The sequence below is a fragment of the Citrobacter sp. LUTT5 genome, assembly GCF_009905315.1.
GTDB classification, from domain to species: domain Bacteria; phylum Pseudomonadota; class Gammaproteobacteria; order Enterobacterales; family Enterobacteriaceae; genus Citrobacter; species Citrobacter freundii.
In genome coordinates this window covers 1553209-1610879 of record NZ_CP047606.1, presented here as the reverse complement: position 1 = coordinate 1610879, position 57671 = coordinate 1553209, and the positions used below count along the sequence as shown (strand labels likewise).

54 protein-coding genes, 1 tRNA gene and 1 pseudogene (2 of these 56 only partly in view) are annotated in these 57671 nt (G+C 52.0%); 17 read left to right on the top strand and 39 right to left on the bottom strand.

What is annotated here, in order from left to right:
• The 4 genes from nuoC to lrhA all read right to left on the bottom strand — a co-directional run.
• On the bottom strand, positions 1-1636 hold the 5' portion of the coding sequence (gene nuoC, locus GUC46_RS07590; protein WP_003028072.1) for an NADH-quinone oxidoreductase subunit C/D. The gene continues 167 nt to the left of window position 1, outside the view; 1636 of the gene's 1803 nt are visible here — the first part of the coding sequence; the start codon lies at positions 1634-1636; the stop codon falls past the left edge of the window.
• An 85-nt stretch (positions 1637-1721) separates the two neighbouring features.
• On the bottom strand, positions 1722-2384 hold the full coding sequence (gene nuoB, locus GUC46_RS07585; protein WP_003028075.1) for an NADH-quinone oxidoreductase subunit NuoB: 663 nt from the start codon (positions 2382-2384) through the stop codon (positions 1722-1724).
• 15 nt (positions 2385-2399) lie between these two features.
• Complete coding sequence (gene nuoA / locus GUC46_RS07580; RefSeq protein WP_003028077.1) at positions 2400-2843, bottom strand: NADH-quinone oxidoreductase subunit NuoA; 444 nt, start codon at positions 2841-2843, stop codon at positions 2400-2402.
• Between the two features lie 627 nt (positions 2844-3470).
• Positions 3471-4409, bottom strand: coding sequence for a transcriptional regulator LrhA (lrhA, locus tag GUC46_RS07575; protein ID WP_044701192.1), 939 nt, complete (start codon positions 4407-4409; stop codon positions 3471-3473).
• Positions 4410-5336: 927 nt separating this feature from the next.
• Here lrhA and alaA point away from each other — a divergent pair.
• Positions 5337-6554 (top strand): alanine transaminase AlaA, encoded by a 1218-nt coding sequence (alaA, locus tag GUC46_RS07570; RefSeq protein ID WP_003028082.1) that lies wholly within the window; start codon positions 5337-5339, stop codon positions 6552-6554.
• Positions 6555-6637: 83 nt separating this feature from the next.
• Complete coding sequence (gene yfbR, locus GUC46_RS07565; RefSeq protein ID WP_003028083.1) at positions 6638-7237, top strand: 5'-deoxynucleotidase; 600 nt, start codon at positions 6638-6640, stop codon at positions 7235-7237.
• A gap of 101 nt (positions 7238-7338) precedes the next feature.
• Here yfbR and GUC46_RS07560 read toward each other — a convergent pair whose 3' ends face one another.
• The 4 genes from GUC46_RS07560 to yfbV form a co-directional block, all read right to left on the bottom strand.
• Entirely contained in the window at positions 7339-9171 is a 1833-nt protein-coding gene (locus tag GUC46_RS07560; RefSeq protein ID WP_003845084.1) for an SLC13 family permease, read from the bottom strand.
• Between the two features lie 77 nt (positions 9172-9248).
• Entirely contained in the window at positions 9249-9926 is a 678-nt protein-coding gene (locus GUC46_RS07555; RefSeq protein ID WP_160180783.1) for a sugar phosphatase, read from the bottom strand.
• Positions 9919-10413 (bottom strand): YfbU family protein, encoded by a 495-nt coding sequence (locus tag GUC46_RS07550; RefSeq protein WP_003028086.1) that lies wholly within the window; start codon positions 10411-10413, stop codon positions 9919-9921. Before GUC46_RS07550 ends, GUC46_RS07555 begins: the two co-directional genes overlap by 8 nt.
• An 83-nt stretch (positions 10414-10496) precedes the next feature.
• Positions 10497-10952, bottom strand: a complete 456-nt coding sequence (gene yfbV, locus GUC46_RS07545; RefSeq protein ID WP_003028087.1) for a terminus macrodomain insulation protein YfbV — start codon at positions 10950-10952, stop codon at positions 10497-10499.
• A 339-nt stretch (positions 10953-11291) separates the two neighbouring features.
• Here yfbV and ackA point away from each other — a divergent pair, with 339 nt between their 5' ends.
• The 4 genes from ackA to GUC46_RS07525 all read left to right on the top strand — a co-directional run bounded on the left by ackA (position 11292) and on the right by GUC46_RS07525 (position 17757).
• Positions 11292-12494, top strand: coding sequence for an acetate kinase (gene ackA / locus GUC46_RS07540; protein ID WP_003839347.1), 1203 nt, complete (start codon positions 11292-11294; stop codon positions 12492-12494).
• A gap of 76 nt (positions 12495-12570) precedes the next feature.
• Positions 12571-14715 (top strand): phosphate acetyltransferase, encoded by a 2145-nt coding sequence (pta, locus tag GUC46_RS07535; protein ID WP_003028094.1) that lies wholly within the window; start codon positions 12571-12573, stop codon positions 14713-14715.
• Positions 14716-14914: 199 nt separating this feature from the next.
• The gene (yfcC, locus tag GUC46_RS07530; RefSeq protein ID WP_160179997.1) at positions 14915-16435 is read left to right on the top strand and encodes a putative basic amino acid antiporter YfcC; all 1521 of its coding nucleotides are present in this window, start codon (positions 14915-14917) and stop codon (positions 16433-16435) included.
• Positions 16436-16644: 209 nt separating this feature from the next.
• A complete protein-coding gene (locus tag GUC46_RS07525; RefSeq protein ID WP_080953308.1) occupies positions 16645-17757 on the top strand; it encodes a fimbrial protein in 1113 nt (370 codons plus the stop codon).
• Between the two features lie 55 nt (positions 17758-17812).
• On the opposite strand, the gene yfcD is transcribed toward GUC46_RS07525, so the two are convergent.
• Genes yfcD through yfcF form a run of 3 tightly spaced genes read right to left on the bottom strand, consistent with a single transcriptional unit; the run spans position 17813 to position 19666 of the window.
• Positions 17813-18358 carry an NUDIX hydrolase YfcD gene (yfcD, locus tag GUC46_RS07520; RefSeq protein ID WP_044714048.1) on the bottom strand — a complete coding sequence of 182 codons (546 nt, stop codon included), beginning with the start codon at positions 18356-18358 and terminating at the stop codon, positions 17813-17815.
• 56 nt (positions 18359-18414) lie between these two features.
• Entirely contained in the window at positions 18415-18966 is a 552-nt protein-coding gene (gene yfcE / locus GUC46_RS07515; protein WP_044714050.1) for a phosphodiesterase, read from the bottom strand.
• A 55-nt stretch (positions 18967-19021) separates the two neighbouring features.
• A complete protein-coding gene (yfcF, locus tag GUC46_RS07510; RefSeq protein WP_003839339.1) occupies positions 19022-19666 on the bottom strand; it encodes a glutathione transferase in 645 nt (214 codons plus the stop codon).
• A 134-nt stretch (positions 19667-19800) separates the two neighbouring features.
• Here yfcF and yfcG point away from each other — a divergent pair, with 134 nt between their 5' ends.
• From yfcG to GUC46_RS07490, 4 genes are all read left to right on the top strand, one after another.
• Complete coding sequence (gene yfcG / locus GUC46_RS07505; RefSeq protein WP_048218908.1) at positions 19801-20436, top strand: GSH-dependent disulfide bond oxidoreductase; 636 nt, start codon at positions 19801-19803, stop codon at positions 20434-20436.
• A 54-nt stretch (positions 20437-20490) separates the two neighbouring features.
• The gene (gene folX / locus GUC46_RS07500; protein WP_003028107.1) at positions 20491-20853 is read left to right on the top strand and encodes a dihydroneopterin triphosphate 2'-epimerase; all 363 of its coding nucleotides are present in this window, start codon (positions 20491-20493) and stop codon (positions 20851-20853) included.
• Positions 20854-20873: 20 nt separating this feature from the next.
• Positions 20874-21767 (top strand): TIGR01777 family oxidoreductase, encoded by an 894-nt coding sequence (locus GUC46_RS07495; protein WP_003845074.1) that lies wholly within the window; start codon positions 20874-20876, stop codon positions 21765-21767.
• A gap of 71 nt (positions 21768-21838) precedes the next feature.
• Entirely contained in the window at positions 21839-22354 is a 516-nt protein-coding gene (locus GUC46_RS07490; RefSeq protein ID WP_016150708.1) for a GNAT family N-acetyltransferase, read from the top strand.
• Between the two features lie 33 nt (positions 22355-22387).
• Here GUC46_RS07490 and hisP read toward each other — a convergent pair whose 3' ends face one another.
• The 15 genes from hisP to pdxB form a co-directional block, all read right to left on the bottom strand.
• On the bottom strand, positions 22388-23161 hold the full coding sequence (hisP, locus tag GUC46_RS07485) for a histidine ABC transporter ATP-binding protein HisP (protein WP_003839331.1): 774 nt from the start codon (positions 23159-23161) through the stop codon (positions 22388-22390).
• A gap of 13 nt (positions 23162-23174) precedes the next feature.
• Positions 23175-23882 (bottom strand): histidine ABC transporter permease HisM, encoded by a 708-nt coding sequence (hisM, locus tag GUC46_RS07480; protein WP_003028116.1) that lies wholly within the window; start codon positions 23880-23882, stop codon positions 23175-23177.
• Positions 23879-24565, bottom strand: coding sequence for a histidine ABC transporter permease HisQ (locus GUC46_RS07475; protein WP_003028118.1), 687 nt, complete (start codon positions 24563-24565; stop codon positions 23879-23881). Before GUC46_RS07475 ends, hisM begins: the two co-directional genes overlap by 4 nt.
• A gap of 185 nt (positions 24566-24750) precedes the next feature.
• Positions 24751-25533 carry a histidine ABC transporter substrate-binding protein HisJ gene (hisJ, locus tag GUC46_RS07470; RefSeq protein WP_003028120.1) on the bottom strand — a complete coding sequence of 261 codons (783 nt, stop codon included), beginning with the start codon at positions 25531-25533 and terminating at the stop codon, positions 24751-24753.
• Between the two features lie 247 nt (positions 25534-25780).
• A complete protein-coding gene (gene argT, locus GUC46_RS07465; protein WP_003839327.1) occupies positions 25781-26563 on the bottom strand; it encodes a lysine/arginine/ornithine ABC transporter substrate-binding protein ArgT in 783 nt (260 codons plus the stop codon).
• Positions 26564-26850: 287 nt separating this feature from the next.
• Complete coding sequence (locus tag GUC46_RS07460) at positions 26851-27420, bottom strand: UbiX family flavin prenyltransferase (protein ID WP_003028125.1); 570 nt, start codon at positions 27418-27420, stop codon at positions 26851-26853.
• A 96-nt stretch (positions 27421-27516) separates the two neighbouring features.
• Complete coding sequence (gene purF / locus GUC46_RS07455) at positions 27517-29034, bottom strand: amidophosphoribosyltransferase (RefSeq protein ID WP_003028127.1); 1518 nt, start codon at positions 29032-29034, stop codon at positions 27517-27519.
• 33 nt (positions 29035-29067) lie between these two features.
• Positions 29068-29556, bottom strand: a complete 489-nt coding sequence (cvpA, locus tag GUC46_RS07450) for a colicin V production protein (RefSeq protein ID WP_003028129.1) — start codon at positions 29554-29556, stop codon at positions 29068-29070.
• A gap of 220 nt (positions 29557-29776) precedes the next feature.
• Entirely contained in the window at positions 29777-30439 is a 663-nt protein-coding gene (dedD, locus tag GUC46_RS07445) for a cell division protein DedD (protein WP_048218334.1), read from the bottom strand.
• The gene (folC, locus tag GUC46_RS07440) at positions 30429-31697 is read right to left on the bottom strand and encodes a bifunctional tetrahydrofolate synthase/dihydrofolate synthase (protein WP_160179995.1); all 1269 of its coding nucleotides are present in this window, start codon (positions 31695-31697) and stop codon (positions 30429-30431) included. The genes dedD and folC overlap by 11 nt, the downstream gene beginning before the upstream one ends.
• A gap of 192 nt (positions 31698-31889) precedes the next feature.
• Positions 31890-32804, bottom strand: coding sequence for an acetyl-CoA carboxylase, carboxyltransferase subunit beta (accD, locus tag GUC46_RS07435; RefSeq protein WP_003839317.1), 915 nt, complete (start codon positions 32802-32804; stop codon positions 31890-31892).
• A 149-nt stretch (positions 32805-32953) separates the two neighbouring features.
• Entirely contained in the window at positions 32954-33613 is a 660-nt protein-coding gene (locus GUC46_RS07430) for a DedA family protein (RefSeq protein ID WP_003028140.1), read from the bottom strand.
• Positions 33614-33637: 24 nt separating this feature from the next.
• On the bottom strand, positions 33638-34450 hold the full coding sequence (gene truA, locus GUC46_RS07425) for a tRNA pseudouridine(38-40) synthase TruA (RefSeq protein ID WP_003028142.1): 813 nt from the start codon (positions 34448-34450) through the stop codon (positions 33638-33640).
• The gene (locus GUC46_RS07420; protein ID WP_003839313.1) at positions 34450-35463 is read right to left on the bottom strand and encodes an aspartate-semialdehyde dehydrogenase; all 1014 of its coding nucleotides are present in this window, start codon (positions 35461-35463) and stop codon (positions 34450-34452) included. Before GUC46_RS07420 ends, truA begins: the two co-directional genes overlap by 1 nt.
• A 68-nt stretch (positions 35464-35531) precedes the next feature.
• Positions 35532-36668, bottom strand: coding sequence for a 4-phosphoerythronate dehydrogenase PdxB (gene pdxB, locus GUC46_RS07415; protein ID WP_048217302.1), 1137 nt, complete (start codon positions 36666-36668; stop codon positions 35532-35534).
• Positions 36669-36776: 108 nt separating this feature from the next.
• Between pdxB and flk the strand changes: the two genes are divergently transcribed.
• Positions 36777-37778, top strand: coding sequence for a flagella biosynthesis regulator Flk (flk, locus tag GUC46_RS07410; protein ID WP_003845068.1), 1002 nt, complete (start codon positions 36777-36779; stop codon positions 37776-37778).
• Here the strand turns inward: flk and GUC46_RS07405 are convergent.
• Complete coding sequence (locus GUC46_RS07405; protein ID WP_003028149.1) at positions 37775-38953, bottom strand: MFS transporter; 1179 nt, start codon at positions 38951-38953, stop codon at positions 37775-37777. The two genes, flk and GUC46_RS07405, sit on opposite strands and share 4 nt — an antisense overlap.
• A gap of 213 nt (positions 38954-39166) precedes the next feature.
• Complete coding sequence (gene fabB, locus GUC46_RS07400; protein ID WP_003834815.1) at positions 39167-40381, bottom strand: beta-ketoacyl-ACP synthase I; 1215 nt, start codon at positions 40379-40381, stop codon at positions 39167-39169.
• 159 nt (positions 40382-40540) lie between these two features.
• Between fabB and mnmC the strand changes: the two genes are divergently transcribed.
• Positions 40541-42541, top strand: a complete 2001-nt coding sequence (mnmC, locus tag GUC46_RS07395; RefSeq protein WP_176691732.1) for a bifunctional tRNA (5-methylaminomethyl-2-thiouridine)(34)-methyltransferase MnmD/FAD-dependent 5-carboxymethylaminomethyl-2-thiouridine(34) oxidoreductase MnmC — start codon at positions 40541-40543, stop codon at positions 42539-42541.
• 114 nt (positions 42542-42655) lie between these two features.
• Here mnmC and GUC46_RS07390 read toward each other — a convergent pair whose 3' ends face one another.
• Genes GUC46_RS07390 through prmB form a run of 6 tightly spaced genes read right to left on the bottom strand, consistent with a single transcriptional unit; the run spans position 42656 to position 47206 of the window.
• The gene (locus tag GUC46_RS07390) at positions 42656-42931 is read right to left on the bottom strand and encodes a YfcL family protein (RefSeq protein ID WP_003028163.1); all 276 of its coding nucleotides are present in this window, start codon (positions 42929-42931) and stop codon (positions 42656-42658) included.
• 32 nt (positions 42932-42963) lie between these two features.
• The gene (locus tag GUC46_RS07385; RefSeq protein ID WP_003834819.1) at positions 42964-43512 is read right to left on the bottom strand and encodes an elongation factor P hydroxylase; all 549 of its coding nucleotides are present in this window, start codon (positions 43510-43512) and stop codon (positions 42964-42966) included.
• A complete protein-coding gene (locus GUC46_RS07380; RefSeq protein ID WP_003028167.1) occupies positions 43512-44321 on the bottom strand; it encodes a sulfite exporter TauE/SafE family protein in 810 nt (269 codons plus the stop codon). The genes GUC46_RS07385 and GUC46_RS07380 overlap by 1 nt, the downstream gene beginning before the upstream one ends.
• Positions 44321-45145 carry a penicillin-insensitive murein endopeptidase gene (gene mepA, locus GUC46_RS07375; RefSeq protein WP_003028168.1) on the bottom strand — a complete coding sequence of 275 codons (825 nt, stop codon included), beginning with the start codon at positions 45143-45145 and terminating at the stop codon, positions 44321-44323. Before mepA ends, GUC46_RS07380 begins: the two co-directional genes overlap by 1 nt.
• Before the next feature lie 3 nt (positions 45146-45148).
• Positions 45149-46234: a chorismate synthase gene (gene aroC / locus GUC46_RS07370; RefSeq protein ID WP_003028170.1), complete on the bottom strand. Its 1086-nt coding sequence runs from the start codon at positions 46232-46234 to the stop codon at positions 45149-45151.
• A 39-nt stretch (positions 46235-46273) separates the two neighbouring features.
• Positions 46274-47206 carry a 50S ribosomal protein L3 N(5)-glutamine methyltransferase gene (gene prmB, locus GUC46_RS07365; RefSeq protein ID WP_003028173.1) on the bottom strand — a complete coding sequence of 311 codons (933 nt, stop codon included), beginning with the start codon at positions 47204-47206 and terminating at the stop codon, positions 46274-46276.
• A gap of 166 nt (positions 47207-47372) precedes the next feature.
• On the opposite strand from prmB, the gene smrB reads away from it, so the two are divergent.
• Positions 47373-47924, top strand: coding sequence for an endonuclease SmrB (gene smrB, locus GUC46_RS07360; RefSeq protein WP_003839296.1), 552 nt, complete (start codon positions 47373-47375; stop codon positions 47922-47924).
• 80 nt (positions 47925-48004) lie between these two features.
• Here the strand turns inward: smrB and sixA are convergent, their stop codons facing one another.
• From sixA to GUC46_RS07340, 4 genes are all read right to left on the bottom strand, one after another.
• A complete protein-coding gene (gene sixA / locus GUC46_RS07355) occupies positions 48005-48490 on the bottom strand; it encodes a phosphohistidine phosphatase SixA (protein WP_003028179.1) in 486 nt (161 codons plus the stop codon).
• A gap of 208 nt (positions 48491-48698) precedes the next feature.
• Positions 48699-50846: a fatty acid oxidation complex subunit alpha FadJ gene (gene fadJ / locus GUC46_RS07350; RefSeq protein WP_061550069.1), complete on the bottom strand. Its 2148-nt coding sequence runs from the start codon at positions 50844-50846 to the stop codon at positions 48699-48701.
• Positions 50846-52156 (bottom strand): acetyl-CoA C-acyltransferase FadI, encoded by a 1311-nt coding sequence (fadI, locus tag GUC46_RS07345; RefSeq protein WP_016150715.1) that lies wholly within the window; start codon positions 52154-52156, stop codon positions 50846-50848. Before fadI ends, fadJ begins: the two co-directional genes overlap by 1 nt.
• A 177-nt stretch (positions 52157-52333) precedes the next feature.
• Positions 52334-52618, bottom strand: coding sequence for a YfcZ/YiiS family protein (locus GUC46_RS07340; RefSeq protein WP_003834838.1), 285 nt, complete (start codon positions 52616-52618; stop codon positions 52334-52336).
• 371 nt (positions 52619-52989) lie between these two features.
• Between GUC46_RS07340 and fadL the strand changes: the two genes are divergently transcribed.
• Positions 52990-54270: a long-chain fatty acid transporter FadL gene (gene fadL / locus GUC46_RS07335; RefSeq protein ID WP_003845058.1), complete on the top strand. Its 1281-nt coding sequence runs from the start codon at positions 52990-52992 to the stop codon at positions 54268-54270.
• Positions 54271-54329: 59 nt separating this feature from the next.
• Here fadL and mlaA read toward each other — a convergent pair whose 3' ends face one another.
• Positions 54330-55085, bottom strand: coding sequence for a phospholipid-binding lipoprotein MlaA (gene mlaA / locus GUC46_RS07330; RefSeq protein ID WP_003028190.1), 756 nt, complete (start codon positions 55083-55085; stop codon positions 54330-54332).
• Between the two features lie 288 nt (positions 55086-55373).
• On the opposite strand from mlaA, the gene GUC46_RS07325 reads away from it, so the two are divergent.
• The 3 genes and pseudogenes from GUC46_RS07325 to GUC46_RS07315 form a co-directional block, all read left to right on the top strand.
• Positions 55374-56315, top strand: coding sequence for a formate/nitrite transporter family protein (locus tag GUC46_RS07325; protein WP_003839292.1), 942 nt, complete (start codon positions 55374-55376; stop codon positions 56313-56315).
• A gap of 75 nt (positions 56316-56390) precedes the next feature.
• A tRNA-Arg gene (locus tag GUC46_RS07320) sits at positions 56391-56465 on the top strand.
• 163 nt (positions 56466-56628) lie between these two features.
• Positions 56629-57671, top strand: a pseudogene (locus GUC46_RS07315) (tyrosine-type recombinase/integrase); it runs 126 nt beyond the window's last position.

The window sequence follows — 57671 nt, the reverse complement described above, 5'->3', positions numbered from 1 at the left end:
AACTGTTGATACCCTTGGTCGCTTCCACCATCTGGAAGGACTCGTTTGCCGGCATAACCGGACCCCACGAAACCTGCAGGAAGTGGGTGATAAGGGTTTCGATATGTTGCAGCGTGCGCTCTTTCGGTGGCGGCGTCGTCAGCGGGTGATCCGCTTTGAACGGGCCTTCCGGCATGTTATTGAGGCACTGCTCAAGGATGCGCAGACTCTGGCGCAGCTCTTCAACTTTCAGCATCACGCGGGTATAGCAGTCGGACACACCGCCGCCAACCGGGACCTCAAAGTCAAAGTTTTCATAACCAGAGTACGGACGCGCTTTACGCACGTCGAAATCAATACCGGTCGCACGCAGCGCAGCACCGGTACAACCCCAGTCCAGCGCTTCTTTCTTACCGTAAGCGGCAACACCCTGCGAACGGCCTTTCAGGATGGTGTTACGCAGCGCGGCTTTCTCGTAAGAATCCAGACGTTTTGGCATCCAGTCGAGGAAATCACGCAGCAGTTTGTCCCAACCGCGCGGCAGATCGTGTGCCACACCGCCGATACGGAACCAGGCCGGGTGCATACGGAAACCGGTGATCGCTTCCACGACGTCGTAGATTTTCTGACGGTCAGTAAAGGCGAAGAATACCGGGGTCATCGCGCCGACGTCCTGAATGAACGTGGAGATGTACAGCAGATGACTGTTGATACGGAACAATTCAGACAGCATGACGCGAATCACGTTGACGCGATCCGGCGTGGTGATGCCTGCCAGTTTCTCAACCGCCAGTACGTAAGGCATTTCGTTAACGCAGCCGCCGAGGTACTCGATACGGTCGGTGTACGGAATGTAACTGTGCCAGGACTGACGTTCGCCCATCTTTTCAGCGCCACGGTGGTGGTAGCCGATGTCAGGTACGCAGTCGACGATTTCTTCGCCATCAAGCTGCAGCACAATACGGAATGCACCGTGGGAAGACGGGTGGTTAGGACCGAGGTTGAGGAACATGAAGTCCTCATTTTCGGTGCTACGCTTCATGCCCCAATCTTCAGGTTTGAAGGTCAGCGCTTCCATTTCCAGATCCTGTTTGGCTTTAGTCAGCTCAAACGGGTCGAATTCGGTTGCACGCGCCGGGTAGTCTTTACGCAGCGGATGGCCTTCCCAGGTATGCGGCATCAGCAGACGCGTCAGGTGCGGGTGACCTTCGATATCGATGCCAAACATTTCCCAGGTTTCACGCTCATACCAGTTGGCGTTCGGGAACAGTTTGGTGAAAGTCGGTACGCGCAGATCGTTTTCAGACAAAGCCACCTTGAGCATGATATCGCGATTGCGTTCAATGGAGATCAGGTGATAGAAAACGGAAAAATCCGCGGCGGGTAACCCTTCGCGGTGCGTACGCAGACGTTCGTCCATGCCGTGTAAGTCAAACAGCATGACGTAAGGTTTCGGCAGTCTCTTTAAGAAATCGCCAACTTCCAGTAATTGTTCACGCTTGACCCAAACAACGGGTACCCCGGTGCGAGTCGCCTGAACGGTAAAGGCATCCGGCCCAAAACGGTTGCGCAGTTCGCCAATGACCGGGTCATCAAGGTGATCCCGTGTTTGCCATGCGGCGTCTTGCGCGGTTAAGTCGGTCATATTGTTCACCATTGCAAATGGTCCGTGGTGGTCGGCAGTGCTTCGCGCTATTTATGTAGTGATAAGCGAAGGAAGTGCTGCTGCCGACAGGCGCAAATTAAATCTCGTCTGGTGTACGAAGATTCGTTACAGCAATACGTTCGCCGCGTTTACGCTCGCGTTCTGACTGCATATTGGCGCGATAAACGCCCTGATCGCCAACCACCCAGGAGAGCGGACGGCGTTCTTTGCCAATGGAATCTTGCAGCAGCATCAGAGCCTGCATATACGCTTCTGGGCGCGGCGGACATCCCGGGATGTACACATCGACCGGAATAAATTTATCAACGCCCTGCACTACAGAATAGATGTCGTACATCCCGCCGGAGTTGGCGCATGCGCCCATGGAAATAACCCATTTCGGTTCCAGCATCTGATCGTAGAGGCGCTGAATAACTGGCGCCATTTTGGTAAAGCAGGTTCCGGCTACGACCATCAGGTCAGCCTGACGCGGCGATGCACGCAGTACTTCCGCACCAAAACGGGCCACATCGTGCACGGCGGTAAACGAGGTCACCATCTCAACGTAGCAGCAGGAAAGGCCAAAGTTATATGGCCAAATTGAGTTTTTACGGCCCCAGTTAACCATGTCATGCAGTTTGCCCATGAACACGTTTTTGTTAACTTCTTGTTCCAGGGGGTCGGTTACGATCTCCTGTTTTTGCAGGGGGTAACGGTCGTTCTCACCGTTAGGATCTATGCGGGTGAGCGTATAATCCATCTTAATGCCTCGCGGTTAGCGTTGACGATTAGCGATACTGTTCGTTTCCGGGTTCATACGCTCGCGGCGTGAACGCGCGGGCGTCCAGTCCAGCGCGCCAATACGCACCAGATAAACCAGACCTGCCAGTAACACAAAAATAAAAATTGCAGCTTCCACAAAGCCAATCCAACCGCTTTCACGGATAGAAGTTGACCATGCGAACAGATACAGCGCTTCAACGTCGAAGATAACGAAGAACATGGCTACCAGATAAAACTTGGCAGACAGGCGCAGGCGGGCGGTGCCGACCGAGTCGATACCTGATTCAAACGGCACGTTTTTAGATCTCGCGCGTGCGCGACCCCCTAAAAACCAGCCGCCGACGAGCATCAGGCAGCACAGGCCAATGGCAACGATAAGAAAGATAGCGAATGCCCAGTGATGAGCGATGATTTCAGTGGATGTTGACATACTCATTGCTTACTCATCAAAAGTAGCGCCAAATTCTCTGCTCTTTTCGGCAGATGAACGCCACATCGATTCATGGGGAGGAATAAAAAAAACCTTACAATCACTGTGAAAAATCATTTTATACAGCTAATTGATGGGGTTTTTTACTCCTTTCTATAACCTTTTGTCAACTTTAACAAAAGTTTCCTCACATTATTTTACACTACTCCAACTCCATTAACATAAAGTGCTCTTTAGACCCATTTCGATTGCATCATCGGTCATTTTTAATGTTGTTGAATCGTGTCCGTAGTGAAGTAAAAAAGATAATACACGTCTATTTTGACAGGAATTCACCCAGATGCCTCCCCCTAAATGGGAGTATTTTCTTGATCTGTGACACGCTTTTGTTAATTCACCATAAAAAACAGCAACAATTTCTCTAGTTTTTTAACATGGAAACATTTAGCAACGCGGCTGATTATTTTTCACCCTATTGTCAGTCTGTTTTTTTACCTGCTGATTTTGTTAAGTTTTAGTATATGAATGAACAGAAAGCAGTAATATTTGCATAAAAAAAGAGCCGCTGGATGTTTTTTCATCATCAGTGGCCCTTTTTTACACTTACATTTTTAAACGTTTTTTTGTGACGCTTTACTCAAAGTCGCCTTCAACAATCAGCGAATCATCTCCCCCTTCAGGGGTAAACTGATTGTATTGCCAAGGATTTTGATATGTCTGCATCGACTTAAAGATAGCCTGAGCTAATTCATTTTGCGTGCCCGGATCGCTGCACAACAGATACTCGGTATCAGGCAGAGGTGGCAATCCGTCCGCCGCACCCAGTACGCGTAAATCCGGGCTCATCATTTCTACAGGACGCGCAGTGACGCCAAGCCCTGCTTTTACCGCCGCGCGGACCGCAGGCAATGTTGAAGCGACATAAGCCAGACGCCACGGGATCTGTGCGGCATTCAACGTCGCCAGCACGATATCGCGAAACGGGCTGGGATCGTCCAGCAGAACTAACGGCACCGGTTCGCCTTTTTGCAGGATATATTCGGCTGCGCAATACCAGTGCGTCGGTGAAGTCCGCAAATTCAGGCATTCAAAATCGTCAGGGCGATTCGTGGTGACCACTAAATCCACTTCTTGCGACTTAAGCATCTCCACCATGTAAGCATTGCGTTTCACTCTTACATCAAGCGCAAGTTTCGGATAAACCGAACTAATGCGGTTAAGCAGAAATGGGAGTATGGTGTCGGCGGATTCATCAGAAGCACCGATAGTTAACACCCCCTGAAGATTGTTAAACATCAATGATGAGCATGCCTCATCATTAAATCGCAGTATTTTCCTGGCGTAACCCAACAGCTGGATACCATGTTCGGTCAGCAGTTTGTTGCGTCCATGACGCGCGAACAACTCTTTCCCCACAAGTTGCTCAAGGCGCTGCATTTGCTGACTTACCGCAGACTGAGTTCGACATACCGCAGCTGCCGCAGCCGCGAAGGTATTTAGGTCGGCAACAGCAACAAAGGTTCTCAGCAGATCGAGGTCGAGGTTAATTATCGGACGATTTGCATTTATCATAGTTTTTCACTTACTCGCGGGTCATACCGGGTTAATGCTGTGCATTCAGAATCAAACAACTCCATTTGTAATGTGCCTCCCTTCAGTTTCGCTTAGTGTAACCAAGTGAAAATAAGGATGTATTTGGTTTAACAAACGAAACAATTCTCTTTCTGAGCTATTTTAAAACCCGTGATATTCATCGGAATATAGCAACGAGAAAGAGCCGTATTTTTAGCTGCCGTATGATTCTGACTAATGGAAAACATGTAAATTTTGTAAATTTAAAAAATAGTTAACGAACAATAATTTACACATTAAAAACTAACTTTTCAGTATGTTATGAACAACCAACAAACATTTGAATTATCGTAAAACTCGTACTACAAACCATTTCATAGGAGTTATCTTAACCTAAAACCACTATATTTATAAGTGTTATTGCGAATAATTCCGGGCGAATTGGTGTTATGTCAGTGCAACGGTTTTCGTATTATTAGCCCACTCAATTTGATGTCGTTTAAATAATAAATAATAATTAATTAAGAATCTCTCAATTCATTAATTATGCTTAACAATGGATTCACACCGTATCACGTAGGGATCAGACCGATAACAGAATTCGTGGATGAAACCTCAGTATTTTCGAATCGCGCCGTATCACACAGATATCGGCTGCATTTTGTTTTATAGGGCTAACTTTTTTCGACCAGACAAACCACCATACCAAAGCCAACAAAGCAAAACATAAACCATAAAAAATACAACAATCCAGATTATTACACTGTAATAATTGCATAATTTAGTTATTAAAAGTTAATTATCGTCCTCCTGCTTTCCAAAATCTTCTACTAAAGACCCTTCAAAACTCACCGTCGTGGGAGTACATTGTGCTGGGCTGACTTCCACGGCAGGGAGTGGCATTCACAGCTAAAAAGGTCAACGTTCATGTCCCCCATTGAAAAATCCAGCAAATTAGAAAACGTCTGTTATGACATTCGCGGCCCGGTTCTGAAGGAAGCAAAGCGCCTGGAAGAAGAAGGCAACAAAGTTCTGAAACTGAACATCGGCAACCCTGCGCCTTTCGGGTTTGAAGCACCAGATGAAATTTTAGTGGATGTGATCCGCAATTTGCCAACAGCGCAAGGATATTGCGATTCCAAAGGCCTTTATTCAGCCCGCAAAGCAATCATGCAGCATTACCAGGCCCGCGGGATGCGCGATGTAACCGTAGAAGATATCTATATCGGTAACGGCGTATCCGAATTGATTGTGCAGGCCATGCAGGCATTGCTGAACAGTGGGGACGAAATGCTGGTTCCTGCACCTGATTATCCACTGTGGACGGCGGCGGTTTCGCTCTCTGGTGGTAATGCCGTGCACTACCTGTGTGATGAATCGTCAGACTGGTTCCCGGACCTGGATGATATCCGCGCCAAAATTACGCCGCGTACGCGTGGGATCGTCATCATCAACCCCAACAACCCAACCGGCGCTGTTTATTCTAAAGAGCTGCTGATGGAGATTGTTGAGATTGCTCGCCAGAACAACCTCATCATCTTTGCAGATGAGATTTACGACAAAATTCTCTACGATGACGCCGAGCACCACTCGATTGCGGCAATGGCCCCGGATCTGCTGACTATTACCTTTAACGGCCTGTCAAAAACCTATCGTGTTGCCGGTTTCCGTCAGGGCTGGATGGTACTGAACGGACCGAAGAAACATGCCAAAGGGTATATCGAAGGCCTTGAGATGCTGGCTTCTATGCGCCTGTGTGCGAACGTCCCTGCACAACATGCCATTCAGACCGCGCTGGGTGGATATCAGAGCATCAGCGAATTCATTATGCCTGGCGGACGTCTGTATGAGCAACGTAACCGCGCCTGGGAACTGCTCAATGATATTCCTGGCGTCTCTTGCGTAAAACCGCGCGGTGCACTGTATATGTTCCCGAAAATTGACGCCAAGCGCTTCAATATTCATGACGACCAGAAGATGGTGCTCGACTTCCTGTTGCAGGAAAAAGTACTGCTGGTCCAGGGGACAGCATTCAACTGGCCGTGGCCGGATCATTTCCGCATCGTTACGCTGCCGCGAATTGATGATATCGAAATGTCGTTGAGTAAATTTGAGCGTTTCCTGTCAGGGTATCGCCAGCTGTAACCACGCAAAGTGCTACCGGGTTTGCATCCGGTAGCACTCTCTGCGCAAAATACCGTTACTGAAGTCACTGAGTAAGGGTCGTTATGAAGCAGAGCCACTTTTTTGCCCACCTCTCCCGTCTGAAACTCATTAACCGCTGGCCGCTGATGCGCAACGTGCGCACTGAAAACGTGTCCGAACACAGTCTGCAGGTTGCCATGGTTGCTCATGCGCTGGCCGCGATCAAAAACCGTAAATTTGGTGGTCAGGTAAATGCTGAGCGTATTGCCCTGCTGGCGATGTACCACGATGCGTCAGAGGTGTTAACCGGCGATCTCCCTACCCCAGTGAAATATTTCAACTCGCAGATTGCTCAGGAATATAAAGCGATAGAGAAAATTGCCCAGCAAAAACTGGTCGATATGGTTCCCGATGAGTTGCGCGATATTTTTGCACCGCTCATTGATGAACATGCCTTAAGTGAAGAAGAAAGATCGATTGTTAAACAGGCCGATGCCCTGTGCGCGTATCTGAAGTGCCTGGAAGAACTCTCCGCCGGTAACAACGAATTTCTGCTGGCGAAAACACGTCTGGAAAAAACGCTGGAGTCACGACGCAGCGAAGAGATGGACTACTTTATGGACGTGTTTGTCCCAAGCTTTCACCTTTCATTAGATGAAATCAGCCAGGATTCACCGCTTTAAATGATTTTGCCAGATGGCGGCTAACGCCTTATCCGGCCTACAGGTAACGTGATATCCGTAGGCCTGATAAGCGCAGCGCCATCAGGCGTTTACTGCGGCGGTCAAAACGGGAACAGCATCGGGATCATCACCACGCACACTGCCATGACAATCACCGTAAACGGTACGCCAATCTTCACGAAGTCGCTAAAGGTGTAGTTACCCGGCCCGAGCACCAGTGTGTTTACCGGCGAAGACACTGGCGTCATAAAGGCTGCGGAAGCCGCCATCGCAATCACCATCGCAAACGGATACGGCGAAACGCCCATCGACTTTGCCGCCGCCAGCGCAATCGGCGCCATCAGTACCGCCGTCGCGGTGTTAGAGATAAATAACCCAATGGTCGCGCACAGCACGAACAGGCAGCCCAGCATCATATACGGGCCGTACCCACCACCAACGTCCATTAGCCCTTTCACCACCAGATCGACGCCGCCCGTTTTCTGTAACGCCAGCGCAAAAGGCATCATCCCGACAATCAAAATAATGCTTGGCCAGTGAATGGCTTTGTAGGCGCTTTCGGCATCGATGCAGCGGAATTTTCCCATCAGCAAACAAGCGATAATCGCGGCAACCGTATTAGGGATTTCATCGGTGAGCATTAACGCGACCATCAGTACCAGACAGAAAATCGCATGCGGCGCCTGGCTGTGCGCCGGAGAAGCTTCACTGACTTCCACAGGCATATTTAGCACCACAAAATCGCGCCCTTTTTGTCCAAGCAGCGTGATCAGCTTCCAGTTGCCCACCACTAAAATGATATCGCCCATCAACAGCGGCTCATCAACCACCGCCCCGGCCAGCGCCGTACCATCGCGCTTCAGCCCAACGACATTCAGCCCGTAACGCGTACGAAAAGCGATTTCCCGTACCGTTTTGCCGATCAATTCCGACTCAGGGATCAGAGAGATTTCGGCCATGCCCACATCAAGCGCCTGCTCGGAGAAGTATTCTCCACGCAGCACCATCGGTTCCAACAGTTGCTCAGCGCAAAATTCACGCAGGTCGACATCGGCCGCAGACATATCAATCAGCAATACGTCACGAGCACGAAACTCAGAAACCCCGTTTACGTCAACGATCACGCGACGAAAGCGACGCCAGCGCTCCACGCCAATCACGTTTGCCCCGTAGCGCTCACGCAGTTTCAGGTCGTCCAGACGCTGGCCTATCATAGGAGAACCCGGGCGAATCGCCAGGCGACGCGCGCGCCCAGTCAGGCGATATTCTTTAATCAGATCGCGAAAGGTCCGGCGCTTCCAGCCGTCGCCCGGCTGCCCGGAGTCTTCACCCTTCAGCATAAAACGCATCACCAGCATATAAATTATGCCAAGTACTAACACCACCAGTCCCAGTGGGGTTACGCTAAAAAAGCTAAAACCATTAAGTCCTTCACGTAACAGTTCACTGTTGACGACCAGGTTTGGCGGCGTTGCCACCAGCGTCATCATGCCGCTTATCAAGCCGGCAAAACTTAGCGGCATCATCAGGCGTGAAGGAGAAATTTCCATGCGCATGGAAACACTTAAGACAACCGGAATAAAGATGGCGACCACACCGGTCGAACTCATGAATGCACCGAGTCCAGCTACGGTTATCATCAGCAACACCAGCATTTTGACTTCACTGCTACCGGCGACCTTCACCAGCCAGGCGCCCATTACTGTCGCCACACCGGTACGCACGAGACCGTCACCGATAATGAATAAAGCCGCTATCAAAATAACGTTAGGATCGCTGAACCCGGAAAAAGCCTCTGTGATGCTCAATGTTCCACTCAGAACAAAGGCAATAATGACCAGCAAAGCGATCGCGTCCATACGCACTCTGCCAGTTGCAAACAAGACGACGGCAATCGCCAGCAATGAGAGAACCCATATCAATTCACCGTTCACAACATATCCTTGTTAAATGAGAGGGATGGACTGATTCTGCCATAAAAAAGCCCCAACAATCTGGGGCTAAATCATGATCAGGTATTTCTTATAACGACCACATTTCCGTTGGGTTGTTTGGTCACAGAAATATGTTCCAGACTGGTCAGCGAAAAATCAACCTCGTTCAGACGCGGCGTATCCGCTGGCGCGTTGACCGCGATGACATGACACCCAGCTGCCAGTCCTGAAAGCACCCCGGCGGGGGCATCTTCCACCACGGCACATTCCTGCGGTGCCAGGCCCAGAAGCTGAGCGCCTAACAGATACGCGTCTGGCTCTGGTTTCCCTCTTTTTACCCGCTCGGCGGTGACAAACACTTCAGGAGCAGGAAGCCCAGCAACACGATGGCGCGCCCGTGCGACCGGCATAGAGCCGGAGGTCACAATCGCCCATGGAATACCCGCTTTATTGAGATGGTTGAGTAAATCAACAGCCCCAGGCAGCGCAGTGATTCCGGCGGTTTCCGTCGCTTCGATCTGCTCCAGACGGGTAAACTCCGCGGCGATCTCTGCCTCAGATTTGCCCACCATAAAGTGTCGCAGGGAGGTAATGGCCTGCTTGCCATGAATAAAGACGAGCACCTCGGCGTGATCGAGGCCAAAACGATCGGCCCAGTTGCACCACGCACGCTCTACTGCGGGTAAGGAATCGACCAGCGTTCCATCCAGATCAAACAGAAAACCTTTGCACTGCACGCTCGCCCCCTCAGGCATTAATGATTTGGTTAATTTCATTCGCGCTCAGGTGATACTGGCGCGGGCAAGAGTGCCAGACGTTCAACATACGCTGATATTTTTCCCACATTGGGGTCTGGGCGTTGAAGCCATGCGTACCCGCATCAAAGTGGGTATAGCGACCTTCCACATTCACCATAAAGCGAACGTATCCGAGGAAACGGGCTTCCGTTGCGGCGTCAAAACCGAGGAAAGTCACGCGGCGCTCATCAATAGCCTGTGCATCCTTAAGATTAGTCCAGGACACATGTAATGCGTGATACATCTCCATAATATCGATAATCGTACGACAGGTTTCTTCCGTCAGTTCACCAAACTCACGATCCAGCTCACGCATCTGCAAGCCGTAACCGCGTTCAATAATCGTCTGCAAACGACGATAACGCTCGGCGTTAGTTGGGTCGAGCATAGTCATCATTTTGTACTGATTCGACAAAATCAGACGTTGAGCGTTGGTCATTTCCATTTGGGACTCCTGTATCACTACTACTGCGATGAAAAAAAAGAAGGCATCTTGTGCCTTCTTTTATATGCGTAATCAGGGGTCAATTACAAATCATCAAGGAAAGTTTTATCCAGTTGTTTGAAGGCGCGCTTAAGCGTGTCAGCCAGCGCCTGGTAATCCGGCTTTCCTTCTACCGGAGAGAGCGCCTGCCCGGCTTCTTGCAATTTACCCCGAACTTCGTAGAACCAGTTGAGTATTGAAGGCGGCAGCGGCGTCACGGAACGTTTACCCAGCCACCACATGCCCTGCATCGGCAGGCTGAGCGCAAACAGCGCGGTCGCCACGGCCGGTCCCAACTGTCCCCCTAGCGCAATTTGCCAGCATAAGGTGAAGACGGCGATAGGCGGCATAAAACGGATTGCGTAACGTGTCATACGGATCACACGGTTCTCTACAAACACGGGCGCGAGGCGCTTTTCCATTGGCCACGTCTTCGCGTAGTGCTGCCCCCGGCGAAACAAGCTAAAAAAATTGACGGAACGATTATCCGGTGTCGACATGGCGGTTACCTCAACTTCACATATAAAAATTAAAAAATTTGTGCAAAACAACAACTACAAGGGACATCGTTCAAAACATTTTGTCTTTGATACCCACATTCAGGTATCCTGTGCCGGCCTGTAAGGCCTTTAGTCCAAAATCATTGAGTCGTCAAATTGACACATAGTATGCCATTGGCTGAAAAATACGCAAAATGACATAGACTCAAAGGTATTTATTCCATCGTGCCCAAAAAGACCATGGCGCATGATGTTAATCATAAACGTCGGTGTCATCATGCGCTACGCTCTATGACTCCCTGACGTTTTTTTAGCCACGTATCATAAATAGGTACTTCCATGTCGAGTAAGTTAGTACTGGTTCTGAACTGCGGTAGCTCCTCACTGAAATTTGCCATCATCGATGCAGTAAACGGTGAAGAATACCTTTCTGGTTTAGCCGAATGTTTCCATCTCCCAGAAGCACGTATCAAATGGAAAATGGATGGCGGTAAACAAGAAGCGGCTTTAGGTGCAGGCGCCGCTCACAGTGAAGCGCTGAATTTTATCGTTAATACTATTCTGGCACAAAAACCAGAACTGTCTGCTCAGCTGACTGCGATTGGTCACCGTGTTGTTCACGGCGGCGAAAAATACACCGGCTCTGTAGTTATCGACGATTCCGTTATTCAGGGTATCAAAGATGCAGCCTCTTTTGCACCGCTGCACAACCCTGCACACCTGATCGGTATCGCTGAAGCGCTGAAATCCTTCCCGAATCTGAAAGACAAAAACGTGGCCGTATTCGACACCGCGTTCCATCAGACTATGCCGGAAGAATCTTACCTCTACGCCCTGCCGTACAGCCTGTACAAAGAACATGGCGTTCGTCGTTACGGCGCGCACGGTACCAGCCACTTCTTCGTTACTCAGGAAGCGGCTAAAGTGCTGAACAAACCGGTTGATGAGCTGAACATCATCACTTGCCACCTGGGCAACGGCGGTTCTGTATCTGCTATCCGTAACGGTAAATGTGTTGATACCTCCATGGGTCTGACCCCACTGGAAGGTCTGGTGATGGGTACGCGTTCCGGTGACATCGACCCGGCGATCATCTTCCACCTGCACGACACCCTGGGCATGAGCGTTGACCAGATCAACAAAATGCTGACCAAAGAGTCCGGCCTGCTGGGTCTGACCGAAGTCACCAGCGACTGCCGCTATGTTGAAGATAACTACGCGACTAAAGAAGACGCTAAACGTGCAATGGACGTTTACTGCCACCGTCTGGCGAAATACATCGGTTCTTACACTGCGCTGATGGATGGTCGTCTGGATGCCGTTGTCTTCACCGGTGGTATCGGTGAAAACGCCGCGATGGTTCGTGAACTGTCTCTGGGCAAACTGGGCGTTCTGGGCTTTGAAGTAGACCACGAACGTAACCTGGCCGCACGTTTCGGCAAATCTGGTTTCATCAACAAAGAAGGTACCCGTCCTGCGTTGGTTATCCCAACCAACGAAGAACTGGTTATCGCGCAAGACGCGAGCCGTCTGACCGCCTGATTTCACACCGCCAGCCTAGCTGGCGGTGCTGTTTTGTAACCCGCCTGAAACGGGCGGTAACGAAAGAGGATAAACCGTGTCCCGTATTATTATGCTGATCCCTACCGGAACCAGCGTCGGTCTGACCAGCGTCAGCCTTGGCGTGATCCGCGCAATGGAACGCAAAGGCGTTCGTCTGAGCGTCTTCAAGCCGATCGCTCAACCGCGTGCCGGTGGCGATGCGCCAGACCAGACTACCAGCATCGTCCGTGCTAACTCTTCTCTGCCAGCCGCTGAGCCGCTGAAGATGAGCCACGTTGAATCTCTGCTGTCCAGCAATCAGAAAGATGTGCTGATGGAAGAGATCATCGCGAACTACCACGCGAACACTAAAGACGCTGAAGTTGTCCTGGTTGAAGGCCTGGTCCCAACCCGTAAACATCAGTTCGCGCAGTCTCTGAACTACGAAATCGCGAAAACGCTGAATGCAGAAATCGTCTTCGTTATGTCTCAGGGCACCGATACCCCGGAACAACTGAACGAGCGTATTGAACTGACTCGCAGCAGCTTCGGTGGCGCGAAAAACACCAACATCACCGGCGTAATCGTTAACAAACTGAACGCACCGGTTGATGAGCAGGGCCGTACTCGCCCGGATCTGTCCGAGATTTTCGACGACTCTTCCAAAGCGAAAGTGATCAAAGTTGATCCGGCTAAACTGCAAGAATCCAGCCCGCTGCCGGTTCTGGGCGCGGTGCCATGGAGCTTCGATCTGATCGCTACCCGTGCAATCGATATGGCGCGTCACCTGAACGCCACCATCGTAAACGAAGGCGATATCAATACCCGTCGCGTGAAGTCTGTGACTTTCTGCGCACGCAGCATTCCGCACATGCTGGAGCACTTCCGTGCAGGTTCTCTGCTGGTGACCTCTGCCGACCGTCCTGACGTGTTGGTTGCAGCATGTCTGGCAGCGATGAACGGCGTAGAAATTGGCGCCCTGCTGCTGACCGGTGGCTACGAAATGGACGCGCGCATTACCAAACTGTGCGAACGCGCATTCGAAACCGGCCTGCCGGTATTCATGGTAAACACCAACACCTGGCAGACCTCTCTGAGCCTGCAGAGCTTCAACCTGGAAGTTCCGGTTGACGATCACGAGCGTATCGAAAAAGTTCAGGAATACGTTGCTAACTTCATCAACGCTGACTGGATTGAATCTCTGACCGCAACATCTGAGCGCAGCCGTCGTCTGTCTCCACCAGCGTTCCGTTATCAGTTGACCGAGCTGGCACGTAAAGCGGGCAAACGCGTTGTTCTGCCGGAAGGCGACGAACCGCGTACCGTTAAAGCGGCAGCCATCTGTGCTGAACGTGGTATCGCAACCTGCGTACTGCTGGGTAACCCGGATGAGATCACCCGCGTTGCGGCCTCTCAGGGCGTTGAACTTGGCGCTGGCGTAGAAATCGTTGATCCAGATGTGGTTCGCGAAAGCTACGTTGCTCGTCTGGTCGAACTGCGTAAGAACAAAGGCATGACCGAAACCGTTGCCCGCGAACAGCTGGAAGACAACGTCGTTCTCGGTACCCTGATGCTGGAACAGGACGACGTTGACGGTCTGGTTTCCGGTGCCGTTCACACTACTGCGAACACCATTCGTCCACCGCTGCAGCTGATCAAAACTGCACCGGGTAGTTCCCTGGTGTCTTCTGTGTTCTTCATGCTGCTGCCGGATCAGGTTTACGTTTACGGCGACTGCGCGATCAACCCGGATCCAACCGCAGAACAGCTGGCAGAAATCGCTATTCAGTCCGCTGAATCCGCGATTGCCTTCGGTATCGAACCGCGCGTTGCGATGCTCTCCTACTCCACCGGTACCTCTGGTGCAGGTAGCGACGTAGAGAAAGTTCGTGAAGCGACTCGTCTGGCGCAGGAAAAACGTCCTGACCTGATGATCGACGGACCGCTGCAGTACGACGCCGCCGTTATGGCTGACGTTGCGAAATCCAAAGCGCCGAACTCTCCGGTTGCAGGTCGCGCTACCGTGTTCATCTTCCCGGATCTGAACACCGGTAACACCACCTACAAAGCGGTACAGCGTTCTGCCGACCTGATCTCCATTGGGCCGATGCTGCAGGGTATGCGCAAGCCGGTGAACGACCTGTCTCGTGGCGCGCTGGTAGACGATATCGTCTATACCATCGCACTGACCGCGATCCAGTCTTCCCAGCAGCAGCAGTAATCTGCCGAGTGTGCCGGATCTCTTATCCGGCAACATATCTACTTATCAAACCGGAAATAGCTGATATTTCCGGTTTTTTTATGTCTGTTTCCCCTTTGGCATAATCTGAAATATTTGCCTGAATGCGCTGCATCAATGAATAACTATTCTTCTGTTCGCATACTTACCCTCTTTTGCATTGCAACAGGGATAGTCTTTCATGTCAGCAGTAACAGAATCACAGCCAGCCAAAAAATGGGCGATGCCCGACACGCTGGTGATTATTTTTTTCGTCGCCATTTTAACCAGTCTGGCGACATGGGTTGTTCCCGTCGGGATGTTCGACAGCCAGGAAGTGCAATATCAGGTTGATGGACAAACCAAAACCCGTAAGGTGGTTGACCCCCATTCCTTTCGTATTCTGACCAATGAAGCTGGTGAAGAGCAGTATCACCCGGTTAAGTTCTTTACCACCGGAGATGAGCGCCCAGGCCTGATGAATTTTCCGTTCGAAGGCTTAACCTCCGGCTCGAAATTCGGCACTGCGGTCGGCATCATTATGTTTATGCTGGTCATTGGCGGCGCATTTGGCATCGTTATGCGTACCGGCACCATTGATAACGGCATCCTGGCGCTCATCCGCCATACGCGGGGCAACGAGGTCCTCTTTATCCCAGTGCTGTTTATTCTCTTCTCCTTAGGCGGCGCGGTGTTTGGCATGGGGGAAGAGGCGGTTGCCTTTGCCATTATCATCGCGCCGCTGATGGTCCGGCTAGGTTACGACAGTATCACCACCGTTCTGGTTACCTATATCGCGACTCAGATTGGTTTCGCCAGCTCATGGATGAACCCATTTTGCGTGGTGGTCGCGCAAGGTATTGCGGGGGTGCCAGTGCTCTCTGGTTCCGGTCTGCGCATCGTGGTCTGGGTGGTCGCTACGCTAATAGGACTAACCTTCACGCTGGCCTATGCGGCACGCATCAAAAAGAATCCGCTTTTGTCCCGGGTACATGAATCCGATCGCTTCTTTCGCGAGCAGCAGGACGAGGTCGTGGAACGGCGCTTCACGCTCGGTGACTGGCTGGTACTGATGGTGTTGACGGGCGTGATCGTGTGGGTCATTTGGGGCGTTATCGTCCACGCATGGTTTATTCCTGAGATCGCCAGTCAGTTCTTCACGATGGGCCTGGTGATTGGCATTATCGGCGTCGTGTTTCGGCTCAACGGCATGACGATCAACATCATGGCCTCCTCATTCACTGAGGGAGCACGAATGATGATTGCCCCTGCCCTGCTGGTTGGTTTTGCCAAGGGCATTTTACTGCTGGTCGGTAATGGAGAGGCGGGTGAAGCCAGCGTGTTAAACACTCTGCTGCACAGTATTGCCAGTGGCATCAGCGGGCTGGATAACGCCATAGCAGCGTGGTTTATGCTGTTGTTCCAGGCGGTGTTTAATTTCTTCGTCACCTCCGGCTCCGGTCAGGCAGCATTGACCATGCCGCTGTTAGCGCCGCTGGGCGATCTGGTTGGCGTCAACCGTCAGGTTACCGTGCTGGCCTTCCAGTTTGGCGACGGATTCAGCCATATTATCTATCCGACATCGGCATCTCTGATGGCTACGTTAGGTGTTTGTCGGGTGGATTTTCGTAACTGGCTGAAGGTAGGTGCTACGCTGTTGGGGCTGCTGTTTATTATGTCCAGCGTGGTGGTGATTGGTGCGCAGATAATGGGTTACCATTGAGAGTAACGTGCTGAAATAAAAGCCGCAGGCTAATCATCTGCGGTTTTTTATTTTCGGCAGAAAACACATTCATTAAATGAATTAAAATTTAAAATAAATTATATATATAAATATATTTATATATTCTTAAAGCGCGTCCCGCCATTATATCCAGACAATTAACCTGTGTTATTCTTTGCAATTATTTACTCATATTCGAAATAAATTTTATGATACAACAAAATTTGTTACTACTGTCATTACTGTTAGCAACAACCCAATCTGTATGGGCTGCTTGCTATGTTGAATTAGGTAATAGTAGCAGTTCCAGCGGAGTCACAGCCGCCGATCTCAATTTAACAACAACCCCTCAAAAGCCTCTCCCAAATGAATCCGACCTTATGGCAACTGTGAGAAACAGCACAATTACTTACTGGGTAGATGCGGACGGTAAAGGCAATGCAGGTGATTCCGGATCGCTTACGTTTACCCCGGCAGGAACGACGTTCACCGCCGACAGTGGCAATAAAAAAGGTTGGCTGGCTGATGCCTCAATCCCTGGGCTCTATTTTACGCTAGAGGCAGCCCTACCCAAGCCGCCACAAGGCCCTTTTACCGCATGGAACACAACAACAATTTATTTGTCTAACGATGCCGACGTTAACAAAGCTACCGCCTCCGGCTGGGGATGCTCAAGCTTTGATGAGAAGAAGATGGAGAACGCCACGGTAACATTCAATCTCAGCTTCTACACAACCTCAGCATTTGATCCAGCAAAAGCGTCCGGCAAAAAACTTTTTACAAGCCGGCAGCAAGTCGGGGTTCTTCAAAATAAAACCGGCATGGGGGGGGAAATTGACGTATATATTAATGGTCCACTGACAATAGCGACCGCAGGCTGTGCCGCATTTGTCGTTGATACTCAAACAGTAAACCTGGGTGACATCAATTACAGTATCCTGAAAAGAGTGCCCTATCCGCCTTATAACGATACGCCATTTAATATCAAACTGGAAAATTGCTATGCCACATCCGATCTGGTGCTCAATTTTTCCAATAATCAGACAAAAGCAATTAACAGCTATACCTCCACCCTCGTTAATACCCAGGGTACCTCCAGAGGCGTGGGTGTTGCCTTACAATATCTTACGGACCAGGGTGGCTCGGACGTAGCATTTAACATTGATGTGACACAGCCCAGTACTGTACCTGCTAAATATTTAAATTACTATAATGGCAACGGCCTGCTAAGACTTAAAGCTCAACTGTATGTGAACGATGTGGATGCCTTAGCTCCCGGGACACTTTACATCCCTACGATAATAACAATATCCCTTCCATAACTCTGTCGATGCCCGCTATCGTAACGTTCAGAGTGCTGCGATAGCGGTTCAGGTTTTATTCCGTCTCTTCTTCCTTCAGTGATTCATTTTTGGCGTTGCGGGTCATCCACAGCGACAGGGCTTTCAGCGAATCCGGAGTGAACTCGTCGCAACGCGCGGTAATTTCTTCCGGCGTCAGCCAGCAAACTTCGCTAATTTCTTCTTCCTGTAGCGCGAACGGTCCGTGGGAAACACAGCTAAACAGCCCGCCCCATACGCGACAGTTTTGGTCTTCAAAGTAAAACTGACCATGCTCGGCAAACGGCACGCCCGCAATCCCCAGTTCCTCTTCTGCTTCACGGCGCGCTGATTCCAGCATCTGCTCGTCAGCCTGAACAACACCGCCTGCGGTGGCATCCAGCATACCGGGCAAAAAATCTTTTGTCTCAGTGCGACGTTGAACCAGAATTTTGCCCATACCATCATGCACAACGATATACGTTGCACGATGGCGTAAGCGTTGCGCTCGCATTTGTTCCCGGCTGGACTGTGCAATGACTTCGTTGTCTTCATTCACAATATCCACCCATTCAGTACTTGCCAAACGACGCTGTTCCACCATCAGGAAACCTTCTTTTTTCTGGCGCTCTTACGGCGCGTTTATGTTTGTGGGGTAAATTACGGATTAATCTCGACCTGTGCAATAACACTTTGATCATTGAGTGCCATTACGCTGAGAACATTATCATCCAGAATCCCGTAACTTGCCGCAAAACCCCCTTTAGGGATGCTTACCGAGCCGGGATTGAAATAATAGATATCCTCGCGCAGCTCAGCAACCGGCAGATGAGTATGCCCATAAACCAGAACATCGCCCGCATTGAGCGCCGGCATATTTTGCGGGCCAAAAAGATGTCCGTGCGTCAAAAAGAGTCGCAGGTTTTCTGTCAGAATTTGCTGCCACGGCGCAGTCATCGGAAAATGCAGGAGCATCTGATCCACTTCGCTGTCGCAATTACCACGCACCGCAATAATTCGCGATGCCTGTTCATTCAGCCGTTCTGCAACCTGCGCAGGCGCATAGCCTTCTGGAAGCGCATTACGCGGCCCGTGGTTTAAAACATCACCCAATATCACCAGCCATTGCGCACCGCTTGCAGCAAACCGTTCGAGTACGCGTTCCGTGGCTGGCAACGAACCATGAATGTCCGATGCGAACATCAGTTTCATCACTCACTCCTCGCTGAAAAGTACCTTGTAATGATACTGGATTACGGCCCGTTTTTCAGCAGGAACGCTTCGCTGAAAGCGCGATAAAACGCTGTACTGAAGCGCGCTGCCACTGGAAGGTGGCGTATTCCGCAAGCGCTTCCGGAACCTCATCGCCATTCAGGACCAGGCGATTAAGCATTAGCGCTAAATCACAGTCAGCGATACACCATTCGCCAAATAAATTCTGCTTACCGTGGCTCAGTAAACTGCCAGCAGTAGCGAACAATTTTTCCGCACTGGCTTTTCCCGCTTCGCTTAATGGTCCTTTCTTCACGCCAGCAAAAACGACATCCGTTGAGCGTTCTTCACGGATAGGCATTAAATCGCTGCGGATCCACGCCTGAACCTGGCGCGCCCGCGCGCGTTTTTGCACATCGTGCGGATAGATACGCTCCCACTGTGGCGGCGCAAAGCTCTCTTCCAGGAATTCCGTAATCGCTGATGATTCGCTCAGTTCAAAACCATCGATCTCAAGAACCGGCACGCGGCGCGTCAAGGCGTAACCTTGCCATGAAGGTTGCAAATGTTCGCCACTGTTGAGATCAACAGTTTTCAGCGTAAAGGGCAGCCCTTTCTCTTGCAGAGCGACATAAACAGACAGCACGTAAGGGGAGAAAAAATTGGCATCTGACCACAGCGTAATTGCAGGTTTGCTCATAATGTCCTCTGAAGTGTATTAGCTTGCCTTCAAAATATAGAGTCTTTCTCTCGCTGTCACTTGATGAAAACTCAAGCACGCCAACAGGCTCTATACTTGTTATGACCCGGTTCATGACAAAACGGATGCTGAAAATGATCGATCTCTATTACACGCCATCGCCAAACGGTCACAAAATCACGTTGTTTCTTGAAGAGGCGCAGCTGCAATACCGTCTGATTCATGTCGATATCAGCAAAGGTAGCCAGTTTCACCCCAATTTTCTGCAGATCTCGCCGAACAATAAAATCCCGGCCATTATCGATCATGCCCCGGTGGACGGCGGAAGGCCCATCAGCTTGTTTGAGTCCGGAGAAATTTTACTCTATCTGGCGGAAAAGAGCGGTAAGCTGCTCAGCGGTGAATTACGCGAACGCCACACCACGCTGCAGTGGCTGTTCTGGCAGGTCAGCGGTCTGGGTCCTATGCTGGGGCAGAATCATCATTTCAGTCATTACGCTCCGCAAACGATCCCTTACGCCATTGAAAGATACCAGGTTGAAACCCAGCGCCTGTACAACGTGATGAATAAACGTCTGGAATCGTCACCCTGGCTGGGAGGCGATCACTACAGCATTGCCGACATTGCCAGCTGGCCGTGGATCCACGCCCATCAGCGTCAGCGCATCGACCTCGACAACTATCCGGCGGTCAATAACTGGCACGAACGCATCCGTACGCGTCCCGCGACTGAACGCGCCATGCAGCACGCACAAAGCGAGAAGCGATGACGCAATTCGGTTCTCGTGTATCATGCAAAGGTTCATACATGGAGGAAACCTGCAATGTCACAACCTGACGCTATTATTCGTATAAAAAACCTTCGTCTGCGCACTTTTATCGGCATCAAAGAAGAGGAGATCCTTAACCGCCAGGATATCGTCATCAACATTGCCATTCACTATCCGGCAGACAAAGCCCGTACCAGCGAAGATATCAACGACGCGCTGAATTATCGCACAATCACCAAAAGCATCATTGCCCACGTGGAGGGTAACCGCTTCTCATTATTAGAAAAATTAACTCAAGATGTGCTCGATATCGCACGCGAACATCACTGGGTCACTTATGCTGAAGTGGAGATAGATAAACTTCACGCATTGCGTTACGCCGACTCAGTTTCTATGACGCTGAGCTGGCAGCGCTAAAACGTAACCCGGGAGGCGACATGCAGATTCTGATTACCGGCGGTACTGGCCTGATTGGACGTCATCTGATCCCCTGCCTGCTGGAACTGGGGCATCAGATAATTGTAGTGACACGTACCCCTGATAAGGCTCGTCAGATTCTCGACTCTCGGGTCACGTTATGGAAAGGACTGGAAGAGCGGCAGCATCTCAATGACATTGATGCCGTGATTAACCTTGCCGGAGAACCTATTGCAGATAAGCGCTGGAGCGCACAGCAAAAGGAACGCCTGTGCCAGAGCCGTTGGGGCATTACGCAGAAACTGGTCGATTTAATCAATGCCAGCGAGACGCCGCCCTCAGTGTTAATCTCCGGTTCCGCTATCGGTTACTACGGCGATTTGGGCGAAGTTGTGGTTACGGAAGAAGAGCCACCGCATAATGAATTTACCCATAAGCTGTGCGCCCGCTGGGAGCAAATTGCCAGCACTGCGCAAAGCGAAAAAACTCGCGTGTGTATGCTGCGTACCGGCGTGGTACTAGCCTCTGCTGGCGGTATTCTGGCGAAAATGGTCCCGCCGTTTCGTCTTGGCTTAGGCGGCCCAATCGGTAACGGACGACAGTATATGGCCTGGATCCATGTTGATGATATGGTCAACGGAATTATCTGGCTGCTGAATAATGATCTACGCGGTCCCTTCAATATGGTTTCGCCATACCCGGTGCACAATGAGCAGTTTGCCCACGCGCTGGGACACGCTCTAAACCGCCCTGCCATTCTGCGCATTCCCGCCACCGCTATGCGGCTGCTGATGGGGGAATCTTCAGTACTGGTCCTCGGCGGGCAGCGAGCATTACCCAAACGCCTGGAAGCGTCCGGTTTTGCATTTCGCTGGTACGATTTAGAAGAAGCGCTGGCGGATGTCATCCGATAATCCCGTAGCTCTATTCACGGTCGCTGTTGTGGTGGTAAGGTTATAGGCTAGATTTCCGCAATGGCGACGTTATGGCGATAATTTCGACTCCCCGACTTACCCTCTCCTTATTTAAATTTTCTGACTGGTCATTTTTCCAGAGATTACGTGAATGCCCGGAAGTCATGCGCTATATGGGTGATATTGCCCCAGCGAAAGATACGCGGCTGTTATTCGCCAGACGTCTGGCTGCACAGCATACTTTTGTCATCCGCGAGCATAACAAATCAACACCTCTCGGTGATATTGGTCTGCAAATCAGCCATTTATACCCACACGAGGCCGACCTCGGCTACGCCATTTTGCCAGAAGCTCAGGGGAAAGGGATTGCCAGCGAAGCCGTGACGGCAGTGTGCCAGTACGCTTTCGAGCGCACGGACGTCACGGCGATAAACGCTTACGCACTCGCGGAGAATAAGGGTTCTGTTCGTATTCTGGAAAAAACGGGGTTTGTGCGTACCCAGGTACTGGAAAAGGCGTATGAGATTGATGGCATCGCCTACGACGACTGGGTGTTTCGGCTGGAGCGCGACGCGCTAAAATTGTAAGCCCGGAAAACGTAACGCCTCCGGGCAGGTGATTTACTTCAACGAACCTTTGAGGAACTGCTGCAAACGTGGACTTTGCGGATTACCGAATACCTGCTCCGGGTCGCCCTCTTCCTCAATTTTCCCCTGATGCAGGAAAATCACGTGCGTGGAAACATGACGGGCAAACCCCATTTCGTGAGTCACCACCACCATGGTTTTCCCCTCTTCGGCCAGCTGTTGCATAATGCGCAGCACTTCACCCACCAGCTCAGGATCTAGTGCCGACGTAGGTTCATCAAACAGCAACACTTCCGGCTCCATCGCCAGCGCACGGGCAATGGAAACACGCTGCTGCTGACCACCGGACAGATGCACCGGATATTTGCCCTGCGCGCGCTCATCAATGCCCACTTTAGCCAGATACTTCACCGCACGGTCGCGGGCTTCCTGTTTGCTCAGCCCCAACACCTGGATCGGCGCTTCCATGACGTTTTCCAGCACCGTCATGTGGCTCCACAGATTAAAGTGCTGAAAGACCATTGTCAGACGCGTGCGCAGCAGGCGCAGCTGATTTTTGTCCGCAACCTTGAGCTGACCGTCTTTGTCGCGCACCAGACCAATGTTCTGACCACTGACTATAATCGACCCGGCGCTTGGTTTCTCAAGAAAGTTAATGCAGCGCAGGAAGGTACTTTTACCGGAACCTGACGAGCCAATAATACTGATAACATCACCCGCGTTGGCCTGCAGCGACACCCCTTTCAGCACTTCATGTTCGCCGTAGTGCTTATGTAAATCGATAACGTTTAATTTATTTTCAGACATCGTGTTACTCGAATCATTTAGAGGATACATGCTGCAACCAGCGTTTTTCCGCTTTACGGAACAGGCTAATCAGGACATACGAAATAATCAAATACAGTACAGCGGCAATACCGAAGGCGGTAAACGGCTGATACGTTGCCGAGTTGATATCGCGGGCGATTTTCAACAGGTCAGGTACCGTTGCGGTAAACGCCAGCGCCGTGGAGTGCAGCATTAAAATGACTTCATTGCTGTAAGCCGGCAACGCAATACGCAGCGCGGAAGGTAAAATAATGCATCGATACAGTTTGAATGACGAGAAACCGTATGCGCGAGCAGCCTCAATCTCACCGTGCGGCACGGAACGGATAGCCCCGGCGAAAATCTCAGTGGTATAGGCGCAGGTATTCAGCGTCAGCGCCAGCACGGTGCAATTCAACCCGCTGCGGAAAAACGCGTTGAGGAAGTCCGTGCCTTTGACTATCTCCAGCGTATACATCCCGGAATAAAACACCAGTAGCTGAACGTACAGCGGCGTGCCACGAAAAATATAGGTGAACAGCCAGATAGGGAACTGAATAAATTTATTACTGGAAACGCGGCCAATAGCCAAAAAGAGCGCAAGTATTCCGCCCATCACTACTGACGAAATCAAAAGCCACAGGGTGATAGCGACGCCAGTGTAGCGATATCCGTCGGTCCACAGCAGGGACTTCCAGTATTCCTGAATAATCTCGATCACAGGTCAGCCCTCTTCACACCCACGGAATAGCGGCGCTCAAGGTACAGCAGCACACCATTAGAAACAGTGGTAAACACCAGATAGATGACCCCGCACACCACGGCAAAATAGAACGGCTCCCAGGTACTCTTCCCGGCAAGCTGGGTCGCTTTCACCACGTCTTCCAGGCCGAGCAGCGACACCAGTGCCGTGGCCTTAAGAATAACCTGCCAGTTATTACCGATTCCCGGTAAGGCATAACGCATCATCGCCGGGAACATAATGCGACGAAATATTTGTGAGCTGGTAAAGCCAAACGCCGTCGCGGCTTCAATATGGCCTTTTGGTACAGCCATAAACGCACCGCGAAAAGTTTCGGTAAAGTAGGCGCCGTAGATAAATCCAAGGGTGATAATGCCCGCAACCATCGGATCGATATCAATCTGGCCGATACCGATGGCATCGGTAATGGTATTCAGCGCGATTTGTAATCCGTAGAAGATGAGCAGCATTAAGACCAGATCGGGTACACCGCGGATTAGCGTTGTGTACCCTTCGAAAATAAGCCCCATTGCCCGGCTTTGCGACAGCTTTGCTGCTGCGCCGACAAGACCTATCAGAACCGCCAGTACCACCGAGCTGAGTGCCAGCTCCAGCGTAACAATTGCGCCCTGTAAAATAACACCTGAAAAGCCATACAACATGCTGCCTGTCCTGTCGTGTGTGGTGGAGTAGTAAGCCTCTTTTGATATTTTGTCTCGTCACTTTATGCCTGATGGCGCTTCGCTTATCAGGCCTACAAGCTTTCGTCGTAGGCCTGATAAGGCGCAGCCGCCATCAGGCAATAAGTCGATCAAAAATCTACGGGCTTTATCAGCACCTGCGGTAATTAACCGCCGTAAACATCAAAATCGAAGTACTTTTTCGCCAGCTTCTCGTAAGTACCGTCAGCTCGCATTTCGGCAAAGGCTTTGTTCAGCGCTTCGCGCAGCTCGTTATCGTCTTTGCGTAGCCCCATACCGGTACCCACGCCGAACAACTTCTCGTCTTTCACAGACGGACCGCCAAATTTGTAATCTTTACCGACTGGCTGTTTCAGGAAGCCTTCGCTGGCCGCGACTTCATCCTGGAACGCGGCGTCAATACGCCCGGCAGTCAGGTCAGAATAGATATTGTCCTGCCCCTGATAAGAGACAATCTCAATACCTTTTGGCGCCCAGTGTTCGTTGCCGAACGTTTCCTGGGTGGTGCCCTGCAGCACACCAACACGTTTACCTTTCAGCGACTCAATGGTCGGCTGAATAGCTGAATCTTTAGCGACAACCAGACGCGAGTCGGCTGCATAAAGCTTGTCAGTAAAAGCGATTTCCTGCTGACGTTTTTCAGTAATGGAAAGCGAGGACATGATGGCATCGATTTTCTTCGCTTTTAGCGAAGGGATCAGCGCGTCCAGCGGGTTTTCCACGAAAGTACATTGCGTATTAATACGTTTGCACAGCTCTTTAGCCAGATCGATATCAAAACCGACTAATTCACCCTGTGCATTTTTCGATTCGAACGGCGCATAAGTAGGATCAGTACCGATACGAATTTTTTGCGGAATGGCTGCAAATGCTGCGGTAGCACTGGAGAAAGCCAGAACCAGAGAAAGAGACAACACCAGTTTTTTCATAACTATCCTCAACAGACTGTCTTTTATAGGGGATCTTTACAGGACCAGGTGCAGTTATCGTGCCATTAATCAGGCCGACAAGGCAAAGTATTCTACCCTGCCGGCGGTATTTATTTGCATGAAAAGCGCTTAAGTATGCACTCATGCTTATTAAGTCAGCGATAAAAGCACCAAAACAGTGCACTGAATGTATTATGCACCGTAATGGTTACCCGCAATGGTGCAGTCAATTCCCCACGCCGCTGTATTAATCGCCGTAGACATTAAAATTAAAATATTTGCTCGCCATTTTGTCGTAGGTGCCGTCTTTACGCAGTTCACCCAGCGCTTTGTCGAAAGCGGCTTTCAGCTCTGCATCATCTTTGCGCAAGCCAATCCCGGTTCCGTCGCCAAAGTATTTTTTATCTTTCACCGAAGGACCTGCAAAGTCGTAGTCCTTACCGGCAGGTTGCTTCAGGAAGCCTTCGCTGGCCGCGACTTCATCCTGCAGTGCTGCGTCGAGACGACCCGCCGTCAGGTCAGAATAGATAAGATCCTGGTTCGCATAGGCCACCACATCCACGCCTTTGCTACGCCAGTTGTCATTGGCATAGGCTTCCTGAGTAGAGCCTTGCAGCACGCCAACGTGTTTACCCTTGAGGGAGTCCAGAGTCGGTTTAATTGGGGAACCTTTCGCGGCGATCAGCCGTGAGTCTGCTGCGTAAAGTTTGTCTGAGAATGCAATCTCTTGCTGACGCTTCTCGGTGATAGAAAGCGAGGAGATAATGGCATCAATTTTTTTCGCTTTCAGCGACGGGATCAGCGCATCAAAGTCGCTGGCAACCCAGGTACATTTGATCTGCATGCGCTTACACATCTCATTTCCCAGATCGATATCAAAGCCGACAAAGTCGCCTTTGGCATCTTTAGAGGAAAAAGGTGCGTACGTTGTATCTGTACCAATACGAACCGTCTGCGGAAGTGCTGCGTAGCTGGCCGCGGTGGCGGAGAGTCCTACCAGCAAAGACAAAGCAAGAACCGTCTTCTTCATACATAACCCTCAAGTGGCGTAATTTTATTATGTTTTACGTTGTGTTGTGTGTTTGCAGACTTTTTCATGCAGGTCTTATGCCATTTTCGCGTCGATGAGGATATTCGACGTTAAATATGTTAATAAAACGTTGCAATAATGTCCTGATTTTGAAGATAGCAGGTCTGACGGTCGAACCGCAGCGTTTCGTTGAGTTTTAACGAATTAAATGTTGAGGATATGATCGCGGTTACAAAATTGCCCTGAAACAGGGCAACGGATATTTCTTTGCACGCTGATGGAACGGCTTACGCCCCTTGCCAGCGGGTGAACAGGTCCTGTGGAAGGGTAATATCAAACTGGTCAAGCACGCGATTAACCGTTTGATTAATCACATCATCGAGCGTTTGTGGACGATGATAGAACGCCGGGACTGGTGGCATAATCACTGCGCCAATTTCTGCCGCCTGGGTCATGAGGCGCAGATGCCCCAGATGCAGCGGCGTTTCGCGTACACACAGCACCAGCGGACGACGTTCTTTCAACACCACATCTGCCGCACGGGTAAGCAACCCATCGGTGTAACTGTGGACAATGCCGGAAAGGGTTTTGATTGAACACGGCAGGATAACCATGCCGGCGGTCTGAAAAGAGCCGGAGGAGATACTGGCGGCGATATCGCGCGTATCATGATTCACATTTGCCAGCGCCTGCACGTCGCGCACAGAGAGGTCCGTTTCCAGTGCCAGCGTCTGCCGGGCAGCGGCACTCATCACCAGATGGGTTTCCACATCGGTAACGTCACGCAAAACCTGCAGCAGGCGCACGCCGTAAATTGCCCCGCTTGCGCCAGAAATACCAATGATGAGTCGTTTCATGTGTAATAGCCCTTACTTGCTCAGGGCCGACTTTGCAGGAAATTACGGTGAGTTGCAAGCAAGGGTGCAGGTTGCGCCCTTGCTTGCGAGCAAACATTAACCTTCGTTGTGCATTTCAAGGTTTTCCGCTTCGTTCTGACGCAATACCGCTTTAGCATCATCATTACGCAGGGAGTCGAGGAAATCGAGATATTGCTGGTCGACGTCTTTGGTGACGTACACACCGTTAAACACTGAACATTCAAACTGCTGAATATCCGGATTCTCAGCACGGACAGCTTCAATCAGATCGTTCAGGTCCTGGAAGATTAGACCATCTGCGCCGATTATCTGGCGAATCTCGTCCACTTCACGACCATGCGCAATCAGCTCCGTCGCCGTAGGCATATCGATGCCATAAACGTTCGGGAAGCGAATTTCCGGGGCGGCAGAGGCCAGATACACCTTCTTCGCTCCGGCTTCACGCGCCATCTCGATAATTTGTTCTGAAGTGGTGCCGCGCACGATGGAATCATCCACCAGCAGCACGTTTTTATCACGGAATTCCGCACGGTTAGCGTTCAGCTTACGGCGTACTGATTTACGGCGCAGCTGCTGGCCCGGCATGATAAAGGTGCGTCCCACATAGCGGTTTTTCACAAACCCCTGACGGTACGGCTTACCGAGAATACGGGCAATTTCCAGCGCGATATCGCAGGAGGTTTCCGGGATTGGGATGACTACGTCGATGTCCAGATCTTCCCACTCACGGGCAATTTTTTCGCCAAGCTTAGTCCCCATATTCACACGGGCGCTGTAGACGGAAATCTTGTCGATAAAGGAGTCAGGACGAGCGAAGTAAACGTATTCAAACAGACACGGATTGCTCACCGGGTTATCAGCACACTGACGGGTAAACAGCTGGCCTTTTTCGGTGATATACACCGCTTCGCCAGGGGCTACGTCGCGCAGGAATTCAAAGCCCAACGTGTCCAGCGCTACGCTCTCAGACGCCACCATGTACTCGGTACGGCCATCGCCAATATCGCGTTTGCCCATTACCAGAGGACGGATACCGTTAGGGTCGCGGAAGGCAACCATACCGTGACCGATAATCATCGCCACGCAGGCATAGGCGCCGCGAATCTGGCGGTTGGTTGCCGCAATGGCAGCAAAAATATTGTCGGCCTCAAGCGGGTAATGGCGGAAGTTATCCAGCTCGCTGGCGAAAATATTCAGCAGAATTTCAGAATCTGAAGTGGTATTGATGTGGCGGCGCTTTTCTTCAAACAGCTTTTTACGCAACTCATGCGCGTTGGTCAGGTTGCCATTGTGGGCAAGAGTGATGCCATACGGTGAGTTGACGTAAAAAGGTTGAGCTTCGGAGGCGCTGGAGCTGCCAGCCGTTGGGTAACGCACATGACCGATGCCCATATTGCCCTGCAAACGCTGCATATGGCGCGCTTCAAAAATATCGCTCACCATTCCGTTTGCTTTACGCAAGCGGAAGCAGTTGTTGGCATCAATGGTGATGATGCCCGCAGCATCCTGACCACGATGCTGGAGCACCGTTAACGCGTCATAAATCGACTGGTTTACCGGCATAACACCGGCGATACCGACAATACCGCACATACGTCTTTTCCTCGTTCAGCAACGACCCAAAGTTTATACTTTGGGCAAGAAACTTGACGAGCTTTGCAGATAGTCAAAGAACCATCTGATGATGAAACTGAACTGCGGAATCAGCTGCGACTTACCCCAGTCTTCACTTTTCGACAGACCGGTAAAGGTATCGAGAAAGAACAGTATGGCGGCAACGATCAACGCTCCACGCAAAGCACCGAAGCAGATCCCCAACACCCTGTCGGTACCCGACAGTCCTGTTTTCTCTACCAGTTGGCCTATCACAAAGTTAACGATAGCGCCGACGATAAGTGTCGCGATGAACAGTATCGCGATAGCAATCCCATTTCGAACCAGTTCGTCTTCAAAGCCCGTAAACCAGACAGACAGGTAAGTGTAGTAATGGCTGGCGACAAAGAAAGCACAACCCCAAGTCACCAACGATAATGCTTCACGAACAAAGCCACGGATCAGGCTAACCAGACAGGAAAAACCAATCACCGCGATAATGGCGTAATCAATCCAGACCATATGTGTCCCACGATTTTACGCCCTGTCGTCCTGTTCGGGGCGCATTCTAACAGAAAAAGAAAACGTTTGCGTAGGGATTTCCTTTCCACGCGTAAATAAAAATGGCGCTGAAAAAATCTTCAACGCCATACCGTTTTATGCCTCTTCGGGCACTACCGGATAGCGGTAAAAACACCGTATCCGGCCTGAATCAGGGCTGCGCCGTAAACAGCGCAATCCCTTAATTAGGGGTGTACCCCATCACGACGCCACTCAGACCAGAGATCTTCTGCAGCTCGCCCAGCGAGTTCTTTAGCTTATCTTTGGAGGCGTCCGGCCCGACGAGAATGCGGGTTATTTTACCCTGCACCGGCGTTGACGGGGAAGTATATACCCGGAAGCCCGCGCCACGAAGTTTACCCACGATCTCATTGACCTTATCCGCATTTTTCAGTGCACCGAGCTGTACAACGTACGCTTTGCCGGTTGGGGCTGGCGCTTCTTCAGCGGCCGGTTTCGGCGCTGGAGTCGGTGCCGGCGTCGGAGCGACGGCAACAGGCTGCGGTTTCGGTTTAGGTTTCGGTGGTTCCACAGGCGCAGGGACAGGATCTAATTCCGCGCTGTTTGCCGTCGTCAAACGTGATGGATCCAACGATGGCGCGGCAGCATCACCCGCACGCACCTCTTCTGCAGCCCCTTCCGGCGGCTGAGTCGGCAGCGCCTGCGTTGCTGCAGGCATCATGTCTGGTTCATCGCGATCACCGGGTTTAGGCACCAGTGGGATCGCTGCAAATTCATCCTGATAATGCTTTTTCTGCCCGTCAAGCAGCCCGGGAAGCACAATTACCCCGAGCGCGACTAGCACAATTGTGCCGACTAATCGATTCTGAAACTTACTCGCCACCGCTTCTCCCCACGTCTATTACTTCCATGACATGTGCGACAGTGTGAAAGGATCCACACACCAACACGGTATCTTCTGGCTTCGCCTCAGCAAGTGCTGCAGACCATGCCTGCGCCACGCTGTCATAAGCGTTGCCTTTGCCCAGGTGCTCCAGCAGTTGTTCTGCCGTTGCGCCACGCGGCCCTTCCAGGGGCGCACAGTACCAGACGTCAACCACGCTTTTTAACCAGGCTAACGTACCGGCAATATCTTTATCATGTAGCATACCGATAACCGCAAGTACACGCCCGCTTTTCACTAACTTTTTCAGACGTCCGGTCAGATACTCTGCCGCATGCGGGTTATGGGCAACATCGAAAATCACTCGCGGCGACTCGCTCACAATCTGGAAGCGCCCAGGTAAAATCGCGCGTTCGATGCCGTCACGAATCGCCTGCTCGCTAACGTTCAGCCCGCTTGCGCGCAGCGCAGCCAGTGCGGTAGCAGCATTAGGTTGTGGCACCTGAGGCAACGGCAAATGCGCCAACGTTCCATAAGCATCCGTAAACGACCAGTCGTTCTCAGTAACCGCATAGCGCCAGTCTACGCCGCAGCGTTGCAAAATCGCCCCGCACTCTTGCGCGACATCCGCGATGGTGTAAGGCATTTCAGGCTCGCCGACGATAGCCGGTTTCTCTGCACGGAAAATACCGGCCTTCTCACGACCAATACTTTCACGATCCGGGCCCAGCCAGTCAGTATGGTCAAGCGCAATACTGGTGACTACAGCGACATCGGCATCGACGATATTGGTGGCGTCAAGGCGGCCGCCTAATCCCACTTCCAGAATAACGACATCCAGTTGGGCCTGTTTAAACAGCCAGAGTGCCGATAACGTACCGTATTCAAAGTAAGTCAGGGAAATATCACCACGAGCGTCTTCAATCTCAGCAAACGAGGCGGTATGGGCTGATTCCGGCAGTTCACTCCCCTGCACGCGTACGCGTTCCGTGTAACGCACCAGATGAGGCGAACTGTACACCCCAACTTTATAGCCTGCCGCAGTCAGCACAGATTCCAGCGTCCGACAGGTCGTGCCTTTTCCGTTGGTTCCTGCCACCGTAAACACAAATGGCGCGGGTTTCAATACACCCAGTTTGCGCGCTACCTGGCTTACGCGTTCAAGGCCAAGATCGATGGTTTTACTGTGCAGGTTTTCCAGATAAGAAAGCCACGACGCCAGGGGCGACGCGGCTTGAGGAATACGTTTATTGTCCATGATGCCTGTAATTTTATTACGTAGATTAAAGCAAAAGGCAGCGCCAGTTGGCCCTGCCCTTTTTTACTCGTCGTCTTTCAAGCTGCAGGTGTGTTGGCTGCTCTCGCTCACCCGAATCACTTGCCCGTGCAAGCTCATCGGGGTTCACTCTCTTGCCGTCTTCCTGCAACTCGAAATCCATAGAGTAAGTTATCAGGCTTCTGATTCCTGATCGGGTACCGGAGATACCACCTCGCCTTCACGCGGCTCATCCGGATTCGGCGCAGGAAGATTCATCAGCTTCGCCAGGATGCTTGCCAGTTTCAGGCGCATTTCCGGACGGCGGACGATCATATCGATAGCGCCTTTTTCAATCAGGAACTCGCTGCGCTGGAATCCCGGCGGCAGTTTCTCACGTACGGTTTGCTCGATAACACGCGGACCCGCGAAGCCGATCAGTGCTTTCGGTTCTGCAATGTTGAGATCGCCCAGCATCGCGAAGCTTGCGGAAACACCACCCATTGTTGGGTCGGTCAGTACAGAAATATACGGTAAACCGCGTTCCTGCATTTTCGCCAGCGCAGCAGAGGTTTTTGCCATCTGCATCAGAGACATCAGCGCTTCCTGCATACGCGCCCCGCCAGAAGCGGAGAAGCAGATCAGCGGACAGTTGTCTTCCAGTGCCTGCTCAACGGCACGGACAAAACGCGCACCGACCACAGAGCCCATGGAGCCGCCCATAAACGCGAACTCGAATGCCGCAGCAACGACCGGCATACCATGCAGCGTGCCTTTCATCACCACCAGCGCATCTTTCTCGCCGGTTTCTTTCTGCGCAGAAGCCAGTCTGTCTTTGTATTTTTTGGAGTCACGAAACTTCAGCACGTCTTTCGGCTCAAGCTCGCTACCCAGTTCCACAAGAGAACCTTCATCTAACAGGCTATGCAGGCGATTGCGCGCCGACATGCGCATATGATGGTCACACTTCGGACAGACCTCAAGATTACGTTCCAGCTCAGCACGGTATAAAACCTGACCGCAGCTATCACACTTGGTCCACACCCCTTCAGGAATGCTTGCCTTGCGGGTGGGAGTAATGTTGCTTTTAATTCGTTCAATCCAGCTCATTGGTGACCTTTCTGCCTGAACCCTAGTCAGCTTTGTTATAAGGGGCGCATAATGCCATTTTTGCCCCTAACAGACCATGAATGTTGCACATTAAAACATAACAGCCCGAAACTTTGGATAAAAAAGTGGTCGAACCGCTGAGTTACTTTCTATTTTGCAGCCCGTGACGCAGCACGTTTATGGCGAATTACTTCAATCACCCCCGGCAATACGGAAAGGACGATAATCGCCACAATCAGTAATTTCAGGTTTTCCTGGACAATCGGCAGATCGCCGAACAGGTAGCCTGCGTAGGTGAACAACAATACCCACAGCAATGCACCTACGACGTTATACATCGCAAAGTGACGGTAGGACATATGTCCCATACCGGCAACAAACGGCGCAAATGTGCGCACGATAGGCACGAAACGCGCCAGGATAATCGTCTTACCGCCATGACGCTCGTAGAACGCATGGGTTTTATCCAGGTAGCTGCGACGGAAAATTTTGGAGTTCGGGTTACTGAAAAGTTTTTCCCCGAACAATCGGCCAATCGTGTAGTTCACTGCATCGCCCACAATCGCCGCCACAATCATCAGCGCCACCATCAGATGAACATTGAGATCATTGGTCGGCAGCGCAGAAAGCGCACCAGCAACAAACAGCAGCGAGTCTCCCGGCAGGAATGGTGTCACCACCAGCCCGGTTTCGCAGAACAGGATCAGAAACAGAATCGCGTATACCCAGATACCGTATTCCGCGACCAGCTCCGCCAGGTGCACATCAATGTGCAGGATAAAATCAATAAGAAAGTAAATCAGGTCCATAGTTATGCCTTTATACGACTCAAATTAGTCCGCCAGAAATAGCGGGCCCATAGGCGGTTTTGGCAGGTCGAACCGATCCGGGTAATCTACTGCAACCAGATACAGTCCTTCCGCTTTCGCCGTTGCCGCTGCCAGCGTTCTGTCCTTTGCCGCTAACAGTTCTGCTATCCAGCTCTCCGGCTGGTTGTTGGCGCCAACTTCCATCAGGCTGCCGACAATATTCCTGACCATATGATGTACAAAGGCATTCGCTTTAATATCCACCACCACATATGCACCGAAACGTTCAACGTTAATGTGCATCACGTTACGCCACGGTGTGCGCGACTGGCACTGTACCGCACGGAACGAGGTAAAATCATTTTCGCCAATCAGACACTGGGCTGCACGATGCATACGCTCAGCGTCCAGCGGTTCATAATAATGGGTTACCCCTTTACCCAAAACCGCAGGGCGCAACCGATGATTGTAGATGATGTAGCGATAACGGCGAGCCGTAGCGCTAAATCTGGCATGAAAATCATCAGGTACAGCTTTCACCCAGCGCACGGCGATGTCACCAGGTAAATTCGCATTTACCCCCAGTGTCCAGGCCGCATCTTTACGCTGGGCAGTGGTTTCAAAATGCACGACCTGCCCAGTGCCATGAACGCCCGCATCCGTGCGACCTGCACAAAAAACATTAATGCGTTCGTTCGCCACCTGAGAAAGCGCTTTTTCCAGTTTTTCCTGAACGCTACGCACTTCGTTCTGGCGCTGCCAGCCATAATATTTGCTGCCGTCATACTCAATGCCCAGCGCAATTTTATGGGTTGACGGCTGTTGCTGGTCAGACATTAGTACAGGTACTCCTGCACCAGTTTTTCCGCAATTTTCACCGCCATTAACGCGCCGCCAAAGCGTACGTTGTCTGCCACAGACCAGAACTGAACTTGCTCCGGCATACCGTAATCGTTATGCACGCAGCCAATAGAAAGGTGCGGAGTACCTGACGCGTCGCCAACCTGAGTCGGGAAGTCGGTCTCTTCCGACAACACCACATCTTCGCCGCGTGAAAACGCATCACGTGCTTCTTCCGCCGCCAACGGGCGCAGGGCTTCAAAATTCACCATCTGCGCATGGCCATAAAACACCGGGGACTGCACGATGCTGGCGGAGATCAGCAGGCCGTCATCCTGCATAATTTTGCGCACTTCATCAACAATACGACGCTCTTCACGCACGCTGCCTTCGCGATCGGGCAGCAGCGGCAGCATATTGAACGCCAGCTGACGACCAAAGAAATCATCTTCGTCAATCGGGATGCCGTTAAGCAATTTCGCGCTTTGTCCGGCCAGTGCGTCTACGGCTTTTTTGCCGTGAGCGGAAGCCGAAATAATATTGGTCACCGTAATCCGTGACAGCCCGCCGTCATCAATCAATGGTTTCAGCGCAGACAGCAACTGGCTTGTCAGGCTGTTTGGTACCGCAATCACATTGCGGTTACGGTAATCCGCCAGCACGAACGGGTTAACGTCCGGAACCACCAGCGGAACGTCTGGCTCAAGCGCGAACAGACCGCTGCTGTCAATCACCAGGCAACCCGCATTTGTTGCTTCTTCTACCCATGCGGCGGTGGCTTCAGTGCCCGCAACAAAAAATGCCAACTGTGCCTGTGTCCAGTCAAATTCTGCAACGTCCTGCACTATGACCGATTTACCGTTAAAACGCAGATGCTCACCGGCGCTTTCATTACGCGCCAGCGCATAAATTTCACCGACCGGGAACTGGCGTTCAGCCAGCGTATCGAGCAGGGCTTCGCCTACGGCGCCCGTTGCGCCCAGAATGGCAATATTCCAGCCTTCAGACATGGTGATTTACTCCAAGAAATACGTAAGCGTCCCTGTCGCATTATTCGACAGGGAGCATTAAGAAGACATTAATGTGCCGGATGATGAACAGCGTTAAAACCCAGCTTACACAATAAGGCAGCAGCCGTTGCGTCGTCACACATCACATATAAAGACGACCACTCACGACGCTCAAGGTAATTTTTACGCAGTTTATCAAACTCACCCGGAATTCCAGCGACTTTACGCAGCGGCGCATCATCGCGGCGCACATCATACACTAAATGCACCAGCCTTTTCAGCGTTGGCTGATCTAACGGGCCATGCAGGGTGATACGACCAAATTCCGGCGCGGGTAACAGGGTACTGAGCGCAACGTGCTGCTCGTGACCAATAAACTTACTATAGGCCTCAAAGACCTGCGTGGTGCCACGCGCTTTTCCTTCGAGGGTATACCCGGCAATGTGCGCCGTGCCGATATCGGCTTTCTCCAGCAACGCCACATTGAGATCCGGCTCTCCTTCCCAGACATCCAGCACAACGCTCAGCGACTGACCGGCATTCAACCGGTTCAGCAATGCTGTATTGTCGATGACCGGCCCACGGCAGGCATTGATCAGAATAGTGCCCGGCTTCAGTCGGCTAATCAGCGCATCATCCGCCATGTGCAGCGTTTTGTAGGGTCCGTCTTTAAACAGTGGCGTATGGAAAGTCAGCACATCGGCTTGCTCTACCAGTTCGTCCAGCGAGCGGAAATCGCCCTCGTCACCGCGATCGGCTCGCGGTGGATCGCACAGCAGCGTGCGGATCCCCAGCGCTTCCAGACGCGCCTGCAAACGCCCACCCACGTTGCCCACACCCACAATGCCTACGGTACGATCGCGTAACGAAAACCCGTCACGCTCCGCCAGCATCAGCAACGCTGAAAAAACATATTCTACGACCGCTATCGCGTTACAACCGGGCGCGGCGGAAAAACCGATCCCAGCCTGCGCAAGCCAGGCGTCATCCACATGGTCTGTGCCAGCGGTTGCCGTACCGACAAATTTAACCGGTTTTCCTCCAAGCAGTGATTCATTTACTTTCGTCACCGAGCGCACCATTAAAGCATCCGCATCATCCAGTTCAGCTACGGGAATCGGACGACCGGGAACCGCTTTGACCTCCCCCAAACGACTGAACAGTTCGCGGGCATAGGGCATATTTTCATCAACGAGGATTTTCACGTCTTTCGCACCTGTTTGAGAACGAGAGTTAACCGGGCAAGTGTGCCATAATCTCGCCGCCAGGCATACTGCGAGACCTGGTCAGCACAGATTTAAGGAACAGAGATGATGCAGCCCATTTCAGGTACGCCCGCACGCCCTCCCGGCGAAGGCCAAAATGCCCCTTCCGCTGCGGGTGAACAACCGTTATCCACGCAACAACGTACTGTGTTGGAACGACTAATTACCCGTTTGATTTCACTCACCCAGCAGCAAAGTGCTGAGGTGTGGGCCGGAATGAAGCACGATCTGGGCGTCAAAAGTGATACTCCGCTGCAGTCACGTCACTTTCCAGCCGCAGAGCAAAACCTTAACCAACGGCTGGGAGTTGCTCAGCAAAATCATGTTAATCGTCAGGTGCTTTCGCAGCTCACTGAATTACTGAGCCAGGGAAATAATCGCCAGGCGGTGAGTGATTTTATCCGTCAGCAGTATGGGCAAACGGCGCTCAGCCAGCTCACGCCTGAGCAGTTGAAAAACGTGCTCACGCTGCTGCAACAAGGGCAGCTGTCGATACCACAGCCGCAGCAGCGCCCGGCAACCGATCGCCCGTTGCTCCCCGCAGAGCACAATACGCTGAACCAGTTAGTTACCAAACTGGCGGCGGCCACGGGAGAATCCGGGAAGATGATCTGGCAGTCGATGCTGGAGTTGTCTGGCGTAAAAAGCGGTGAGCTGATCCCTGCCAAACAGTTTACGCACCTGGTCACCTGGCTGCAGGCGCGCCAGACGCTCAGCCTGCAAAGCGCCCCGACGCTACAAACGCTCCAGGCTGCGCTGAAGTTGCCATTAGAGCCGAATGAGCTGACAGCAATAAAAGAGTACGCGCAGCAGACGTATCAGATCCAACCACAATCGATTCTGACCACGGTGCAGGTGCAGGACTTGCTCAATCAAATTTTCCTGCGTCGCGTGGAACGAGAACGCGAGCTCAGCGATCCGCGTCATCTGCAGCCCATTTACAGCCCGTTCGCGCCGATGATTGAAACGGTTAAATCTCTGTCGGCACGACCGGGACTGTTGTTTGTTGCATTGATGATTGCGTTAGCCATTTTCTGGCTGGTCGCTTAACCTTTACGCAGCGTAAGCAACGTTACAATAATCCCCACCACGGCGGATATCGCCCCGGCAAGGAACACTGAGGGATAACCGTACGCGGTGGCAAGCACCCCGGCGACCGGCCCGCTTATGCCGTAGGAGATATCCTGAAATGCGGCGTAACCGCCAAGCGCCGTACCGCGAACCTGCGCGGGTACTCGCTTCACCACCTCGACGCCCAAGGCCGGGAAGATAAGCGAACACCCGGCCCCGGTTAATGCCGCTCCAAGCAGTGCAACCCAGGCTGTTGGGGCCTGCCACAGCAGAATCAGTCCTGCGGTTTCCACCAGCAAAGAGACAACGGCAACCTTCACGCCGCCGAACCGGTCCGGCATCCAGCCAAACAGAATGCGCATCAGCACAAACGCCCCGCCAAACGCGGTCAGGGTGAACCCCGCCATCGTCCAGCCATTGCTGACAAAATAGAGTGAAATAAATGTACCGATCACCGCAAAGCCAACGCCCTGCAGCGCCAGGCCCAGGCCCGGTTTCCAGATAAGCCCTACCACGCTCCATAACGAAGGGCGTTCTCCTGCATGTGCAGGCACTTTACGCACGGTGCCGTTGAATACCCATGCCAGCAGCGGTAATACCATCGTGGTTCCCGCCAGCGCCGCGAAGCCAAAGTGGCTGTGGATCAACAGGCCCAACGGTGCACCGGCGGCCAGCGCGCCGTAAATCGCCATTCCGTTCCATGACATCACCTTACCGGAGCGTGTTGGGCCGACCAGCCCCAGCCCCCAGGTCAGCGTTCCGGTGAGCAGTTGGCTTTCGCCAAAACCGAGGATCAAACGACCGACGATTAGCAACGCAAATTTTACGGGAACAGAAACGGGCAATAGCGCGGCTAACAGCCACGCCGCACCCGCCAGCCCACAGGCAAACATCCCCTGCAGCGCCGAGCGTTTGGCACCATATTGATCGGCTAACCGCCCGGCGTAGCCGCGTGTTAATACCGTCGCCAGAAACTGTACGCCGACGGCGATGCCGACCATGGTATTGCCATAGCCCAGTTCCTGGTGCACAAACAGAGGAATGACGGGCAAAGGTAAACCGACCGTCATATAGGTCAGGAAAACCGCAAAAGCGATGCGAAACAGCGAAAAGTTCGCCGAAGGTGTTTTTTCTTGTTGGGTTACAGCTGTCATGCGTTACTCCAAAATGCAGAGTAAGGCGAGGAATGCCCACGCCCCCTCTACCTGACTATCAGGATTAAGGTGCGTTGGATAACGTTAAACGCTTACGCATTATCAAGAGGATAATGTTGAAGCTGGAGTCTGCCTGTAAACCAGAGCGGTTGTCAACGATATAAAAAAGGGAGCCATCAGGCTCCCCTCTTGCATAATCTTTCAGTCTTACGCTTACAGCTTACGCATAACCAGCGTGGCGTTGGTGCCGCCAAAACCGAAGCTGTTGGACATTACGGTGGTCAGCGCCTGCTCGGTCGGTTTGGTCACGATGTTCAGACCTGCCGCCTGCTCGTCCAGCTCTTCAATGTTGATGCTTGGCGCGATAAAACCGTGTTCCAGCATCAGCAGAGAGTAGATAGCTTCCTGAACGCCAGCCGCGCCCAGTGAGTGACCGGTCATCGCTTTGGTTGCGGAGATTGCCGGGCTGTTGTCGCCAAACACTTCACGAATCGCACCCAGCTCTTTCACGTCGCCTACCGGAGTAGAGGTACCGTGGGAGTTCAGGTAGTCGATCGGCGTGTCTACGCCGTGCATCGCCATCTGCATGCAACGTACTGCGCCTTCGCCAGACGGAGCAACCATGTCTGCGCCATCGGACGTTGCGCCATAACCGACGATTTCCGCATAGATGTGCGCGCCACGTGCCAGAGCGTGTTCCAGCTCTTCGACCACGACCATACCGCCGCCGCCAGCAATAACGAAACCGTCACGGTGTGCGTCATAGGTACGGGAAGCTTTGGATGGATCGTCGTTATATTTGGTAGACAGCGCGCCCATGGCGTCGAATTCACACGCCATTTCCCAGCACAGCTCTTCGCCGCCGCCAGCGAAAACGATGTCTTGCTTGCCCAGCTGAATTTGTTCTACTGCGTTGCCGATACAGTGCGCAGATGTCGCACAGGCAGAGCTGATAGAGTAGTTTACGCCGTGGATTTTGAACGGCGTTGCGAGGCAGGCAGAAACGCCGGACGCCATCGCTTTGGTGACCACATACGGGCCAACCGCTTTCAGGCCACGCGGGCTACGCATTGCGTCAGCACCGAACACCTGAAAACGCGGGGAGCCGCCGCCGGAACCTGCAATCAGGCCAACGCGCGGGTTATTCTGGTAATCTTCTGCTGCAAGGCCGGCATCAGCCACTGCCTGTTCCATAGAAAGGAATGCATAGATGGATGCGTCGCTCATGAAGCGCACTACTTTGCGGTCAATGAGACCAGTGGTATCCAGTTTTACGTTGCCCCATACGTGGCTACGCATGCCGGAGTCCTTCAGCTCCTGAGAGAAAGTGATCCCTGAACGTCCTTCACGCAGAGATGCCAGGACTTCCTGCTGGTTATTACCGATGCTGGAAACGATGCCCAAGCCAGTAATCACTGCACGTTTCATTCAATACCTCTGTAAGTCGCACTATTTTAAAGTTTCGAGTGGCACAATAGCGTACACTTGTACGCCGAACAAGTCCGATCAGCCATTTAATGTGGAAATTTGCGCAGCCAGGCACTCATCGCTAAGATCGGGGCACAGCCTGCCAGACGAGTAACTTACGTGAAACAATACGCTATACAACCTGCCAACCTTGAATTCAACGCTGAGGGTACACCTGTTTCCCGAGATTTTGACGATGTCTATTTTTCTAATGATAACGGGCTGGAAGAGACACGTTACGTCTTTCTCGGCGGGAATCATCTCGCCCAGCGATTCCCTGCACATTCACGTCCCCTCTTCGTAGTAGCAGAAAGTGGGTTTGGCACCGGACTTAACTTCCTGACACTCTGGCAGGCGTTTGCCGAATTCCGCGATACCCACCCTGACGCTACCCTGGAAAGATTACATTTCATCAGTTTTGAAAAATTTCCGCTGACGCGTGAAGATCTGACCTTAGCCCATCAGCACTGGCCAGAACTTGCCCCGTGGGCCACGGCGCTGCAAGAGCAATGGCCGCTGCCGCTGGCGGGATGCCATCGCCTGCTCCTTGATGAAGGACGCGTCACGCTGGATCTGTGGTTTGGCGATATTAACGAACTGACCAGCAAGCTGGATGACTCCCTGAATCAAAAAGTGGATGCCTGGTTTCTGGACGGTTTCGCGCCGGCAAAAAATCCGGATATGTGGACGCCAACGCTGTTTAACGCAATGGCCCGTCTGGCTCGCCCCGGCGGCACGCTGGCGACCTTCACCTCAGCAGGCTTTGTGCGTCGGGGATTGCAGGAAGCCGGGTTTACGATGCAAAAGTGCAAAGGCTTTGGTCGCAAACGCGAAATGCTTTGTGGCGTCATGGATAAGACGCTGGCGCTCCCCTCCTCGGCACCCTGGTTTGCACGTACCGGAACAGATAAACGCGAAGCCGCCATTATTGGCGGGGGGATTGCCAGCGCATTGCTGTCGTTGGCGTTACTGCGCCGCGGCTGGCAGGTCACGCTCTATTGCGCCGACGATAACCCAGCCGGGGGTGCATCCGGCAATCGCCAGGGCGCTCTTTATCCGCTACTGAGCAAACATGACGCGGCCATTAATCTCTTTTTCCCCACCGCGTTTACCTTCGCCCGCCGGCTGTATGACACCCTCCCCGTTGAGTTCGCGCATGACTGGTGCGGCGTGACGCAACTGGCGTGGGATGAGAAAAGCCAGCAAAAAATCAACCAAATGTTGTCCCTTGAATTGCCCGATGCGCTCGCCGTCGGAGTTGACGCAGAGCAGGTTTTACAAACGACCGGCGTAAAAACCGGATGCGGCGGGATTCAGTACCCCGCCGGAGGATGGCTGTGTCCGGCACAGTTAACCGCCGCCGTATTCGACTATGCCGCAACGCTGGGATTACGCACCCGGTATCAACATACGCTGGCCTCACTGTCTCGACAGACAGAAAACTGGAAATTGGCGTTTGCCAATGGAGCAACCGCCACTCACGCTGCGGTAGTGCTGGCTAACGGGCATCGCATTAACAGCGTTGAACAGACGCAGTCGCTACCGGTGTACTCCGTAGGCGGTCAGGTGAGTCACATTCCTACTACGCCTTCGCTTTCAGCGCTGCGTCAGGTGCTGTGCTATGACGGCTACCTCACGCCGCACAACCCGCAAATTCAGCAGCACTGCATTGGCGCCAGTTATCATCGCGGAAGTGAAGAAACGGTGTATCGTGCTGACGATCAGCAGCAAAACCGTCAGCGCTTAATAGATTGTTTCCCGAATGCCGCGTGGGCAAAAGAAGTAGACGTTAGTGGCAATGCCGCCCGTTGTGGAGTGCGCTGCGCCACGCGCGATCACATGCCGATGGCCGGCAACGTCGCGGATTATGACGCCACGCTCAGCCAGTATGCCACTCTTGCCGAAGACAGAGAGCACGCCGTAAACGCCCCGGTTTATTCCGATTTATTTATGTTGGGTGCGCTGGGCTCGCGCGGGCTGTGTACTGCCCCGCTGTGTGCAGAAATTCTGGCATCGCAAATGAGCGATGAACCTATCCCTATGGATGCCAGCACGCTGGCTGCGTTGAATCCGAATCGTCTGTGGGTAAGGAAGTTATTGAAGGGTAAAGCGGTGAAATAAGATACCATCTCATCATTGCCTGATGGCGCTACGCTTATCAGGCCAACAACCCCCGTCCACGTAGGCCGGATAAGACGCCTTCGCGTCGCCATCCGGCACAATCCACTGCAATTATTATTGCGTTGCCTTTTGAAATAAAGTGTCCCACATCTCTTTCACTAACGCCTGGTCACGCGGCGAGAGTTCGCCTGCGCTGATGGCTTTTTCCAGGCTGCTGGTCACATTGGCGTACAATGCCTCAGCGGAATGGTCCTCGCCAGCATCCAACTCAGCCACAGCCAGCGTCAGGTGCCCACGCAAATAGCCACTGGCAAACAACTCATCATCGCTGGCGTGCTCTACCATATCGTCGATTAATGCCAGAATGCGTGATTCAAACTCCGCGATCATCTTCTTTCCTCATTGTAAACGTGGCAGCGGCTTCAGTTGAGCGCTTCGGGCCACGGGAATTGTTCCGCCGTAAGTTCAGGCGTGTGATAATAATTCTGTAACGCGTTAATAAAACGCGCCGGACGTTCAGGGATCCCCTTTTCCAGGTACTCCATTACCTGAGCATGAACACGGCGCTGGAATACCACGCGGTCTGGTTCAAAGTCCCCTTCGAGGTTGTCGCAACTGACGTTAAACGGGTACCCCGCCGCCATGCAAAACAGCCAGTCAAACGCCTGCGGCTTCACTTCCACATCTTCAAACTGGCATTGTGTCTTCGCGTCGCGTCCGTCCGGGCAGTACCAGTAACCAAAATCGACCAGCTCACGACGAGCTTTACCGGCGATGCACCAGTGTGAAATTTCGTGTAACGCACTGGCGTAATAACCATGCGCAAAAACGATACGGTGATACGGTAATTCCGCATCCGCAGGAAGATAGATCGGTTCGTCGTCGCCTTTAATCAGACGGGTATTAAATTCATCGGCAAAGCAGCCGTTAAAAATCTCAATTAACTGTTCGTAGTGGTGCGTATTATTCATTAATTCATCCCCAGCCAGTGGAGAATCTCCTGTCCATGATTATCATAAAGTAGCTTGGCGCTCATCACGGCGGAGACAATAACGATCATTGGCCGAATGAGTTTTTGTCCTTTGCTGAGCACCAGTCGAGAGCCCATCCGTGCGCCAATAAACTGGCCAATGAGCATCACAAAACCTGTCGCCCAAATCACTTTGCCGCCGAGGGCAAACAACAACAACCCACCGATATTCGATGTGGCATTTAATACTTTGGCGTGGGCCGTCGATTTCGCCAGGTTGTATCCGCACAGCATGACAAAGGCCAGCGCGTAGAACGACCCTGCCGCCGGACCAAAAAAGCCATCGTAAAAACCGACGCAGCCTCCCGCCACCAGCGCGAAAGGTAAACCGTGCAATCGACGCTGTCGGTCCTCTTCCCCCACTTTCGGCATCAACAGAAAGTAAAGGCCAATACAGATAACCAGAACCGGCAGGATCTGGCGCAGAACATCTGACTGCACGTGCTGAACCAATAGCGCCCCGCTCATTGATCCGACAAACGTCATGAAGATATTGAGCTTCTGGTCCGCCAGATTAACCACGCCACGACGAATAAAATAGAGGGAGGAAGAGATAGATCCCCCGCAGGCCTGCAGCTTATTGGTCGCCAGCGCTTGCGCTGGTGGCATCCCGGCCGCCATCAATGCCGGGATGGTGAGTAGACCACCGCCTCCGGCCAGAGAATCAATAAAACCTGCCAGCATCGCCACAAAAAACAGCACACCTAGCAGCAGTGGCGACACCATAAACAGAGAGGCAAAATGATCCATTAGAGTACATGCTCGTCCAGTAGCGCCTGGCAGGAAGGCGGCAACGGCGGCGGTGTCTTCTTCTCAGGCTTGGTGGTTCCAGGTTTTGGAGGTTCGAACCAGCTTTGCAGCTCTGCGCCACAGCCGTCACCCGGTGGCGGTAACGGTTGATCTTCGCACTCAAGGCTGTCGGCAGGGCAACGTAACCGCACGTGCATATGCGCACGATGCTGGAACCATGGCCGCACTTTACGCAACCAGTCCCTGTCGGTCCCTGCATCCAGACAAAGTTGTTGCTTAATCGCTGGATTCACGAAAATACGCGTTACTTCATTATCTTTTGCAGCCAGCCTTACCAGGCTAAAAATCTCCGGTTTCCACAGTGATGGCACAACACGTTTGCCATCCTGTGAGACCAGATCTAACGCCTGCGGCCGCAGCAGTTGCGACTGGGTCCAGCGCGTTTTCGGCAGTTGCAGGAAAATATCCACATCCAGTCCCGTCTGGTGGCTGGCGTGACCGCCATTGAATCGCCCACCGGCCGGCATCCCCATATCGCCGATTAACACCGTGCCTAGCCCCTGACTATTAGCCTGATTACTCAGACGCTGGATAAACCTCACCAGATCCGGATGGCCAAAGTAACGACGCTGATCGGTGCGCATCACCTGATAATGTTCTGACTGTACAGGCAGCGTATCTGCGCCAACAATACAGCCATTGGAAAACGCGCCGATAGACTGCGCGCTACCCGCAACCGGATGGGTAATTTTCTGCCAGGGCGTCGCCGCCAGACAGGCGGTACTGGCAAACAGAGCCAGCGCCGCAAGTGCCGTTTTTTTCATCTCTTACCAGCGTGGAATATCGGTCTTCACGTCCGCATTTTGCGCCCGCTGACGCAGCAGGTGATCCATCAATACGATCGCCAGCATCGCCTCGGCGATCGGTACGGCGCGGATCCCAACGCACGGATCGTGACGACCTTTAGTGATCATTTCGACTTCTTCACCAAAGCGGTTAATGGTGCGCCCTGGAACGGTAATACTGGACGTCGGTTTCAGCGCCATATGAGCAATGATTTGTTGCCCGCTGCTGATCCCACCCAGAATGCCGCCCGCATGGTTACTCTGGAAACCTTCTTTGGTGATTTCATCTCGGTTCTGGCTGCCACGCAGCGCAACAACGTCAAATCCGTCGCCAATCTCAACGCCCTTAACGGCGTTAATGCTCATCAGCGCATGGGCGATGTCGGCATCCAGGCGGTCGAATACAGGTTCGCCAAGACCCGCAGGCACACCGCTTGCAACAACGGTCACCTTCGCCCCGATGGAATCGCCCTCTTTCTTCAGCCCGCGCATCAGTTCGTCCAGCGCTTCGAGTTTATCCGGGTCCGGACAAAAGAACGGGTTAAGTTCCACCTGGGACCAGTCTTTGATCTCCAAAGGAATATCACCCATCTGCGTCAGGCAACCGCGAATCTCAACGCCGAACTTTTCCGCCAGATATTTTTTGGCAATCGCTCCGGCCGCCACGCGCATCGCTGTTTCACGTGCGGACGAACGCCCGCCACCACGGTAGTCGCGCAGGCCATATTTCTGCTCATAGGTATAGTCGGCGTGTCCTGGACGAAAAACGTCCTTAATCGCGCCGTAATCCTGTGAACGCTGATCGGTATTTTCGATCAGCAGGCCAATGCTGGTGCCAGTGGTAACGCCCTCGAACACCCCGGAGAGTATTTTCACCTGATCCGGCTCACGACGCTGCGTAGTGTAGCGCGATGTGCCTGGACGCCGTCTGTCGAGATCGTGCTGCAGGTCAGCTTCTGTCAGAGAAATGCCCGGCGGAACACCATCGACAATACAACCGAGCGCCAGCCCGTGTGATTCGCCGAAAGTGGTTACGCGAAAGAGTTGCCCAATTGTGTTTCCTGCCATCACGGCTCCGTTATGAGTGTTGTGTATGTGCGCGTGTAATTAGTCTTTATAAATGCTGAAGTGCTCACGAGCAGCAACTAACTGCTCTTTGGTCAGCATGAATACGCCGTCACCGCCGTTGTCGAACTCCAGCCAGGTGAACGGTACATCCGGATATTGCTCTATCAGATGTACCATGCTGTTTCCGACTTCACAAATCAGAATACCGTTATCTGACAGGTAGTCTGGGGCGTTCCCCAGAATGCGACGGGTAAGTTTCAGCCCATCACTGCCGGACGCCAGACCCAGCTCAGGTTCGTGACGATATTCGTTTGGCAGATCGGACATATCTTCCGCATCGACATACGGCGGGTTGGTCACAATCAGGTCATACTGGACTTTCAGCAGATCGCGGAACAGATCGGAACGGATCGGCGTGACGTGATGGATCAGGCCGTGTTCTTCAATATTGTGTTCGGTCACCGCCAGCGCGTCAGTGGAGATATCCACCGCATCAACTTCGGCTTCCGGGAAGGCATACGCGCAGGCAATGGCAATACAACCGCTGCCGGTACACATATCGAGGATATGCTGCGGCTGCTCATTAATAAGGCCCGCAAAGCGGTTATTGATAAGCTCGCCAATCGGTGAACGCGGAACCAGCACGCGTTCATCAACATAAAACTCATGCCCGCAGAACCAAGCTTTGTTGGTCAGATAAGCAACCGGAATGCGCTCGTTGACGCGGCGAATCACGCGTTCAACAATACGATGACGCTCGCTGGAGGTCAGACGCGCTGTACGCATGTCTTCCGGAATATCCAACGGCAAATAAAGTGACGGCAGCACCAGTTGTACGGCCTCGTCCCATGGGTTATCCGTGCCATGGCCATACCAGATGTTCGCCGCGCTAAAACGGCTGACCGCCCAACGCAACATGTCCTGAATGGTATGCAGTTCACTCACTGCTTCATCGACGAAAATTTTATCCACGTATTCCTCCAGGGCATGCTCGTATTAATTTCGGCGGCTAGTTTGCCACGAAGACGGCGATAAATCAGCATTCACACAGGGCCTGAGCGCGAAAATTGCGTTTTAAGCGATCGGATGCCCGCCGAGTCGGGTTAAACTAATGGAAAATAAAAGTTGAGACTCTCGAATGAAAAAGAAAACATCGCTCAGCGAGGAGGATCAGACGCTGTTTCGCCAGCTGATGACCGGCACGCGTAAAATTAAACAGGACACCATTGTTCACCGACCTCCACGTAAAAAAATTGCCGAGGTTCCGGTTAAAAGACTGCTACAGGAGCAGGCTGATGCCAGCCACTATTTCTCGGATGAGTTTCAGCCGCTGCTGAATACGGACGGCCCGGTAAGATACCTGCGTGCCGACGTCAGCCATTTCGAACTGAAGAAAATGCGCCGTGGCGATTACTCTCCGGAGCTGTTTCTCGATCTGCATGGGCTGACCCAGCAGCAGGCCAAACAAGAGTTAGGCGCGCTGATTGCCGCCTGTCGTCGTGAGCATGTATTTTGCGCCTGCGTGATGCATGGCCACGGAAAACATATTCTGAAACAGCAAACGCCGCTTTGGCTGGCCCAGCATCCGCATGTGATGGCTTTTCATCAGGCACCGAAAGAGTACGGTGGCGACGCCGCGCTGCTGGTGCTAATTGAAGTAGAAGAGTGGCTACCGCCCGAACTTCCGTGATGCAGAAAAACAGAAAGAGCCGCGTTTGCGGCTCTTTGCATTTTCGGATGACGGCTGCGCCTTATCCGATACCAACCTTTTTAAATCGCTTTTGCCATTTTCAGGTTACACGGGCTCATCTGCCAGTTAAAAGTCCCCTTCCCGCTCTCATCAAGCGTTACGCTGGCAATCGCTGATGTGGTAAACATCGGCGGTGTTTCACCTGGGCAAAGCTCAGACACCAGATACCCCACTAAAGGCAAGTGAGAGATAACCAGTGCCGTGGCGATACCTTCATTGGCCAGAGCCTGTAAATAGGCACTGACCAGACCGACATCGCCGCAAGGAGTCAACTCCGGCAAAACATCCACACCGGTTGGCAGGTTCATACACTCCCCCACCACATCCAGCGTTTGTTCGGCTCGTAGGAACGGGCTCACCAGAACACGTTCGATATCCACTTTTTGACCTTTCAGCCAGTTCGCCATCAGGCGAGATTCGTCACAACCACAGGAGGTTAAGGGACGAACCGAATCACTGGCGGCATCGAGGGCCGCGTCGCCGTGACGCATGATAAAAACTTGCATATTGCACCGCTTTTGTTAACCAGAATCACCAATACCTTTATTCACAGCCCCTATTGGCTGTGATAACGATATGGTGGCCGGCATTGTGCCTTATCCATTCACCGAATGAAACGCTGTTTTTTACCTCAACGGCGTAAGTATAGTCAATCTCTGTTTACATTTTGAGCGCGAGCCATACATTCAGTGCGGATTCATCCTACCTTTGACCTCATGAATTCAGGTCAGTTTCCCCAATATTCCAGAATTTTTCACTGTGTGCCGCCATCTGCAATAACTGTTCACACGGCGCAAACCGCGAGCCGTATTGCGTGGTCAGCCGTTGCAGAGTCGCAACCACTTCTCCCGCGCCGAGTGAATCCATATACCGGAACGGGCCGCCGAGGAATGGCGGAAAACCAATACCAAATACAGCGCCGATGTCGCCATCACGTGCGCTACGGACTATCTTCTCGTCGAAACAACGAGCAGCTTCATTGAGCATTAACATGACGCACCGCTCTGCTACCTGTGCAGCGGTAAGTCGGCCCTGACCCTGAACGCCAATAAGCGTATAAATTGCAGGGTCGACCTGTTTTTTGCTTTTACGCCCTTTCACACCATAAAGATAGAAACCCCGACCATTTTTTCTACCTTTGCGATCGTCATTCAAAATTGAAGCAACAACATTTGCAGGCGCGCTAAAACGTTCTCCATATGCAGCCTCAAGCACTGGTATAATTTTAGTGCCCGTATCAATTCCGACCTCATCCAAAAGTTGGATTGGCCCAACTGGAAAACCAAACTTAACCAGCGCGGCGTCTATGGTTTCGACCCGCTCGCCCTCGGTCAACATACGAATCGCTTCGTTAATGTAAGGCGCTAAAATGCGGTTAACGTAAAAGCCGGCCTTATCTCTGACCACTATCGGCGTTTTGCCCTGTTTTTTCGCTAACTTAACGGTAGTTGCAATCGTCTGCTCGGAGGTCGTGGCATGTGGGATCACTTCGACCAATGGCATTTTTTCCACCGGACTAAAAAAGTGTAAACCAATCACTTGTTCAGGCCTGGTAGCATTCGCGGCAATATCGCCAATGGGCAAAGATGAGGTGTTAGAAGCAAAAACGGTATGAGGTGCGCAATTTTGCTCAACTTCTGCCACCATCCGTTGTTTTAGCGACAGATCTTCAAACACGGCTTCAATAATCAAATCGCGATGCGCAAAGCCACGGTAGTCGATCGATCCCGAAATCAGCGCCAGTTGTTTATCGCGTTCGCAGGCTTTGATATGACGGCGGCGAACCTTCGTTTCAAGCTGATCCCAGCTATACTTCAGCGCATGGTTGATTCCCTTAGCGTTTATATCTTTGATGCGCACAGGCAAGCCGCCTTTACAGGCCGTCACATAAGCAATACCGCCCCCCATCAGACCGCCGCCCAAAATGCCAACGCTGTCCAGCGGACCGGGCTTCGCATCGCTTCCCGGATCCTTTTTCACGTCGGTGTTGGCAAAAAAGATGTGCCGTAGCGCCTGAGACTGGGATGTCATCGCCAGCTCACCAAACGCACGGGCCTCTGCGTCGTAACCACTACTGCTGCCTTGCGCTAGCCCGGTTTCGATGACCTCAAGGATACGTTCTGTTGCAGGGTAGTTACCTTGCGTTTTTTGCGCCGTCTTTTTACTGGCCATGCGGAACAACAGCGCCCGCCCCAGCGGCCCCGCCAACACTCGCTCTCTCACGGGCAGTGTTCGTTGCGCAGAACTGTCCTTTTTAGCCAGTTCAACGGCCGCTTCCAGCAAAATGGAATGCGGTACAACTTCATCCACTAAACCAACTTTCAGCGCCTGTTTTGCGCGTAATTGTTTTCCGGTGAGGATCATATCCAGTGCGGTACTGACGCCAATCAGGCGCGGCAGCCGCTGCGTACCACCGGAGCCGGGCAACAAGCCAAGTTGTACTTCCGGTAAACCCAGTACGGTTTTAGCATCATCGGTACAAATACGGTTGTGGCACGCCAGCGCCATCTCCAGGCCACCGCCGAGGCATGCACCATGAATCGCGGCGATAACCGGGATCGGTAAAGCATTAATTTCCGCCATCATCTGCTGCCCCTGACGGGCCAGCGTTTCGGCTTCCTGCGCGCTGCGACAGCTACCAATCATGTTGATATCCGCCCCGGCAATGAAGTTATCGGGTTTAGCCGAAATAAACACCACACCACGCAATGCTTTGTTATCGCGGATTTGTTTCAGAATGGCCCGCACCTGAGAAGCAAACTCTGCTTTCAGGGTGTTCATTTTCTCTCCGGGCACATCAATGGTGACAACAGCAACGTTATCCAGACGTACGTTTAGTGTAAAAGCCGATGTCATTTCCATTATTCCGCCTCCAGAACCATTGCCGCACCCAGACCACCAGCTGCACAGGCTGTCACTAAACCAAAACCGCCGCCACGACGACGCAGCTCATGGAGGGTTTGAGTGATCATGCGCGCACCGGTGGCAGCAAAGGGGTGTCCATAGGCAATCGATCCGCCCAGCACGTTAAATTTACTGTCATCAACCTCGCCAGTGGCATGCCTCCTGCCCAGCACGTCGCGGGCAAAACGTTCGCTACCCAACAGCTGAAGATTCGCCAGCGTTTGCGCGGCAAAGGCTTCATGCATATCGATCAGGGTTAAATCTGCCATCGTCAGACCGGCTCTCTCCAGGGCAAGCGGTGTTGACCACGCCGGTCCCAGCAGCATGTCCTGCCAGACATCGATGGCGGTAAAAGCAAAACTACGCAAGTACCCCAGCGGCACCAGCCCCAACTCTTTCGCACGCGACTCCGTCATCATGATCACGGCGGCAGCGCCGTCCGTTAGCGGGGTACTGTTTGCCGCGGTGACGGTGCCGTGCTTGCGGTCAAACGCCGGACGTAGTTTGGCGTAATCGGCCAGCGTAGAGTTACCGCGAATGTTGTTATCTTCTGAAAAAGGATCTTTAAACGGTGGCGCGTAGGTAGTCATTACCTCATCTGCCAGCTTTCCTTCAGCCCATGCCTGAGCGGCACGCTGATGAGAGCGGTGCGCCAGAGCATCCTGCTGCTCTCGGGTAATACCATAGGTTTTGGCCATTTGCTCAGCCGTATCCCCCATACGCAAACCGGTGGAATACTCGGCGACGGCCGGCGGCACAGGCATCAGGTCACGTAAGCGCAATCGGGAAAAGAGTTTAAGGCGTTGACCGGTTGTCCGGGCCTTATTGACATCCACCAGCACCCGCGCCAGCTTTTTACTAACGCCAATAGGCAAGACTGACGAGGAGTCCGCACCACCCGCAATTCCAGCACGAATAGACCCCGCCATCAGGCTTTCCGCGACATTCGCCACCGCCTGGAAACTGGTCGCGCAGGCCCTGCTCACGCTGTATGCATCGGTATGTACATTCATGCCGGTTCCCAGCACAATTTCACGAGCAATATTTGGTGCTTCAGGCATTTGCACCACCTGGCCAAAAACCAGTTGCTCGATCACATCGGCAGGAATTTCGCTGCGCGCCAGCAGCTCACCGACGACCATCTTTCCTAAATCAACGGCGGGAATGCCATGAAACGCGGTAGCCTGACGAGCAAATGGCGTACGTAATCCACTTACAATGGCAATACGGTCGCCTTGGCGGGTAACCAGCGGTAAAGCCTGACTCATAACACTCCCCTGTAAAAAAATAAAATAAGTGGTCTGACCTGATCATAGTCTTAACCAATTTTTTACATTTAGCCAAGCGGGGAGAAAAGAAAGTGGGAGCTAAGACACAGTGAATAATCACTGACAGTTACGAAAAAGCCCTTGCTATCAGATAGCAAGGGCTTTTGCAGAGGGGGATTAACGCAGGCCCAGCTGGAAAATCAGCGTTTCAGCTTCACAGGCAAAAACAAAGTCGATATCCAGACGCACACCTTCTGACTCTTCAGTAAAGGTCGAAGTGATTTGGCAAGGCTCAGATTCCACGCCACGTGCCTTTTCAGTCAGAGCGGCCAGTGTTTCTTCTGCCTCTGCGCGATTCGCGAACACACGGCTGTAGGACGCGGTGCAATCGGAGTTGTCCATGATGGTGCCAACATCCATACAGCAGCAAACCGGGGTTTCATCAGCACTGCATTTACTCATTGTAGATTTCCTCTGTATTCGCACCTGAGGTGCCAGATAAACGATGGGGATATTTTACGCTCCCATTATTCGCCTCTCCAGTCGTTAATTGTACGAAATGCGATAAGTGACCGAAATCACACTTAAAAATGATCTAAAACAAAAATCGCCCAAACAGGTGAGTGCGCACCTCCGCAATTTTGCCAGCTGGATCGCGTTTCTCTGATCAAATTTGAAAATATTTATAAACATACTTGCAACATTCCAGCTGGTCCGACCTATACTCACGCCACTGGTCTGATTTCTAAGTCGTACCTCAGACCCTACACTTCGCGCTCCTGTTACGGTATGTAACATTGTTTGTATAAAAATAAATCTATGAGGTTATGGTCATGAGCCAGAAAACCCTGTTTACAAAGTCTGCTCTCGCAGTCGCAGTGGCAATTATCTCCACACAGGCCTGGTCTGCAGGCTTTCAGTTAAACGAATTTTCTTCCTCTGGCCTTGGCCGGGCATATTCGGGTGAAGGCGCAATTGCGGATGATGCAGGAAACGCCAGTCGTAACCCGGCACTGATTATGATGTTCGATCGCCCTACTTTCTCAGCAGGTGCGGTGTATATCGATCCAGACGTTAATATTTCCGGTAAATCGCCATACACCGGACGCAGCACTGATGCGGACAACATCGCGCCTACGGCGTGGGTTCCCAATGCTCACTTCGTGATGCCTATCAACGAACAGTTTGGTTGGGGTGCTTCCGTTACCTCAAACTATGGTCTGGCTACCGAATTTAACGACAGCTACATCGTTGGTGAATACGGCGGTAAGACCGACCTTAAAACGGTCAACCTTAACCTGAGCGGTGCCTACCGTCTGAATGATAGCTGGAGCTTCGGTCTCGGTTTTAACGCCGTTTATGCTGATGCAAAAATTGAACGTTATTCTGGTGAGCAAACGGCTGCATTACCGAAGGTCAGCAACAAAATTGCCAGCCTGAAAGGGGACGAATGGGGCTACGGCTGGAACGCCGGGATTTTGTACGAACTGGATAAAAATAACCGTTATGGTTTAACGTACCGTTCTGAAGTTAAAATTGATTTTGATGGCGATTATAAGAGTGGCATCCGTACCCAGGCGAACGCCATACCTGGCGCTGGCACTACATTCCCATGGGGAACGACCAATGCCACCGTCCCGGGTTCTCTGACACTTAACCTGCCTGAAATGTGGGAATTGTCAGGTTATAACCGTATTGCACCACAGTGGGCTATCCACTACAGCATGGCCTATACCAGCTGGAGTCAGTTCCAGGAGCTGAAAGCCACAGGTTCCAATGGACAGACACTGTTCTATAAAGAAGAAGGCTTCAAAGATTCTTACCGCATTGCATTGGGTACAACTTACTATATGGATAAAAGCTGGACGTTCCGTACCGGTATTGCTTATGACGATAGCCCGGTTCCTGCAAGCAAGCGTTCCATCTCCATTCCGGACCAGGATCGTCTGTGGCTGAGTGCGGGTACGACTTACGCATTCAATGATGACGCATCCATTGACGTCGGCGTTTCTTATATGCACGGCCAGAAAGTGACCGTTAAAGAAGGCCCGTATACTTTCGATTCTGAAGGTAAAGCTTGGCTGTTTGGTACAAACTTCAACTACGCATTCTGATTTTCTTCAGACGTAAAAAAGGTGAGCTTTTTAGCTCACCTTTTTATTTGCCCAATTCCTTACTCAGAATCGATCTCTTTTAAATCGTCCTGAATGTCTTTCGCGTTCGGGTTTTCTTCTGGTTTGAGTTTCCCACCGTTCGCAATAAAGTCATGACGCTGGAAGTAAGCTTCACGCACCATAATGTAAGGATCGGAAGACTGACGCAGCAGACCGTCAGAGTCGAGCAATTGCGCGCGAGTTTCAATCCCTTCAACCGTCCATTTGCCTATCGACAACGGCCAGGTCAGCCAGGACAGTACCGGATACAGGGTATCGACCATATCGCCGCCGTCATCACGCAGTGTGAAACTACCGTAGAACGGAAGCTGCATATACGGCCCGTAACCCACGTCATAGTGGCCTAACGTACTGCCAAAGCGGTGTGGTTCAACGCGCTGCAACTTCGGATTAGCCATACCTGCCACATCGATAAAGCCGCCCATACCTAACAGGGTATTCAGGAAGAAACGGGTAAAGTGCACCATCCCCTGATAAGGATCGCCTTGCAGGAAATAGTTGACCATGACGGCCGGTTCTTCAAGGTTCCCCGTAAAGTTGCTTAAACCATTACGCGCCGGCTGCGGAACATAATCACGCCAGGCCACTGCTACCGGTCGAACAACATAGGGATCCAACACGTTAAAGTTGAAGTTGTACATGGTACGGTTGAACCCTTCAAATGGGTCCGAACGCCCCTGCTGTTCAGTACCGGAGCTCGCACACCCCACCAAAAGTGTGGTTCCCAGCGCAAGCGCCGACAGGCGAAGCTTCATAAGTATCTCCCTGTGTTTTATGGCTATCGCTGATTGCCATCCATGACGGAACGATGACGTATCCGCCTGTTTAGATGTGAGCGATTGTAACAGCACGTCAAATGATGTCTATATACCCTGTCTTACTGATTTGATCATAGCCTGGTAATACGCACTCCGCGGCGGTTCTATTCTAACTAACCCGATAAAAACAAACGTTACTATTTTTGCTATCTCAGACTTTCTCCCGCTGATTTTCAGAGAAAAGCCGCTACGCTTTAGCAATACGTGCTTATTCAGGATTCGGCCATGAATGACATCAAGAAAGATAAGATTGATCGACACAGCGACGAACTCGAAGTGGAAAGCGATGAAAAACTAACAGGGAAAAAGATAGAGCTTGATGAGGACAGACTCCCCTCCCGCGCCATGGCGATCCATGAACATATTCGCCAGGATGGGGAGAAAGAGATGGAGCGCGACGCAATGGCCCTGCTGTGGTCAGCCATCGCAGCAGGACTGTCGATGGGTGCCTCGCTACTGGCTAAAGGGATTTTTCACGTACAGCTGGAAGGTGTGCCAGGGGGATTTTTACTCGAGAACCTCGGTTATACCTTCGGCTTTATTATTGTCATTATGGCCCGCCAACAACTCTTTACCGAAAATACCGTCACCGCCGTACTGCCGGTGATGCAAAACCCTACCCTCGGCAATTTTGGCCTGTTGATGCGCCTGTGGAGCGTGGTACTGCTGGGTAATATTATTGGCACCGGGGTTGCAGCATGGGCGTTTGAACATATGCCGATTTTTGATGAAGAGACCCGCGATGCTTTCGTCAAGATTGGCATGGATGTGATGAAAAACTCTCCTGTGGAGATGTTTTCCAACGCCATCATTTCTGGCTGGTTAATTGCCACGATGGTGTGGATGTTCCCCGCCGCCGGAGCGGCAAAAATTGTGGTCATTATTCTGATGACCTGGCTGATTGCGTTAGGCGATACCACGCATATCGTCGTTGGCTCGGTGGAAATTCTCTATCTGGTCTTTAATGGCACGCTGCACTGGAGTGATTTTTTCTGGCCCTTTGCGCTACCAACGCTCGCCGGGAATATCTGTGGCGGAACGTTTATTTTCGCGCTGATGAGCCATGCGCAGATCCGCAATGATATGAGCAACAAACGCAAGGAAGAAGCCCGGTTACAAGCAAAGCGTGATGAGCAAACGCAGAAAAACCAGAAAAAACAGGCCTGAATGGTGACTGTTTGAGCAGTCGGGCGGCCTGAGACTTACCGTTGTGAGTAAAAAACGCTATACTCGTGCCGCTTCGTCCCCTTAGTTAAATGGATATAACGAGCCCCTCCTAAGGGCTAGTTGCAGGTTCGATTCCTGCAGGGGACACCATTTCTTCGTTACCCGCCATTTCCTCTCATTACCAAAAACCCTGATATTCCTGTCACATAAACATTTCGACATTACCGCACATTACCCAACATGAATTGACTACGCCAAACTTTTGCGGGCATATTGTGGGCATACTGAAAAATGACCATGGATTTATGCCCACATGCTTACGGTAAAGCAAATCGACGCAGCAAAGCCTGCGGAAAAATCATATCGCCTGGCAGATGCCGGAGGGTTATTCCTGTTCGTTCCCCCGTCAGGGAAAAAGGTGTGGCGTATGCGGTACCGATTCGAAGGGAAGGAAAAGACACTCGTTATCGGACCATACCCTCAAAATCTCTCACAGAGGCCAGGTCAAAACAGTCAGAAGCAAAAATGAAGTTGCTGGCAGGTGTTGACCCGGCAGAACAAAAGCAGGCCATTAAGAAGAAAGAGAAAGAAGCTGTAGCCGATTCGTTCGGTGACATTTTCCGAGAATGGCATGCTCACAAATCAAAGGTGTGGTCGAAAGGATATGCTGACGAGATGATGAGTATGTTCACGGATGACATACTTCCGATCATCGGCCATTTACGCATGGAGGAAGTCGAGCCAATGATTCTGTTGAAGGTCATCAGGCTGTTCGAGGACAGGGGCGCAATGGAACGCGCTGATAAAGCGAGGCGAAGATGCGGTGAGGTTTTCAGTTATGCGATCGTAACCGGAAGAGCAAAATACAATCCATCCCCAGACCTTGCTGGGGCCATGAAAGGATATCGCAAGAACAACTACCCTTTCCTTCCTATGCATCGTATACATGAATTCCAGCGGTCTATTAATGCGTACGGTGGTTGGATAGTAATGAAGATTGCAGCGCAGGTATTGCACTATACAGCCATGAGAACCGTCGAGATGAGATCGCTGGTATGGTCAGGAATAGATTATGAAAACAGGATAATCAGCATCGACCCGTCGGTAATGAAAGGCAGGAAGCTTCATATCGTCCCTATGTCAGATCAGGTCGTTGAGCTATTTAAGGTATTGCAGCACATAACAGGTCAGTATTCGCTTTGCTTCCCGGGCAGAAACGACAGGAAGAAGCCAATCAGCGAGAATGCTGTACTTGGAGTGATTCGTAGCATTGGATACGAAGGACAGACTAGCGGCCACGGATTCAGGCACCAGTTCAGCACTGTGCTGAACGAGAAGCACTGGAATAGTGATGCA

Coding starts and splice junctions, on each gene's coding strand:
- nuoB (WP_003028075.1), bottom strand. CDS start 2,384: ATGGATTATACGCTCACCCGCATAGATCCTAACGGTGAGAACGACCGT.
- nuoA (WP_003028077.1), bottom strand. CDS start 2,843: ATGAGTATGTCAACATCCACTGAAATCATCGCTCATCACTGGGCATTC.
- lrhA (WP_044701192.1), bottom strand. CDS start 4,409: ATGATAAATGCAAATCGTCCGATAATTAACCTCGACCTCGATCTGCTG.
- alaA (WP_003028082.1), top strand. CDS start 5,337: ATGTCCCCCATTGAAAAATCCAGCAAATTAGAAAACGTCTGTTATGAC.
- yfbR (WP_003028083.1), top strand. CDS start 6,638: ATGAAGCAGAGCCACTTTTTTGCCCACCTCTCCCGTCTGAAACTCATT.
- GUC46_RS07555 (WP_160180783.1), bottom strand. CDS start 9,926: ATGCCTGAGGGGGCGAGCGTGCAGTGCAAAGGTTTTCTGTTTGATCTG.
- GUC46_RS07550 (WP_003028086.1), bottom strand. CDS start 10,413: ATGGAAATGACCAACGCTCAACGTCTGATTTTGTCGAATCAGTACAAA.
- yfbV (WP_003028087.1), bottom strand. CDS start 10,952: ATGTCGACACCGGATAATCGTTCCGTCAATTTTTTTAGCTTGTTTCGC.
- ackA (WP_003839347.1), top strand. CDS start 11,292: ATGTCGAGTAAGTTAGTACTGGTTCTGAACTGCGGTAGCTCCTCACTG.
- yfcC (WP_160179997.1), top strand. CDS start 14,915: ATGTCAGCAGTAACAGAATCACAGCCAGCCAAAAAATGGGCGATGCCC.
- GUC46_RS07525 (WP_080953308.1), top strand. CDS start 16,645: ATGATACAACAAAATTTGTTACTACTGTCATTACTGTTAGCAACAACC.
- yfcD (WP_044714048.1), bottom strand. CDS start 18,358: ATGGTGGAACAGCGTCGTTTGGCAAGTACTGAATGGGTGGATATTGTG.
- yfcE (WP_044714050.1), bottom strand. CDS start 18,966: ATGAAACTGATGTTCGCATCGGACATTCATGGTTCGTTGCCAGCCACG.
- yfcF (WP_003839339.1), bottom strand. CDS start 19,666: ATGAGCAAACCTGCAATTACGCTGTGGTCAGATGCCAATTTTTTCTCC.
- yfcG (WP_048218908.1), top strand. CDS start 19,801: ATGATCGATCTCTATTACACGCCATCGCCAAACGGTCACAAAATCACG.
- folX (WP_003028107.1), top strand. CDS start 20,491: ATGTCACAACCTGACGCTATTATTCGTATAAAAAACCTTCGTCTGCGC.
- GUC46_RS07495 (WP_003845074.1), top strand. CDS start 20,874: ATGCAGATTCTGATTACCGGCGGTACTGGCCTGATTGGACGTCATCTG.
- GUC46_RS07490 (WP_016150708.1), top strand. CDS start 21,839: ATGGCGATAATTTCGACTCCCCGACTTACCCTCTCCTTATTTAAATTT.
- hisP (WP_003839331.1), bottom strand. CDS start 23,161: ATGTCTGAAAATAAATTAAACGTTATCGATTTACATAAGCACTACGGC.
- GUC46_RS07475 (WP_003028118.1), bottom strand. CDS start 24,565: ATGTTGTATGGCTTTTCAGGTGTTATTTTACAGGGCGCAATTGTTACG.
- hisJ (WP_003028120.1), bottom strand. CDS start 25,533: ATGAAAAAACTGGTGTTGTCTCTTTCTCTGGTTCTGGCTTTCTCCAGT.
- argT (WP_003839327.1), bottom strand. CDS start 26,563: ATGAAGAAGACGGTTCTTGCTTTGTCTTTGCTGGTAGGACTCTCCGCC.
- GUC46_RS07460 (WP_003028125.1), bottom strand. CDS start 27,420: ATGAAACGACTCATCATTGGTATTTCTGGCGCAAGCGGGGCAATTTAC.
- purF (WP_003028127.1), bottom strand. CDS start 29,034: ATGTGCGGTATTGTCGGTATCGCCGGTGTTATGCCGGTAAACCAGTCG.
- cvpA (WP_003028129.1), bottom strand. CDS start 29,556: ATGGTCTGGATTGATTACGCCATTATCGCGGTGATTGGTTTTTCCTGT.
- folC (WP_160179995.1), bottom strand. CDS start 31,697: ATGGACAATAAACGTATTCCTCAAGCCGCGTCGCCCCTGGCGTCGTGG.
- accD (WP_003839317.1), bottom strand. CDS start 32,804: ATGAGCTGGATTGAACGAATTAAAAGCAACATTACTCCCACCCGCAAG.
- GUC46_RS07430 (WP_003028140.1), bottom strand. CDS start 33,613: ATGGACCTGATTTACTTTCTTATTGATTTTATCCTGCACATTGATGTG.
- truA (WP_003028142.1), bottom strand. CDS start 34,450: ATGTCTGACCAGCAACAGCCGTCAACCCATAAAATTGCGCTGGGCATT.
- GUC46_RS07420 (WP_003839313.1), bottom strand. CDS start 35,463: ATGTCTGAAGGCTGGAATATTGCCATTCTGGGCGCAACGGGCGCCGTA.
- flk (WP_003845068.1), top strand. CDS start 36,777: ATGCAGCCCATTTCAGGTACGCCCGCACGCCCTCCCGGCGAAGGCCAA.
- GUC46_RS07405 (WP_003028149.1), bottom strand. CDS start 38,953: ATGACAGCTGTAACCCAACAAGAAAAAACACCTTCGGCGAACTTTTCG.
- fabB (WP_003834815.1), bottom strand. CDS start 40,381: ATGAAACGTGCAGTGATTACTGGCTTGGGCATCGTTTCCAGCATCGGT.
- GUC46_RS07390 (WP_003028163.1), bottom strand. CDS start 42,931: ATGATCGCGGAGTTTGAATCACGCATTCTGGCATTAATCGACGATATG.
- GUC46_RS07385 (WP_003834819.1), bottom strand. CDS start 43,512: ATGAATAATACGCACCACTACGAACAGTTAATTGAGATTTTTAACGGC.
- GUC46_RS07380 (WP_003028167.1), bottom strand. CDS start 44,321: ATGGATCATTTTGCCTCTCTGTTTATGGTGTCGCCACTGCTGCTAGGT.
- mepA (WP_003028168.1), bottom strand. CDS start 45,145: ATGAAAAAAACGGCACTTGCGGCGCTGGCTCTGTTTGCCAGTACCGCC.
- aroC (WP_003028170.1), bottom strand. CDS start 46,234: ATGGCAGGAAACACAATTGGGCAACTCTTTCGCGTAACCACTTTCGGC.
- smrB (WP_003839296.1), top strand. CDS start 47,373: ATGAAAAAGAAAACATCGCTCAGCGAGGAGGATCAGACGCTGTTTCGC.
- sixA (WP_003028179.1), bottom strand. CDS start 48,490: ATGCAAGTTTTTATCATGCGTCACGGCGACGCGGCCCTCGATGCCGCC.
- fadJ (WP_061550069.1), bottom strand. CDS start 50,846: ATGGAAATGACATCGGCTTTTACACTAAACGTACGTCTGGATAACGTT.
- fadI (WP_016150715.1), bottom strand. CDS start 52,156: ATGAGTCAGGCTTTACCGCTGGTTACCCGCCAAGGCGACCGTATTGCC.
- GUC46_RS07340 (WP_003834838.1), bottom strand. CDS start 52,618: ATGAGTAAATGCAGTGCTGATGAAACCCCGGTTTGCTGCTGTATGGAT.
- fadL (WP_003845058.1), top strand. CDS start 52,990: ATGAGCCAGAAAACCCTGTTTACAAAGTCTGCTCTCGCAGTCGCAGTG.
- mlaA (WP_003028190.1), bottom strand. CDS start 55,085: ATGAAGCTTCGCCTGTCGGCGCTTGCGCTGGGAACCACACTTTTGGTG.
- GUC46_RS07325 (WP_003839292.1), top strand. CDS start 55,374: ATGAATGACATCAAGAAAGATAAGATTGATCGACACAGCGACGAACTC.